Consider the following 57,671-nt stretch of genomic DNA (forward strand, 5'->3'; position numbering starts at 1 on the left):
GTATGGCTGGGATATTTACAGTAATGGCAATAATTTTTATAACAATAAAAGCATTGAATTCTTTTTTTAAAGAGAAGAACTAAAAGTTTCTCTCAAAAAACATATAATAATTAAGTAAAAAAGATGAGGAACTAATCTATTAAGAGGAGTTTCTCATCTTTTATGTAGTGCAACATTAAGATTAATTTCAACATCTATAGCGAGTATATACATTCATTTATCTTGTGAATTAGGAATGCGTTTCGAACTTCAACGAAATAGTGGCTAGTAATGAAAATGGGAAGGAAAATGTATTTTCCTTCCCATTTATTATTAAATTGCTATATCTAAAGGATAGTTTGAGTTCTCTTTCATTTGAACAGCTATATAGTTTGTTAAATCAACCACTCTGCAAGCATATCCCCATTCATTATCGTACCAAGATACTACTTTAACCATATTGCCATCCATAACCATGGTTGAAAGAGCATCAATTATTGAAGATCTCTCATCACCTCTATAGTCTATAGATACTAAAGGTTTTGTTGAATAACCAAGGATTCCTTTCATAGTGCCTTTAGAGGCATCTTCCAATGCTTTATTAACTTCTTCTACAGTTACAGGCTTAGATAGCTCACAAACCAAATCTGTCATGGAAACTGTTGGTGTAGGTATTCTTACCGAAAAACCGTTTAGTCTTCCTTCAAGCTTAGGAAGAACTTTTCCTACAGCTTTTGCAGCACCTGTAGTAGTAGGAATTATTGATTCTGTTGCTGCTCTCGCTCTTCTTAAATCCTTGTGAGTTTTGTCTAGTAATTCTTGATCATTTGTATAGGAATGAATTGTAGTCATCATACCTTTTACAATTCCAAAGTTATCATCCAAAACCTTTGCAAAAGGAGCTAAACAGTTTGTTGTGCAGGATGCATTTGAAATTATATCATGTTTTTCTATATCTATCTTTTCTTCGTTAACACCCATAACTACGGTAATATCTACGTCTTTTCCAGGAGCTGTTAATATGACTTTTTTTGCACCTGCCTTAACATGCTTCATAAGATCCTTTTTAGTTGTGAAAACTCCTGTAGAGTCAATAACTATATCAATTCCCATAGATTTCCAAGGTAAGTTCTCAGGATCTCTTTCTCTACATATTTTTATAGTTTTTCCATTAATGGTTAGAGAATCCTCTGTGAAATCTACATCCCCTTTAAAGGTTCCGTAACAAGAATCATATTGAAAAAGATGAGCTAGGGTTTCGCTTTCAGCTCTAGCATTTATTGCAACTATTTCAATATCATTTCCTAAATTTTCTTGAGCGATCCTTAAAACTGATCTTCCTATTCTTCCAAATCCATTAATAGCAACTTTCGTACACATAAAGTTTCCTCCCACAATCTTGATAATTAATTATATAAAATAAGAAATTAGCACATAGCTTAATTGATTTGATTTATTAAATCAATTAAATAGGTTAATTCGCTTAAGTATTCTGAATAAGTGTAGCACATATATTTAAAAGCGTCGTATGTGATATATTATTTATATCATTAATACATATATATGTCAATGATAGTTATAATGTGATTATAGCTGTAATTTGGGATTAGGAGTAAATAGGAGAGGATTTTAACGTATTTCTTATTATTTTAATCTATGAGTATTCAAAATATAAAACACATTTAATAGTAATTTAAATAAATAAAGATGGTATACTACTTTAATTAGTTAGTATACCATCTTTTTATATAAGTGTTTAATTTTCTACTGCATTCGTATCTTTAAAGGTATTTTAAACACCAGGTAATTTAAAAAATATAATCCACTAATCAACAAGGTATTTATGATTAGTGCTGAAAGGTATAATAAAGTTTTAGCTTTTCCTTTTTTCTATCTGAAATTGATTGGTTTTTCCCATATTATAGGCAATCTTTATTATAGATTGTTCTTCTTTAGTAAGTTCCCTACTTAACATTTTTTCAAATTGTTTGAACAATCTATAAGCATCTAGTTTTGTGCTTCTTTTATCATCTCGATTATTTCTATGTTTAGAAAGATTATATACTTTAGTTTGAATATCATTTTTATAAATTTTCTTAAAGACCTCTGAGGTATAATAAGCATCATTAAAGGCGTTATGAAACTCTTCGTTTGAAGGAATATTTAACATTGTTACTGCTTTGCTTAAGCCTATATTAGTACCTTTTGGGTAATTAAAATGCTTAGATGCATAATGCTGAATATCAATATAATCTTTGGCAATCAAACTATGGTTCAATTCATGATATTCAATATTTCTAAATAATTCCTTTATATCTGCAGCGCCCCATACGCATAGTATATTATCATCTTTCATGAATTCATAAAGTTCTTTATATAATTCCTTAAAGGTTTTTTCATTAGTTAATTTCTCTGATGTAATTCCAGTGATCTCTTGAATATATGGTTTAATATCAGTGTATGCTTCAGGTTTTACCAATTTATCAAAAGTTGAAACTGTATTAAAATTTTCATCCAATTTTAATGCACCAATTTGAATTATTTCGAAGGGAAAGCTTTTGTTTATTTTATTTTGATTTTCATCTTCTAGCTTAGAAGGATGATTAAATTCTAAATCAAATACTATATAATTCACGGTTATACCTCTTAATAATAAAATTTAATAAGCTTATTTATAATATATCGTAGTTATCAGTGTCACCTATTTAATCATAAGTGATAAAAATTTCTACATGGCTAAATATATTAAACAAACGTACTACAACATTATAACTCATATTATACTAAATGAAAAATCTTTCAAGATAGTTTATTAAGGATATGAAAAAATGAAGTTTTTAATTCACTAGAGAACCTCATTATCCTTAGCTTTCATAAAGTCTTTGACAATAAATACATTGAATTAAAACCTAGTAATTTGTTAAAAATAAGTGCGTATTATAAATTTAAAGTGATTTTTGTGCTAATAATTTATAATATGTGCTAAATTTCTAAAAATATTTAGGTGGTGCATAATCAAATGGATAATAATGTGGAAAAAAACATTAATGAAACTCAAGATTACAGTGGTAAAAAGGTTAATATAGTGATGTTTAGTGGAGAATACGACAAGGCTCTGGCTGGTCTAATTATAGCAAATTCAGCAAGAGAGCTAGGTGCTGAGGTTACTCTGTTTTTTGCCTTTTGGGGCTTACTTTTGCTAAGAGACCCTGATAAACTTTCACTTGAGGATAAAACAGCATATGAAAAGATGTTTTCAATAATGACACCTAAGGGACCAGAAGAATTACCTTTATCAAAAATGAATTTTAGTGGCATAGGAAAAGAAATGCTAAAAAAAATGATGAAGGATGAAGAAGCTCCGCGATTAATAGATTTTTTACAAGGTGCACGAAAAAAAGGAGTAAAGTTTTATGGTTGTAAGTTATCAGTTGAGGTAATGGGATTTAAAAAAGAAGAACTAATTCCTGAATTAGAAATTGTAGATGCATCAAAATATTTAAAGGATGCATTAAATTCAGATATGCAATTGTTTATATAAGGATAATGTACATTTTTAACATAAGCTTGTTGAAATTTAAATTAACGCTTCAACCTTATATATCTTTAAAAGTACCTTCTATAGAGTGAACTTTAGTGAAAGTTTATACCTTAGTTTTAGAAGATGAGAACTAATGAGTTTAATAATAATTTAAACTTTAAAGGTACAAGAAAACCTAGTATGGATTATTTCCAAACTAGGTTTTCTTATTAACCATTATGTGCTTCGAATCCTGCACCAACTTTAGTAACCTGAACTGCCACCATTTCTGACACTGTTCCGTTAATTATTTCATGCCAATCACCTGCAGGGACAAAAATTGAGGAACCTGGATGTATGTCAAAGCCATTTTCTCCTACTAACATTTTTCCGTCCCCTTTAAGTATGAAAAATATTTGTTCGCCACTAGGGTGTCTATGCATTTTTAAAATTTGATTTGGTTTAAAATAATAAACTTCTGATGTCATATCGTTTCCAACAAACACAGGTATCTTCGGAACTGCAGTATCACCGTATTGAGACATGCTTCCATCAAGTAGATTTTTAACTTTTTCCATGTGGAATACCTCCTTATGATTAAGTGTATTTATAGTATTATCTTAAAGAGATAAAAAATTCAAAGTTTAGATATATATAACTAGAGAGACTTTCTTTAGAATTAATGTCTATAATAGTTTAATTATAATATTAGAGTTATGAGAGAAGTAAGGATTAATCTCTTCTGAGTAATTATGGTGTAAAGAGAGTTTTCTTCTATCCAAAATTGACTTAGGAGAATATTTTTTTAGAGAGTAGAACTAATCTTTCTAATTGAATATTATTATAATAAAAAAGATGTGGGTTTAATTAGAAATTAATCCTACATCTTTTTTTTGGTTATATTTTTAATAAATCAGAAATCTTATCTCTATCAAAGCCTAAAACTTCTACATTGTTAATTACTATTAGGGGAACGGATCTATATCCTTTTAGCATAAGTGATTTTCTAACTTCAGCATCTCTTGAAATATTATGTTCTATATATGATATATTATTTTCCTCGAAGAACTCCTTAGCTCTATGACAGTAGACGCAAGTATCGCTAGTGTAGATTTCAACTTTATTCATAAATAAACAACTCCTTTTTATAAATATCATGATAAATATCATAGTAAAAATCGTTGAAATAACGTTCATACTACTCACTATATTTATATAAAAATTATTGATTTTTGTGATTAAATTTTAATTATATTAAGTTTAATAGAAATAACTTTAAGGCGCTGCAAGTGAAAATATTAAAAAAAGAGTTTCGTGAATAAGTTGTGCTAGGGCAGCGCAAAGCTATATAAAAAAATCACTATGAACTGTATATATGTTCATAGTGATTTTAAAATTCGCAATAAAATCAAGGAATATTTATCAGTAAGTTTTTGAATTTATAAAACTCATAGAAACTTTTACACTAATTACAAATATTATATTAGAAATAAACTAAGTATAAATACAGTAATCATTGTTATAACACCTTGAAGGAATGTAGCTACTGTTTGAGTTTTGTACGCAGTTTTAACATCTATTTTACCAAATTGGGATACTACCCAGAAATAGCTATCATTTGCATGAGATACAGTCATGGCACCTGCACCTACAGCCATAACCACCAATACTTTCGCGATTTCAGAAGTTAATCCTAAGGCTGGTAGAAGTGGGAACATTAAAGCAGAAGTTGTAACTATAGCAACTGTTGAAGAACCTTGGGCTGTTTTTAATGCAGCAGCTATAATAAATGGAACAAAGATGCCAAGGTTTAGTCCTTGTAATACTTCTCCAATATATGTTCCAATTTGAACTTCTTTTATTACAGCACCAAGAGCTCCACCAGCTGCAGTTACTACTAAGATCGAAGCAGAATCTTTTAAAGATTCACCAACCCAACCAGTTAGAGTTTTTTCATCAAGCTTAGGCGCTAGTAGAAATGCAAATACTAAGCCTATTAAAAGTGCATTTACTGGTGTACCTAGGAAAGAAAAGAATATTTTCGTTGAACCGTTACCAAATGGGTCTCCAGGGAATTTTGCTACAGAGCCTAGAGCCATAAGAACTATAGGGACAATTATTGGAGAGAAAGCTTTCCAGGCAGAAGGTAATTTACCATATCGAGCAATTTCTTGCTCATAAGTTAAACCATTATCTATATCCTCTATAGGTGCATACTTCGAAGCAACTTTGTTTGCAAAAATATTTCCTATAACTACAGCAGGAATAGCTACTACCATCCCTATAAGTATTACTAGTAATAAGTTTTCAACTTTAAGGTTTGCAGCACCAGCAATAGGGCCAGGAGTAGGTGGGACTAAAGTATGAGTTGCATATAGTCCAGTAGAAAGTGCAATAGACATAGCAACTAGTGAAGTTTTCGTCTTCTTTGCAAGGGTTTTACTTAAGGATGAAAGAATAACAAAACCTGAATCACAAAATACAGGAATTGATACTATATATCCTATAATGCTCATAGCTAAGGTAGGTCTTTTTTCGCCCACTAATTTAATAATCACCTCTGCCATTTTTATAGCAGCACCTGATTTTTCAAGAATGGTTCCTATAATGCACCCAGAGATGATAACAATACCGATACTCGTGAGAGTTCCACCAAAGCCAGAAGTTATCACTGTTGGGATTTTGTCAGCAGGTAAACCTGCTGCAAATGCTAGGCCATAAGAAGCAATAATAAGTGAAAGAAATGGATGAAGTTTAAATTTTGATGTAGCAACAACTATAAATGCGATGGCTACTAATAGTGCCAAAATTAGTAAAGGTCCTTGTAACATAATATTTTACCCCCCATTATAATATCTTATTTAAAAGCTTATAGCTTTTATTACGAGTGTTTATTTAAGCATAACATTGCACGGAGTATTCTCTCTGAGGCATCCTCTAATAATTGTTCTCCGTTTTCTATTGCTTCTTCTAAGGTCATTGGTTTATCAACAATAGAAAAAATACTGTCAAAACCTTTTTTATAAAGAGTGTTAGCTTCTTTTCCAATGCCACCAGCTAAAGCAATCACAGGAACGTCATATTTTTGTGCCACGCTAGCAACGCCAAAGGGTGTTTTACCATATTGGGTCTGATAATCTATACTTCCCTCACCAGTAATCACTAAATCTGCATCATGCACATATTCTTCTAATTTAGTAGTTTCAATTACTATATCAATACCTCTTTTTAATTTTGCATTTAGGAAAGCTAGTAATCCACCACCTAGTCCACCAGCGGCTCCAGCTCCAGGAATAGTAGCCATGGAAACTCCTAGTTGTTTTTCAATTATCTCTGAGTACAACTTCAAATTATTATCAAGAATTTTAATCATTTCCTCAGTGGCACCTTTCTGAGGTCCAAATATAGCAGATGCACCTTGAGGACCGCAAAGTGGATTATCAACATCACAGGCAACTGTAATAGAACATTCTTTAATTCTTCCATCTATGCCACTAATATCTATTGAATATAACTTTTCTAAAGCACCACCACCAAAGCCAATGTCTTCTCCTTTTATGTCTAAAAATTTAATTCCTAGCGCCTTCATCATTCCAAAACCACCATCATTGGTAGCGCTTCCACCTATACCAATAATAAAGTTTCTACAACCTTCTTCTAGAGCGTGTAAAAATAACTCTCCAGTACCAAAAGTAGTTGTAATGAGAGGATTTTTTTCCTCTTTAGAAAGGAGGGGGAGGCCAGAAGCTGCAGACATTTCTATCACAGCAGTTTTGTTATCTCCAAGAATTCCATAGAATGAACTTATTTCTTCCATTAACGGGTTAAAAACAACTGTGGAAACTATTTTTCCGCCAGTTGCATCTACTAAGGATTGAACAGTACCTTCTCCACCGTCAGCCATGGGAACTTTTTCTATATAAATATTATCATTTACTTTACTTATTCCTCTTTCAATAGCATCAGCTACTTCGCTAGCTGTTAAAGATCCTTTAAAAGAATCCGGTGCTATTACAATTTTCATTAAATTCACCACCTATTAAGAATTTTTAATTACGTCATCTTGAGTAATACCATTTAGTATAACCATGTAATTTGATACATACTGGATCAAGCAAACCAATTTCCCTATCTTATGAAAAATATTATTATTTGGAAAGCTTGTTAAATATATTATATAATGTTCATAAAATATTTATAATGTACAAAAACACTGAAGATTAAACGTTATCATAATAAGAAACTGTGCATTATGCACAGTTTCAGTCTTGTAGATTTCTAATTGTATTCATTATAGATAATTTAAAGCAGCAATTCATATCCATCAGGTCTATTCCATGGTCTTTATATTTATTGATTCTATATAGTAGGGTATTTCTATGAATGAATAAGGTGCTAGAAGCTAATTTTAAGTTCATATTACAATTAATAAGAGCCTTTAAGGTTTCAATAAGAATCTTATAATCTTCCTTCGATAGATAATCTACATTACTAACTAGATTCGATAGAAATAGTTTTTTTTCCTTGGGTAAAGAACTCAATAATAACTCTAAATAGTAATCATCTTTAGTAAGTACTGGTTTCTTTATTTGAAGTTTTTTGCTAATTTCTAAAAGGTTAGAGGCAATATCATAGGATTTACTATAATCCTTTAAGCAGTAACAATCTGTACCTAAAGCAAAATGCATGATAATACCTATTCTATCTCTTAACTTTCCATGGAGCGTTTCACAGTACTTATAAATATCTCTATCAGAGCTTTTAAAAATAACAAATCTGTGTTCAAAGATATTTATAACTATATCATTCTTATTAGCTGTGTATTCACTGATAAAATCAACGATTTCTTGTTTTAATATTTGGGCCTTAACTTCCCCTTCTTCACCAAGGTTTTTAACAATAGATGAGAAGTCTAGGACCTCTCCAACTATTACAATTCTTTTAACGCTACCGTTAAAACCAACTAAATTTGCCCTATCATAAAAATCATTGATATTATCTAATTCTGTTATTTTAGTAAGTTCCTTTGCGAAGTTTTTTATTGCTCGTTTTTGAAATAACTCTTCCTTTTTTCTTTCATTTTCAGAGATCATAAGCTCCACTAATTCCTTCACAATAAGTCCATAGCCTTTAACATCCTGAGAGGAACCAGTTATTCCCACAACACCCAGCACTGTACCATTATAGTAAAAAGGAATATTTACTCCAGGTTTACATCCACTGAATTGGTTCAAATTAGATTCGTCAACAATTATTTCCTTATTTAAATCTGCAGCATGTTTTGCACCTTCATGAAAGGTGTTTATTCTGCTATTATCACCAGAGGCTATAATTACACCCATTGCGTCCATAATATTAATATTTTTTCCTAAAATATTAATTAATTTATTAACTATATTTTGATATTCATATTTTTCTATTAACAATGTTTCACCCCCATATAGTGAAAAGAGTTTTATTTATATTGTATAAGATATAATTGAACTTTTAAATAGAATTAATTTTATAGTAGCATTTTGAAATATTTCATATTTTAAAAATTTATATTTTTAAGAGAGTTAAATGTTGAAAAGAGTTTTTTATCTCCATTACATGGCTAAGGCAAATGAACTTGTTCATTAATTTGAAAAAGTTTATAATTGAATTAGGAAAAGTATTCATTATTTAATAAAGGTAATAACAGAGGTTTGTTGGAGCTTACTTTTATAAAAAAATAAGAATATCTTTTCTAGGCAATATTAGATATTGGGGTGGAGTTTTATGACAGACAAAGAAATAATAAAAATGATAGAGCGTAATCCAATAATTATTAAAAATATTGAAAGTCCCAGCAATGATGTGAAACTAGCAGCCATAAAAAAGGATGGTTCGGTTATACAATATATAAAAAATCCTACAGAGGAAATGAAGGAAGAGGCAGTAAAAAATAGTATAAGGGCAATTCAGTTTATAGAAAATCCTAGTTATGAAATGAAAAAATATGCGGTAGAGAGGGCATGGAATACATTAGATTATATTGAAAGACCTAATGAAGAATTAATAAAAATAGGAATAAAACAAAAGGGCTGGGCAATAAAATATGCAAAAATTCCTAGCTTGGAGCTGCAAAAATTAGCCATAGAACAAGATTATGATTCAATAAAATACATAAACAATCCTCTTGAGGAAATTCAAGTTTTAGCCGTGAAAAAAAATTATGAGGCTTTAAGGTATATAGAAAATCCTACAATAAACGTAGTGAAAATTGCAGTGAAGGAAAATGAAGCTGCCATAAACTTTATTTCTAATATGGATGAAGATAAAATGGTAACACTGTTAAAAATCAACATACTAGTATTGAAATATTTTATTAATAGTATTTCTAAGGAAACTCTTGAAGTAGCCTTAAAGGAAGAGATATCTAAGGAAGATGTTGAAGAAAAATATGTTAGAGACTTTATTAACTGTAATAGTATAAGCATAAAGAATAGAAACATATCAATGGATAAAATTATATTTATTTACAAGTTTGGAAGTAATAAAGCGAAAAAAATAGCTGTTGATGAAAAGTTAAAGATAAGATAAAAGTAAAGTGTTTTATGTGGTTTAATTAAATTTAAAATATATTATTATGTAAAACGTACTTCATATAAAGTTATTTTTGATATAAATAGATTTATATGATCTTTTTCAAACAAAAGGAAGGATGTTACTTATGAATTTTAGAGATACGCTACTTAGTGTAGAGATGATTATAGAAACTAATGAAGTTCCTTTAGTAGTAGGTGAAAGCGGTATTGGGAAAACCGCACTAGCTAAAGAACTAGCTAAGAAAAAAGGTTGGAATTTGGTTGTTATAGATGGAAATCTTTTAAAAGAAGGGGAAATAGGCGGACTCCCTACTGTTGAAGAATATAAATATGAGAATGATAATGGAAATATAGTTAGTAAAAGAAGAACTGTTTATGCAGTTCATACTAAACTTCAGGAAATCGATAACTTAATATTTGAAGATAAAGAAATACTTTTATTTATTGATGAAATAAATCGTTGTGAACACTCAGTGCAACAAGAACTTATGAATTTAATACTTAATAGAGAAATAAATGGATACTCGCTACATGAAAGAGTAAAGATTTTGGCTGCAATGAATCCTTCTAGCAAATATGGAGAAGACTTTGATTATCAAGTAGTAGACATGGATGCGGCTCAAGAAAATAGATTTGTATGGCTTAATATGGATAGTGATGTTAAAACTTGGCTTCATTGGGCAAGGGAGAATAACATTGAAGAAAAGGTTATGGAATTTATTTCTACGTTTCCTGAGTACTTACATAAGGCTGATGAAACTGAGAGTATAAAATCAACTCCTAGAAGCTTTGAGAGAATTTCAAAAAGTTATAGGTTATATAAAGAAAGTTATAATAATGTTCCAAAGAGGATATTCTTAAATGTATTAAGGGGTAATGTGGGAAGTAAAATTGCTCAGGAGTTTATGGTCTTTGTGGAAGAAGATAATAAGCCATTAATATCATTTGAAGAGGTATTTAATGAAGAGGGATTATCTAAGAGTATTATTGAAAAAATTAAAAGAGAAAGTCATACCAGATTATATTTAAGTGCAAAGAATATACTACATAGATTAAATACAGAAGAGTTTCTTCATGATTATATAAGCAAATTTATCACTTTTATTAGTTTTTATCCTGTTGACTTGAGACTTGGTGTTATGCAGGACATTAAAGAAAATTGCCATAGAATTTATAATATGTGCTTAGAAAATGAGGAATTTATAGAACTGTATTTTCAGGGTTATAATGAGATAAAAGGTTAGGTACTATTAAATGGGAAGTAACTTCGAAGGATTTAAACAAGAACTTTATGAAAAGATAGCCAATATAAATACTCTTGATGAAATACCAAAAGATTTTCAAAATAGTTTTTTCAACTTAGTTGATAAGGTAAATTTTATGCTTTTAGAAGATAAAGATAACTTTTATGGGTATTTCCTTCTTCAAATGGGGCGAGAAATAAAGTATGATATGTCATCACCAACATCAGTAATTTTTAACTTATCTAAATATATGATTTATTTTAATCCTATAATATTCTTAAGTCTTACTTTGGAACAAATGGAAAGTACCATTAAACATGAAATACATCATATATTATCTTTGCATTTGTTGAGAGCAAAGGAACTTAAGGGAAAGTATAGCACTTTAGCCATTAACATGGCAATGGATATAGTAGTAAATCAGTATTTAGAATATCTTCCTCCCTATGCTACAACTTTGGAATGGGTAAATGTAAAATATAATTTAAAATTAAAACCATTTAATCCAATGGAATATTACGTTGAAGAAATTCAAAAAGAGTTAGACTTACTTGAGGAAAATGAAGAAAGCGAAGAGGATGACACAAAGGATAGCGAAATAGAAAAAGAGTATGATATCTCAAGAACCCATGATTTATGGGAGAAATCCTTAACTATAGATGATAAAACAGTAGGAGAACTTACTGAAAAGTTTGCGTCAGAAGCGCAAAAGGGCGTAGTTCCTATGTATATTGGCTCCATGTTAAAAAAATTAAAGGAAAATAAAAATGAAATTCCATGGAACTTATATCTAAGAAAACTTATGGGAACATTAGAAAGTGATAAAAAAAAGACTAGTACTAGGAGAAATAGACGTCAGCCAGATAGATTGGATTTAAGGGGAGAATTGCGAGGACATGTTGCTAAAATCACCATTGCCTTAGATATTAGTGGAAGTATAAGCGATGAAGAGTTTCATCAGGCTATAAGAGAAGTTTTAAGCATAGTAAAAAATTACAAACATGAGATAACTTTATTAGAATGTGATACGGATATTAAGAAAGCATATAAAATCAAATCAATAAATAATATAAAAGATAGAAGTATCACTGGTGGTGGCACTAAATTTGCACCAGTATTTAAGTATGTTAATAGCACAGATACTAACGTACTTATTTACTTTACTGACGGCAAGGGAGAAGAAAGGCTAAGTGTATTACCAAAAGGATATAAAACTCTGTGGGTAATTTCAGGAACAGGAGATAAATTATCCTTAAAAGAAACTTTTGGTACTATAAAAAAGTTAAGACCAGTGGAAACAACTATTGATACTATTGATTTACTAGATATAAAAAATGAAGGTTGGTCTATGAATAGTCAACAACCTATAATTTAAAAAAGGAAGGGAGACCTTCCTTTTTTATGAAACGAAGAACTTGTGAAAGGTTTATTAAATTATTAAGGTATATTAGAGTACAAATTTATTTGAGGGAAACTAAAAGTAATCTAGGTTATAAATGAGTAAATGAAACTTTGGAATAGCTCAAAGAATTTTATTATTCTAGATGACCTTTAAGGTATTCATTATTACTTCTAATTTAGCATTATCAAAATTTTCAAAGATTTTTAAGGCTAAGTCTCGATTATGGTACACTTTCCAATAGCCACAAAGCAAATATTGTTTATTAGGAGTATTAATAAAGGTTTTTACATCTTCTATAGGAAATCCTAGAAACACTCCTAATTCATGTGGACATTTGTATAGTTCATATCTAGTTTTCAATATCTCCAAGTTCGCTTTTATATTTAGATTAGGATCATACCCATATTCACACAGGAAATCACTAGTTTCCATTTCTTTTAGCCTATTATTTAATAGGTTCTCATCATAAAACAATACCGTAACATATTTTTCTGTTTCCTTAAGTTCAAAGGCTTTGATATTTAATTTATTCAATATTTCATTTTTGTAAGTGCTCCAGTTATTATTCATATTTCTATCATAATTACAAAAGGTAACAGTGCTAGCAGCCTTTAAACCTTTTAGTGTAGGGGCAATATTGTAGGCAATTACACTATACATATAGTCTTTTTCATTCAAAGTATTTATGGCTTTCCTGAAAGATTTAAGTACTGATTTCATAACACACACTCTCCTTCAACTAATTATTATAAGATAAATAACTGTATATGTATTATGTGCTTTCATAGATATTTAATTCTGTGTTTTTTCTATGTTTTAAAGGAATAATTCTATAATTTCTTCAATAAATAGTGTCTTTCTGTTAAATTAACTTTATGACGCATTAATTATCTTCGTAGTTTTGTCCAAATAAAATCAACAATTGATGAGATAAAGATGTAAGAGTGGAGGCTTCAAATAATATAAAGATGATTAGCTTGATATATTAATGAGGATAATAGTAAAATAAGTATAAACAAAATTATACTTTTATGAGTAAGAATTTCAGAAATCAACAATAAAAGTAGTGCTTTACTTAGTTCTAATTGGAGAAATAAATAAGGTTAAGGCTTGATACAGTGGTAAAATTAAGGAGTGTAACAATTGGAAAAAGTTATTCTACATGTAGATATGGATGCCTTTTTTGCTGCAGTAGAGGTTATGGACAATCCATCTCTTAGAGGGAAGGCAGTAATAGTAGGGGGAATATCAGAGCGAGGTGTGGTGGCTACTTGCTCTTATGAAGCAAGAAAGTACGGGATAAGATCTGCAATGCCAACTTATATTGCTAAGGCAAAGTGTCCTCATGGGATATTTATATATCCAAGACATTATAGATATGAAGAAGTATCAATGAAGGTATTTAATATCTTATATTCTATAACAAATAAAGTTGAGCCAGTGAGTATAGATGAGGCCTATTTAGATATTACTGATTTAAAGATGGACCCTAAAGATATCGCTACAAAAATTAAAACTAACGTTAGAAAAAGTTTAGGGCTTACCATATCTGTGGGAGTATCATACAATAAATTTTTAGCAAAATTAGCCTCAGATTGGAAAAAGCCAGATGGTCTAATGGTCATTACTAAAGAAATGATTCCTAAAATCTTATTTCCTTTATCATTGAGTAAAGTCCATGGCTTGGGAGAAAAATCTGTAAAAAAACTTAATAATATAGGAATATTTACAGTAGAACAGTTATATAACCTTCCTCAAGAATTCTTTTATGAATACTTTGGCAAATTCGGAGGAGAAATTTATGAAAGAATTAGGGGAGAAGATAATCGAGAAGTTATAACCTATAGAGAAAGAAAGTCAATTGGACGTGAAACTACATTAATAAAGAATACTGAAAACAAAGAAGAGCTAAAGGAATACCTTAAGGAATTTGCAAATGATATTGAAACCAACTTAGAAGAGAAAAATATAAGTGGAAAAACTATAACCTTAAAAATTAAGACAGCTTCCTTTGAGAGTCATACAAAGAGCAAGACCCTTGGGGTTTACATATCTTCAAGTGAAGAAATTTATAGGGAAGCGTGCAAAATTTTAGATAGTATAGATCTAAAAGAAGAAATTAGGCTTATTGGTCTATCAATAACTTCTTTAAGTAATAATGAAATCCAGCAGTTGACAATATTTTAAATATGTTAATCACTTTATGAATACAAATTAAATACCCCTTGTACCTATGGAAATCCCATTAAAGATGCTTAGGCTTATTATATTGTGAAAAGGAGTTTATTTTTTTATAAGCTCTTTTTTCGTAATATCACCATAAATTTCTTCATATATTGTTATGAAAGTTTACAAGTATTATTACTAAACTTATTTAATTAGCTTTTGTGGTATAAGTGTCATTTTATATTCATGAAAGAGTATAAAATGAGAGAATGAACTTTTGTCAAAGTTAAAATAGTTAGCAAAGTTCAGCATGAAAATGAAATTTTCTTATGTAATACTACTAGTTTACTTATTAAATACGATGAAAATTGAAAAGAAGAGTAGGTGTTAAGTTGAAACCATATATTATCAAAAATGGCACAATAATTACTGCTAGTGATACTGTTAAAGGTGATTTATTTATAGATGAAGGAATTATCAAAGAAGTAGGAATAAATATAGAAAAAAATAACTGTGAGATTATAGATGCAATGGGTAAATATGTGATTCCAGGAGGTGTAGATGTCCATACTCATTTTGATTTGGATGTAGGAATTAGTAGAGCGGTAGATGATTTTTATACGGGTTCTGTAGCCGCAGCTTGTGGGGGAACAACTACTATAGTGGATCATATGGCCTTTGGACCGAAGGGATGTAATCTTAAGCATCAAATAGAAGTTTATCATAAACTTGCGGAAGATAAAGCTGTGATAGATTATAGCTTTCATGGAGTTATTCAGCATGTAAATGATGAGATTTTAGCGGAGATAGAGGAAATAGTGGATAGTGGAATTCCAAGTTTTAAGTTATATCTTACATATGACTTTAAGGTCAATGATGATGATGCATTTAAAGTCATATCAACATTAGGCAATCTTGGTGGAATTACTACAGTTCATTGTGAAAATAATGATATAATAAATTATTTAAGGAGTTATTATTCATCAAAAGGCTTATATCAACCTATTTATCATGCTAAAAGTAGACCAGTTGAAGCAGAAGGAGAAGCAGTAAATAGAATTATTAATATAGCTGCTATGGCAAAAGATGCTCCACTTTATATAGTTCATCTTTCTACTAAACTCGGTCTTCAGTATATAAAAACTGCTAAGGAAAGAGGGCAAAAAAATATCTTTGCTGAAACCTGTCCTCAATACTTAATATTGGATGAGGAAGAATATAATTTACCAAATAATGAAGGATTAAAGTTTATAATGAGTCCACCATTAAGGCAAAGTTATAATAAAGAGGCATTATGGAATGGAATTAAAGATGGACATATACAAGTAGTTGCAACTGATCATTGTCCATTTAATTTTAAAAAGGAAAAGCAAATGGGAATAGAAGACTTCACAAAATGTCCAAATGGTGCACCAGGTGTGGAAACAAGAATGGCTTTATTATTTTCGGAAGGTGTGTCAAAAAACAGAATATCAATAAATAAATTTGTAGAAATAACATGTACAAATCCTGCAAAAATATTTGGGTTGTATCCTAAAAAAGGAACAATTGCTGTAGGATCAGATGCAGATATAGTAATTTTGGACCCTCATAAAGAATTTATAATAACAAAGTCAATGCTCCATGAAAATGTAGATTATACACCCTATGAAGGTATTAAGGTAATAGGATATCCGGAACTAACAATGGTTAGAGGTGCTATTGTGGCGAAAAACAATGAATTCGTAGGAAAGAAAGGATTAGGGAAGTTTATTAAAAGAAGTAGGATTCAAGTATAAGATGAGTAATGTGCATTTAAATGTAGTTTCAGTTGAATTTTATATTTCTTCAAGGCTATCACACAAAAAAAGTATGTGGGTTTAATGATATATCCTACTATAGTTTATATTTCAAATAAAAGAAAGCATATTAGAAAAAATATGAATAGATATTAAGATAAGTTCTTTAACTATAAAAATACTGTTGACAAAATAAATATGCCAACAGTATTTTTCATTTATTGAAATATCAACAAAAATCAAGGGTAAAACTAATGTAAAGGAAAGGCAAGATGATATTAGCTATTAGCAAAAGAGGTACGGTTTTGTTTAGCTTCTGCACGTGAATTCATATCTTTCATAAGAGCCTTATATTCATCAGATACTTCTGAGCATACAGTTAGAAGAGTATCTACTACAAAATCTATATTTGTATCATCTATCTTCTTTAAATTTGTATCTTCATAAGATATCATATTTTCATTACTTAAGTCATTGTATATTTTACTAACAATAGAAGACTTCATTACAGTAGGGCTTTCCATACAGTTCTCTGAATAGTACAATATATCCTCTACCACCACAAATTGACCAAAGCTATATTCTTTCTCACAATCATCAGATCCATCATTTGGATTACAATCATATTGTGTGTGTTCTACGTGCTTAAGATCAAGTCTGTTAGTAGTATCTTTTCTAGTTAAAACTGAGCGCACTTCTAAATCCAATAAACGCTCCTTCATATGGTCAGAAAAACTTCCACCAAATTCTAAAATAAATTGCTTCATTGATATGTTCTTCTTTAATTTATAATTTCTTTGTGCCATAGGTAAGCTCCTTTTCATGTTTATTCTAAATGATCATAAGTTAACTTTCTTAATTAAATTTTATAAGTAAAATTAACTCTCATTTGGTCTCGATTATATTATTATATCTTATCTTTAAATTTATTTAAGAACTCACATAAATAAGAAACTTATGAGTTCAAAAAATAATTAAATTTCTAAGTTCTCTAAAAAAATTCATTATGATAAAAAACCACCTTAAAAAAGGTGGTAAAACATTTGATATATATTAATCTTAAATATTTTATAAAGTTAAGCTTATAATTTTACAACATTAGTAGCTTGAAGACCTTTAGGTCCTTTTTCTACTTCAAATTGAACTTGGTCACCTTCATCAAGGCTTTTTCTAATTGCATTTCCTTGGATTGCTTTGAAGTGAACGAAAACATCATCTTCTCCTTCTACAGTTATAAATCCAAAGCCTTTTTCTGAGTTAAACCATTTTACTGTTCCTAATTTCATTAATTGTCCTCCTAATGAAAACACTTTATTATTGATAAATTTATTTTTATCAACCATGTTTTTGTTATCATATCATTATAACTCTAAATAAAATAAAAAGCAAATAAAATTTCAGAAAATATAAATTTATTTTCCAAAGGCTCTTTAAGGCAAAGTCTCTTTAAGGTTCAAGAAAAAGATTTTTCTATAGCCGTCATTAAAAGACAACTAGATACTATTTTAAATCTTAGAAATAAATTACTTGGTTGATAGATTTTTTATATTGATTAAATTTGGAAATAAAGTTTTAAATTCAAAGCTTATAAGCTATAATGGGGCTATATACAAAGCATTTTGGCATCATGAAAGAAGGAGATTTTATGAGATATAAAGCTAAACTTTATCAATGGATTTATAAACTTTTTATTGGAGTTTCATTTGTGGGTGCCTTTAGCACTTTTATAATATTTGATAAAAAACTAAGCAATGTAAATTATTATTTTACTGGAGCAATAACCTTAATAGGAGGGTTGTTAGCTTACTTCTTTTATAAAAATTATAAAAGAATTAGAGATATTATTTTTTTAAAAGAAAATTGGCCAGAAGGGTTAAATACAAAAAAAAATCTTAAAAGTATTAAAAATTATTTCGTAAAATGCAAAGAACACAAAGGTGATACGTGCTTTTTAGATGACCAAACTTGGACGGACCTAAATATGGATGATATATTTCTTAAAATTGATGTAAGTATAACCACCCCTGGTGAACAAGTACTATATGATATATTAAGAAATCCATTGCTTGAAGAAGAAGAATTAAGAAATAGAGATAATATAATAGAACATTTTCAAAATAATAGCACTGACAGAGAAAACCTTCAGATTAACCTTTTAGACTTAGGCAAGCAAAGTGAAGGAGATATTCTGGAACTTTTTAATATGGGGAAGGTGAATACTAAGTTTAAAATAATTTGTGAAATACTCGGTATAGCTCCATTGGTGATTTTGCCCTTTTATTTTATTTATGGATCAGCTATTTTACTTCCATTTATAGCCATATTCACCATGAATACGTATATTCATTACAGGCTTAGTAAAAACATAATTAATCAGGTTAACTCTATAGCATATTTAGGAAATTTAATTGCTATAAGTAAAAACATAGTTAAAGAAGATCATAACGTATTAAAATGCTATTTAGATGAATTAAGTAAGAATATAAAAGACATAGGAAACATTGATAAACACTCTGTAAGCATTAATAGAATAGAGGGGCTAGATCTTTTAGGAGACTATGTAAATGTATTATTGTTAAGTAGACTTCGCTCTTATTATAAGATTGTTGATAAAATATATGATTATAATGAAAACATCAAAAATATCTATAGAGTAATTGGCGAGTTAGATAGTTTATTATCTGTAGCAGCTTATCGTGAAAGAACTAAAACCTATTCAAAACCACAGTTTTTATATAATGAAAAGGGATTAGAACTTATGGAGGCAGTTCATCCACTTATTGATATTCCTACTGCCAATTCTATAAAGCTTAAAAATAGTGGAATTATATTAACAGGATCAAATATGTCTGGTAAATCTACATTTTTGAGGACTGTGGCTATAAATACAATTTTAGCACAAAGTATATATACAACTTTAACTAAGGAATATAAAGGCTCATTTTTTAAAATTCTTACATCTTTAAGTCCAGAAGATAATGTAAAAAAAGGAAAAAGCTATTACCTAGGTGAAGCCGAAGCATTACTTCGTATTTTAAACTCTTTTGAAGAGAAAGTGCCAACCTTAACTATGATAGATGAAATTTTTAGAGGTACCAATCCTATTGAAAGAATCAGTGCCTCTGCTGAGATCCTACAGTATATTTCAAATGAAAATGTTATAGCACTAGTGGCAACTCACGATTTGGAATTGACAGAAATGGCAAATGATAAGTTTCACTGCTACTATTTTAGTGAAGATGTTGATGAAACAGAGGGGTTGAAGTTTGACTACACAATAAAACCAGGGGTATCTCCAACGAGAAATGCCATTAAACTTTTAAAATATATTGGATATCCTAATGAAATTATTGAAGGTGCTAATAATAGAATAAATAGGTTGTATAGACACCAGTAAATATAAGATAATAAGAATTCCTTTAAGGTAAGTATAGAGTTAATTTTCTATTACTTACTTTAAAGGAATTTATAATTTTTACAAAAGTAAAGTAAATAATTTAAGAATGCAATAAATAAGTTATGTAGCTAATACCCTAAAATAAATTAGGCATATGATGAAAGTTAAATTTTGTTGAATAATACAGAACTTTAAAATAAAATGTTACTAAAGGGGAGATAAGTGATGCTAGAGGGAAATGTTTATAAACATATTATTAAAAATTCTTCATGGGCATATTTCTATGGAGAGTTGATTTGTGATAATAATCAAAATAGGGACTTTATTATATTAGATACAAACCATAAGTTTGAAAACTTGATAAATATAGAAGAAAATCATATTTTGGGGCAAAGCATTGTAAATATTTTCACTGCTTCTAATAGTGAGGGATTTGAATGGTTAGATTTCTTAGAAAATATAAAAGTTTGTAGTTCAGGCAATGTGGTAGAAATCTACATAGAAACTTTAAATAAATGGTTTAATGTACATGGATATCATCATAAGGACAACTATTTCATAATACAATTAATAGAATTGGATAAGAAGATTTATAAAGAACATACCTTAATGAAAGGATTGATAGATAACCTCCCTTTTTCAGCATGGGTTAAGGACAAGCTTGGAAGATATATTATTATCAATAGATGTTATGAAAAAGAAAGTGGATTTTCTTATGATAAAGTAATAGGAAAGAATGATAATGAAGTATATTCAAAGAATTTAGCGCAAGAATTTAGAAATCAAGATTATGAAGCAATGGAAGCTAAAAATAAATTATTTGTATTCGAAGAGTATTTTAATGATGAATGTCATCTCCTGCACAAAATTGCTATAGAGGATAAGGAAAATATACTTGGAATTGTAGGATTTTCTTTAAATACAAATGAAGAGAAAAAAGCTAAAGGGGAAGTTGAACAGAAAAATAAATTTTTAAAAAGTCTAATTGATTCTATTCCAGATTTTATATTTTATAAAGACTTACATGGGAATTATTTAGGGTTAAATGAAAGTTTAGCAACTCAATATTTCGGCAAGCTTGAAAGGGAACTCATAGGGAAAACCTATAAGGAGCTAAGAGGACATAATATAGAGAATGAAGCCTTTATGAAGCAAGATGAAGAAATCATTATAGAAAAAGATATTAGGGTATATGAAGAATCTCTTTTATTAGTTGATGGTGATATAAAAGAGTATGAGACTATAAAGGCACCTTTTTATGATGAAAATAATAACATAATGGGAGTTTTGGGTATTTCAAGAGACATCACTCATAGAAATATAGCAGAGAAAAACTTGAAGGAAAGTGAAGAGAAGTTTCGTCAGTTGGCAGAGAACATTGAAAATATGTTTTTGATTTATGATGAAGGTACAGTAACCTATGTAAGTCCAGGATATGAAAAAATATTCGGTAGAAGCTGTAAAGAACTATATAAAAATCTTAGAAATATCTTTAACTATATCTGCCCAGAAGATCAGGATATGATTAAAGAAATTGAGTTTACCGAGAATATTGACGTAGCTTTTAGGATAATAAGAGGTGACGGTGCTACTAGATGGGTTTGGTTAAAAGGATTCCCGTTAAAAGATGATATAGGGAACGTAGTTAGAACTCTTTTTATAGCTCAAGATATTACGGCTATAAAGGAAGCTGAAAAGGAACTTGAAAGATTAAGAACAGAGTTCTTTGCAAACCTTTCACATGAATTTAGAACGCCACTAAATTTAATATTTAGTTCACTTCAAATGGTGGAATTTAAGCTTAAACAATCTATTACTGAAGATGAATTAGGATTAGGTAAATATACAAATATTATAAGGCAAAATAGCTTTAGGTTATTGAGATTGGTAAACAATCTTATAGATTCAACAAAAATAGATGCAGGTTATGTTGAATATAACCCTGAGAATAGCGATATTGTATTCTTTGTAAAGGGTATAGCTCATTCTGTATCCATATTTGCAAAAGAAAAACATATGGATATTATATTTAATTCACAACTTCAAGAAAAAGTAATAGCTTTTGACCTAGATAAAATGGAGAGAATAATATTAAATTTGATATCTAATGCTATAAAGTTTAATAAACCAAATGGTAAAATAGAAATTCAGATATGCTTAAAAAATGGGTTTGTTGAAATACATGTTAAGGATAATGGCATTGGCATACCTGTGGACAAACTTTCTTATATATTTGAAAGATTTAAACAAGTGCATAATAGACTTACTAAAGTTAGTGAAGGAAGCGGTATAGGATTATCTTTAGTTAAATCTCTTCTAGAAATGCATAAAGGCACTATAGAAGTAATAAGTACCTTAGGAGAAGGAACAGAATTTATTGTTAAATTGCCAGATGTTTTAATTGATGAAGGTAATGAAATAACTGCTTCTAAAAACCAAGTTTTAGTAAATTCAAGAGTTGAAAGAATTCAAATTGAGTTTTCAGACATATATGGACTTAATATATAAAGTTAAAGAATCATATTATAGAGTATTATAGTAATAATTATCAATAAGTGGAGGGAAGAATCTTGGAATACATAATTTCTGGTATAAAGGAAGCATTTACATTATTACTATCTTTTCATGAGGAAACTTATAATATAATCTTTTTATCAGTTTTTGTATCTTTGTCCTCCACTTGCATTGCTTTTTTTATTGGATGCCCCATTGGACTCATTTTTGCGATCAAAGAATTTAGAATGAAAAGATTAGCAACAAGAATATTATATACTTTAATGGGAATGCCACCTGTAATTATTGGACTTGTAGTAGCACTGGTATTATCTAGAAAAGGGCCTTTGGGGGAAATGGAGCTTTTATTTACCCCTATAGCTATGATTATTGCACAAACACTTTTAGTAATTCCAATTATTGCAGGAATAATATTTAATAATTTTAAGGATAGAGCCAAAGATGTAATTTCTGTTTCCACAACCTTAGGAGCAGATAAGCTAAATACATTTTTACTTTTAATTAAGGAAATGAGAATATATGTATTAATTGCAATAGTCACAGGTTTTGGAAGGGCAATATCTGAGGTTGGTGCAGTAATGATTGTGGGGGGAAACATAAAAGGCCATACCAGAGTTATGACTTCTTTTATTGCAATGAATAACAGCATGGGAAATTATTCACAAGCAATAGCTATGGGATTAGTATTGATCTGCTTGTCTTTTGTGACAAACTCCATACTGTATTTTGTTGGCATGGGGGATTAATATGGATATTACTATAAAGAATTTAAAAAAAGTTTATGGAGATAAAACTGTATTAAATATTAGGGAATTAAACTTAAAGGCTGGTAAAATATACGGAGTAGTTGGAGCAAATGGAGCTGGAAAAAGCACTTTGTTAAGAATGATAGGTGGGTTAGAGACACCAACCTCAGGGGAGATTTTTATTCAAGGGGAAAGACTAAACAAAAATCATTTACAAGAAATAACATATTCAAATCAGAAACCTTATCTTTACAGAACAACAGTATTTAAGAATATCGCTTATCCATTAAAATTTAGAAAAAGAAGTAAAGATTTTATTGATAATGCTGTAGATAATATAATTAAAGAATTTAAAATAGAGAGTATAAGAAATAATTTAGCAGTAAACTTATCTGGTGGTGAAACTCAAAAGGTTGCTCTTGCTAGAGCTTTGATTTTTCACCCCAAATTAATACTTTTAGATGAGCCCACTGCTAACATTGATCCAGATTATAGGGAACTTATCGAAAAAGTAGTGATTGAAAGAAATAAAATCAATGGAAGTACTATTCTAATAATTACCCATAATTTAAGAGAAGCAAGAAGAATTTGTGATGAATTTGTATTTTTGCACAATGGAGAGGTTATAGAGTATGGGAATATAGAAGAGATTTTCTCTAATCCTAAAAATTCTATAACTAAAAGATTCTTGGCAACAGAAGATTTTTAAAGAAGAGAAATAAAAAATGAGTTATCTATCATTTAGTGAAAGCTAATAAATACATATATGGGTAGAAAAGAGCACTATCAACCACTATTATACTTCAATAGTGGTTGATAGTGCTTTTATTATATTTAAATAGAGGGTTCGTGAAATAAAAGTACTAAATTTAATGTTAGATAAATTTTTCTATGCTTACACTATTTATTGATAAAAATTACGGAATTTTATATATGGGAATAATCTTTTAAAAAATAAACTAAGGTAGCTTTCAAGAAACTATTTAAGATATCTTTGAGTAAAAAAATTATTCGGCAACTAACACTTATGCTAAATGAAGTGTTCTATTTTGGGACATTTTAAAATAAACTTGTTAAAAAAGTATCTAATTACAAATTGTGGAATTAATGTGATATAATATTAAATAAAGTGTATTATTATTGAACAGTTTTTTAATGAGGTGATGTAAAAATGATAAAGGTAGCAATTTTAACAATTAGTGATAAGGGGTTTAGAGGAGAAAGAGAAGATGGAACTGGACCAGCTATTAAAAGTCTGATAGAAAATCATCAATACAAAGTAGAATATTACAAAGTAATCCCTGATGAAATGGAACAGATTCAAAAGGAACTTATTTATATATGTGATGAATTAAAAATAGAATTAGCCCTTACTAATGGTGGAACTGGGTTTTCACAGAGGGATGTTACTCCAGAAGCCACTAGAAATGTTATTGAAAAGTACGTACCGGGTATTGGGGAAGTGATGAGATTAAGATCCTTAGAAATAACTCCAAAAGCAATGTTATCTAGAGCTATAGCAGGTATTAGAAAACAAACCCTTATTATAAATCTCCCAGGCAGTCCTAAGGGAGCAGTTGAAAATTTAGGATTTATTATGCCAGCTCTTGCCCATGGTATAGAAATACTTACTGGACAAGCATCTGAATGTGCTCGAAAGTAAATGGTTTTTATAAAAAGATAAGTTGAGCATTAGTTAAATATGATCTAATTGTTCTTTAAAAGATTAAATGATAAAAGCTTGCATGCGAGAATAAAATAGAATATTTTAAGCTTTAATAATTAAGTCTTTTACAGAAATTGATGAACAAATTAACTTATAGATTGTTTAATGAATTTTAAGTTTAAGAGGTGAGATACTATGGAACTTTTTAAGGTTATGTCAGTAGAAGATACAAAGAAATTGCTAGTGGATACATTTAAGAAAAAAGTTCACGGTGAAGAGATTGAATTAAGTGATGCACTAGGTAGAATTATTTATGAGGACATTAAAGCTAAAGAGAATGTTCCAGCCTTTAGAAGGTCTACTGTAGATGGTTATGCAGTAGCTTCAAAAGATGTAGTAGGCGCTAGTGAAACAATTCCTTCAATGATGAATCTAATAGGAGAAGTTATCATGGGGGAAGCTCCTTGTTTTAGTTTAAAATTGTCAGGGGAATGTGTATATGTACCTACAGGTGGAATGCTTCCAGAAGGAGCTGATTCCATGGTAATGATTGAGTATACTGACAAGTTAGATGATGAGACAATACTTATAAATACATCTATAGCTTATGGTGAAAATGTAGTAGATATAGGTGAAGATATAGCCATAGATGAATTAATAATAAAAAAGGGTACAAAATTACGACCCTATGAAATAGGAGTATTATCCTCCTTAGGAATAGGTAAAGTTTCAGTTTTTAAAAGACCAAAGGTTGCTATTATTTCCACTGGAGATGAGATTGTAGGTTGCGATGACACCCCTAAACATGGTGAGGTAAGGGATATAAATACGTATATGTTATATGCAGCAGTACTTGAAGATGGTGGTTATCCAGTTAATTTTGGGGTGGTAAAGGATGATTTTAGTAGATTAAAGACTTTAATGGAAAAGGCTTTAGAACAATGTGATGTGGTGCTAATATCTGGTGGAAGCTCTGTTGGAAAAAAAGATCAGAGTTTAAGAGTTTTAAATTCACTTGATTCTTCAACAGTTTTAGTTCATGGAATAGCTGTGAAGCCTGGTAAGCCTACCATTATAGGAAAAGTAGGAGAGAAAGCTGTGTTTGGTCTTCCGGGACATCCTCTCTCCTGTGCTGTGGTTTACAAGGTAATTGTTAAGAACTATTTAAATGATCTTTGTTGCTTTGACGAAAAAGTCTATGGAATACAATGTGAGTTTGAAATGAACTATCATAAGGCAAAAGGGCGAGAAGAATATTTGCCAGTTATCATTAAAGAAGAAAATCACAATCTTATAGCCAGTCCTATACTAAGTAAATCAGGAGTTATTACTGGATTTTCAAAAGCATGGGGATACATTAAAATTGAGAAAAATCAAGAGGGAATTTTACAAGGTCAAAGAGTTTATGTTTATAAATTTTAAAGGGTGTAGAGCCAAAGAAATTTTAAAGTGTGTAAATGTTAAGGAAAAGAGGTGTCTAAATGGGACAAAAGGTTTATCTATCTAATTATGAGTTAGAAGATGCCATGAAGATTTATTTCAATAAACTTAATAACTTAAGTAAGCAAAAAGAAGTAATTCCTACATGGGATAGTAATGGGAGAGTTACAGCAACACCGATCTATTCTTTGATATCTTCTCCATTTTATAATTCTTCTGCTATGGATGGAATTGCAGTTAAAAGTGATGCCACTATAGGTGCATCAGAAAGAAATCACATAGTGTTAAAACAGGGTGTAGATTATATTGTGGTGGATACAGGGGATCCTATACCAAAGGAATTTGATAGCGTTATTATGATAGAAGATTTGATAACTGTTGATGAAGAAAAAGTGAAGATTTATAAAAGTGTAGTACCATGGCAGAATATAAGGCCATTAGGTGAAGATATAGTAGAAGGGCAACTTATAATTCCTTCTAGTCAGAAGATTAGACCTGTAGACATTGGTGCTATGATAGCTGGTGGAGTAAATGTTGTAGAGGTTTACAGAAAGCCAAAGGTTGGTATTATTCCTACAGGAACTGAAATTGTGGAACCGGGAAGTAATCTTAAAATTGGAGATATAGTGGAATTTAATTCAAGAACTTTTTCAGCTCAAATTGAAAACTGGGGAGGGATTCCTAATAGGTATCCTATTGTAGATGATGTTTATGAAAACATAAAAGCTGCAGTTATAAAAGCGGTGGCTGACAATGATATTGTACTGATAAATGCTGGGTCTTCAGCGGGAAGAGAGGATTTTACAGCTAAAGTCATTGAAGATTTAGGTGAAGTTATTATTCATGGCATTGCTATAAAACCAGGAAAACCTGTAATTCTGGGTATTATAGATAATAAACCTGTAATCGGTATTCCAGGGTATCCAGTTTCAGCTTATTTTATCATGGAGTTGATTGTAAAATCATTGGTGGAAGGCCATCAGCACATAGATAGCGAGCCTTTAAAACAAGTTAAAGGAATTTTGTCAAGAAGAGTGATGTCATCTCTTAAGCACTTAGAATTCGTAAGGATGAAGCTCGGGTACGTTGGAGACAAGCTTATAGCAACTCCATTAACTAGAGGTGCAGGATCTACAATGTCTCTAGTCCGTGCTGATGGTATTCTAGAAGTACCTCAAAATGTAGAGGGAATAGAAGCTGGAGAGGTTATTAAAATAAAGCTTCTAAGACCTGAAGAAGAAATAAAAAATACTATTGTTTGCATAGGTAGCCATGACCCTATACTAGATGTTCTATCAGATTTGATTCATTGTAAAAATAAACAGTATTACTTATCCTCAGCACATACGGGAAGTATGGGTGGAATCATGGCGCTAAAGAAAGGTGAAACTCACATATCAACCATACATCTTTTGGATATGGAATCTGGAGAATACAATGTTTCTTATATTAAAAAATATATTTCAAATAAAAATATTTCTTTAATAAAGGGTGTAAAAAGAATACAGGGATTAATGGTTCAAAAGGGAAATCCTCAAAACGTAAAAGGTTTTAAAGATTTTGCAAATAAAAACGTAAGATTTGTAAATAGACAAAGGGGTTCAGGGACAAGATTGCTACTTGATTATTATTTAAATAAACTTGGAATCAATCCTGCAAATATTGAAGGATATGAAAGAGAAGAGTTCACACACCTTTCTGTAGCAGCGGCAGTGGCAGCAGGAGATGCAGATGTAGGTCTTGGAGTTTATTCAGCAGCAAAAATCATGAATTTAGATTTCGTACCACTTTGCAATGAAGAATATGATATAGCAATTCCAAAAGAATATCTTCAATTAGACATGATAAAAGAACTACAAAGAACAATGAAAAGTGAAGAGTTTACTGCAGAACTTGAAAAGCTAGGTGGATATGATTATTCAGACATAGGACAGGTTATAGAAATTTAAGAAAGCCTATGAAGATTATATTCCCCAATCTTTGAAAGTTAGAGTAAGCCATCTTTTTATAGAAAGTAAAAAAACAATTAATTATACATTATAAAATGCAAAGCTAGAAACTCAATATATACTAATAAAGGGTTAAGGGAACTAAGGTAGTGTTGTGAAAAAATAAAACTTCAAAATTTAGTTCCCTATATTAAAAAGCAATAGGAGATTAAAATATGATAGATAAAAGGGGAAGAAAAATAAATTATCTTAGAATTTCCTTAACAGATAGATGTAATTTGAGATGCATTTATTGCATGCCAGATGATAAATACAATGTAAAAACTTGTGAAGAAACTATTAACTTTCAGGATATATTAAAAGTAATTAAAGCATCAGCAGCACTAGGTGTAACAAAGGTAAGATTTACTGGAGGAGAGCCTCTTATAGTGAAGGGTATAGAAAAGCTTATATATGAAACTTCCAAAGTTTGCGGTATAGAGGATATTTCCTTAACCACTAATGGGATACTTCTTGGTGATATGGCAGAAGAACTTAAGAGAGTAGGACTTACCCGGGTGAATATTAGTCTTGATACTTTAAATGAAAAAAAATATGACGTAATAACTAGAGGTGGAAAAGTAGGTAAGGTGAAGGAAGCTATCGAAAAGTGTATTTCCTTAGGGATAAAGCCCGTTAAGATCAATTCTGTACTTATGAAGGGAATCAATGATAATGAGATAGAAGATTTTATTGCTTTAACTAAAGAGTTTCCTATTCAAGTTCGATTTATTGAGCTTATGCCTATAGGTGAAGGAGCAAAACTATTTAAGGATAATTTTATTTCGTCCAAAGAAATCATTGAAAGACATCCTGAATTAATATCTTTAGAGAAAGAAAAAAATGCCACAGCAGAACTTTATAAAGTTTTAGGTGCGCAAGGGAAAATTGGATTTATAAATCCTTTAAGCTGCAAGTTCTGTGGAGATTGTAATAGAATAAGACTTACCTCAGAGGGCGGAATAAAACCATGTCTGCATTCAGAGGAGGAATTTAGTATTAAACCTTATGTAAACGATGAAACATTATTAGTAAATAAATTAGAGAGTATTATATATAATAAACCATTAGAGCATAATCTTGAATCAGAAAAGGAAAGTAAAAGTAAAAAGATGATGTTCCAAATAGGGGGATAAAGTTGGAGGGGTTATTATGCCAAAAGTTGTAGCGATTAATATAAGCGAAAAAAAGGGAGTTATAAAAAATCCTATGGAAGAGGGTTTTTTTGTAAGGGAGCATGGACTTCAAGGGGATGCTCATGCAGGAAATTGGCACAGACAAGTAAGTTTACTTGCAGAAGAAAGTATTGATAAAATTAGAAGTAAAGGAATCACAGATTTAACACCAGGAAAGTTTGCTGAGAATATTACTACAAAGGGGATTATCTTACATGAACTTCCTGTAGGAACTAGGCTTAAAATTGGAGATACAGAAATGGAGGTTACTCAAATAGGAAAAGAGTGCCATCATGGATGTGAAATTCGTAAGTTAACTGGAGACTGTGTTATGCCAAGAGAAGGAATATTTACAAGAGTTTTAAAGGAAGGAATAATAAAGCCTGGAGACGATATTGAAATAATAAGTAAGGATTAGACAGGAGGAGGAGAAATGGAATATTTGGAAGCTAAGGATAAAGCACAGTATACCATTGAATCTCATAAAAGATGCATTAATTTAGGTATAGATAGAAACTTAACCTATAGCAAAAGGATATTAAACCATAAGGAACTTAGTAAAAAGCTAGAGGAAAAAAAAGAACTTATTGTTACTGCTACTCCTTTTATGAATTCACTTTACAATTTCGTTAAAGGGTCAGACTTTTTCGCTATTATCACTGATGAAGAGGGTTGTATATTAAACGTTATAGGTGATAAGGGAATTGTGGATGAAGCTTTTAATCTTAAAATGGTGCCTGGTTCCTATATGAATGAAGAAAACATTGGCACTAATGCAATGAGCATAGCTTTAAAAGAAGGTATTCCTGTTCAAATTTCAGAAAAAGACCACTATATTAAAGCTTATTATAAATGGACATGCTCATCCTCACCTATTAGAGACATCAACGGAAATATAATTGGAACTATAGACTTAACAGGTTATAGTAAAAATGTTCATCCTCATACCTTAGGAATGGTAGTAGCTGCAGCAAAATCTGTTGAAAAGTTACTGGAGATAAATCAGGTTAATGAGGTCTTAATTCGTAATAATAATTATATAAAAACCATTTTAAATTCTACTACAAAGGGTATAATTACCACTGATTTATCAGGAACAATAATAACTACAAATGAAATTGCCGATGATATGTTTGGATATAGCTGTTCTAAAATGAAGGAATTTAAAATTTGGGAATTGATAGAAGGTTGGCAACATATCTTATCTTCAATTTATTCTCATAAATCTTTTATCGACGAAGATGTTTATATCAATTCTAAGAAAAATGTTCTTCAGTATAGCGTTAGTGCATATCCTATTTTCCAGGGAGAAAATAGGATTAGTGAAATAACCTTTGTGTTTCAAGAATTAAAAAAAGTGAGAAGATTAGCTGGAAGAATATCATCTGCGCAAGCAATCTATACCTTTAATAAAATAGTTGGCCAAAATACAGAATTTCTAAAAATAATAGGTTATTGTAAAAAGATCGCTAGTAGTAAGTCTACTATTTTATTAACAGGAGAAAGTGGTACTGGAAAAGAAGTTTTTGCTCAATCTATTCACAATGTAAGTGATAGAAAAGAAGAGGCTTTTATAGCAGTAAACTGTGGCGCAATACCAAGAAGTTTAATTGAATCTGAATTGTTTGGATATGAAGAAGGAGCATTTACTGGAGCCAAAAGAGGTGGATGTCCTGGAAAATTTGAAATAGCAGATGAGGGAACTATATTTCTTGATGAAATTGGTGAGATGTCTGTAGATATGCAAATTAAACTTTTAAGAGTAATTGAAGAGAAGGTTATAAATAGAATAGGGGGAAGAAACCCTATACCTGTAAATGTAAGAATTATTGCTGCTACAAATAAGGATTTGAAAAAAGAAGTAGAGTTAGGAAATTTCAGGAAGGATTTATATTATAGACTTAATGTACTTCCAGTTCACTTGCCACCTTTGCGAGAAAGAATAGACGACATTCCCTTATTAATAGAGTTTTTTATGAACAACCTTTCTAAAAGCTTGAATAAGAGAAAAGTTGAAATATCTGAAGAATATTTAGAATATTTAGTCAAGTATTCTTGGCCAGGCAATATAAGAGAATTAGAAAATGTTATAGAATTAATTATTAATACAGAATCAATTCCTATGGCTTTAGAAAGAAAAATGATAGAATCACAAAAAACAACTTTTAAAAAAGAAATCATGAATTTTAATAGCGAGATTATTGAAAATTCACCATTAAAGGATTTTATGAGAGATGAAGTTTCTAGCAAAGAATGTTTTAAATTAGAATACGTTGAAAAGCAACATATACTATGTGTATTAGAAAAATTTAGAGGAAATATTACTTCAGCTGCAAGAGCGCTGGGACTTGGTAGAAATACATTATATAGGAAGTTGGATAAATATGGTATACAACTTTTAAAAGTTAAATAATGATCCAAAGTGGAACTTTGCTCCAAAATAGAACAATAATATTCATGAAATATGTGCTAGTATAGAACAAAAATCACCTAAAGAGGTCTTTGATAAATCCAGTGAAGCATGAGCAGGATCTATAAAAAAGTTCTTATGAAAATTTTAAAGAATTATGGATATGAAAATCTAAGAATTTTGTGTTGATAAATCACCTATAAACATTAGAGTTTAAGGAATCTTAGTTACTGAGTAAAGAATACTTATTATAATAATTAGAATTGCATTTAGAATAAAACTTATATGATTTTTAAATTATAAAGTATTGGCATGAGATTTGCTTTATATATAGTTAAAATTATATATTTGGGGGGATTATTTTGTACGGATATAGTGGAAAAGTTTTAAGAATAAATTTATCTGAAAAAACTGTGAAAGTTGAGCCCTTAAACTTAGAGGTTGCTCAAAAGTTCATAGGAGCCAGGGGACTTGGTGTAAAAACTTTTATTGATGAGGTAGATGCAAAAATTGATGCATTAAGCCCAGATAATAAATTTATAATTGCTACAGGACCATTAACGGCATCACCAATGCCTACAAGTGGAAGATACATGGTAGTAACCAAAGCTCCTCTTACTGGAACTATTGCTATTTCAAATTCAGGAGGGCATTGGGGAGCGAAGTTAAAAACTGCAGGTTACGATATGATAATCCTTGAAGGAAGATCAGAAAATCCTGTGTATTTAAACATAGAAGACGATATAGTAGAAATTAAGGATGCACAGCAATTGTGGGGAATGGTTACTTCAAAGGTAACAAGGAAGCTTAATGAAATACATCCAGGATCAAAAGTTCTTTGTATTGGACCTGCAGGTGAAAAATTATCATTAATGGCAGCAGTAATGAATGATGAGGACAGGGCAGCTGGTCGTGGTGGAGTTGGAGCAGTACTAGGATCCAAAAATCTTAAGGCTATAGTTGTAAAAGGTTCTGGTAAAGTGCAAGTCCCTGATGAGGAAAAAGCTAAGGCTGTTAATTTGGAAAAGGTAAAGATTTTAAGAAATGATCCAGTAGCAGGAAATGGACTTCCAACATATGGAACCGCAGTACTTGTAAATATTATTAATGAAAATGGAGTCCATCCAGTAAAGAACTTCCAAGAATCCTACACTGATAAAGCGGATTTAATAAGTGGAGAATCAATGACTGAAAATACTCTTCTAAGAAAAAATCCTTGTTTTAGATGTCCAATTGCCTGTGGTAGGTGGGTAAAATTAAATGATGGTACAGAGTGTGCAGGGCCTGAGTATGAAACTTTATGGTCTTTTGGATCAGACTGTGACAATTATGATTTAGATGCTGTGAGCAGAGCGAATCTTCTTTGTAATGAATATGGATTGGATACTATTTCTGCAGGGGCTACTATTTCTGCAGCTATGGAGTTATATCAAAGAGGATATATTAAAGATGAGGAAATAGCAAAGGATGGATTATCTTTAAACTGGGGAGACGCAGAAGCTGTAGTAGGCTGGACTAAGAAAATGGGATTAAGAGAAGGTTTTGGGGATAAATTGGCAGATGGTTCATTTAGACTATGTGAGAGTTACGGAGCTCCAGAATATTCTATGACTGTAAAAAAACAAGAACTTCCAGCTTATGATCCTAGAGCAATTCAAGGGCATGGTATTACTTATGCTGTGAATAACAGAGGAGGTTGCCATATTAAGGGATATATGATCAACCCTGAAATACTTGGTTATCCAGAAAAGTTAGATAGATTCTCATTGGAAGGAAAAGCAGCTTATGCTAGAGTATTCCATGACTTGACAGCAGTTATAGATTCATTAGGGCTATGTGTATTCACTACATTTGGACTAGGTACACCTGATTATGTTCATATGTATAATGCAGTTTGTGGAGAGGTATTCAATGATGAAACTCTTCTTCAGGCAGGAGATAGAATATGGACTCTTGAAAAGATATTTAACTTAAGAGCTGGCATAGATAGTTCACAGGATACCCTTCCTAAGAGACTATTAAAAACTCCAATTCCAAGCGGTCCATCCGAAGGTAATGTTCATAGATTGGATGTATTATTACCAGAGTATTATGCAGTAAGAGGCTGGAATGAAAATGGTATTCCAAAAGAAGATACCTTAAGAAAGCTTGGATTAGAAGAATATATTGGGACTTTTTAAATTGTAAACTAATGTTCAACTAGACAATTATTTGATATATACTTCAATTGAGGTCCCCATTTTTGTAAAAGTGGGGACTTTATAAATAAAATCATTCAGGAGTTAAGCCCCTGTGAAAATAGTTAAATGAGACGGAGTTTTCAATATTGCATATATAGGAGGGAGGTGAAATGATGAAGATAGAAGTTAGACTTTTTGCATACTTTCGAAGTGGGCGTGAAAAAAAGCAATTTATGCACCTAGAAGAAGGTGCAATAGCAAGTGAAGTTCTCGATAAGTTGAATATAGAAGAAAAAGAGGTATCAATATTTCTAATAAATGGACGAGATGGAAATGCTGATAGAATTCTCAGTGAAGGTGACGTATTAGCATTATTCCCTCCTGTAGGAGGAGGCTAGAAAAGGGGTGAAAAATTATAGTTTCTAAAAGATATTCAAGAAATATGAAAACCTTAAGTGAGGAAGAAAATAATAAACTAAAAGAGTTCAAGGTTTGTGTTGTTGGTTGTGGTGGACTAGGTGGTTATGCTATTGAAATGCTGGGAAGACTGGGAATAGGTCATATTACAGCTGTAGATGGAGATGTATTTGAGGAATCAAATTTTAATAGACAAATACTTTCTGATGAACTTTCTATAAAAATAAGCAAGGCTAATAAGGCAGTTCAAAGAATGAATATTGTTAACTCTAATATAATGGTAAAACCAGTATTTAAGATGCTAACTTTAGATAATGGTATAGATATTTTAAGTGGACACGATGTGGTAATTGATGCTCTTGACAGCATTGAAAGTAGATTAATTCTCCAACAGTTATGTGAAGAATTGCAAATACCTTTAATTCATGGCGCTATAGCAGGTTGGTATGGACAAGTTACCACCATATTACCCGGAGATAAAACTTTAGATTTTATTTATAAGAATACAAGTAGCAGTAAGGGCATAGAAAAGGAATTAGGAAATCCATCCTTTACTCCAGCTCATATAGCTTCACTGCAAGTAAGTGAGTCTTTAAAGGTACTTTTAGGAAAAGAGCTGATACTAAGAAAAAAAATTCTTTTTATCAATATGCTAGATTTGGAATATGATTTAGTAGAGATTTAAATGATTTCCATATTAATTATTATTAATGAAGGATTATAAACATAAACTAATATCCAATACTGAAACCAATTTAAAGCACTATGAAATTATTTATAAATCATAGTGCTTATTTCAATTGTAATTAGGTGATAATATGTGCTAATTAGCACAATTTAAATTTATTATGAAGATCAATGGTGAGTAGCATATAGAAAATAATAAAATTTCACTATCTTTAAATAACATCATAGAAAATGAACTAAATTTACTTTAATTAAATTGTCATTAAATCAACAAGATAGTGTAGATTTGAAACACTAATAAAATTAGACGAAAATTACTGAAAAATCACTATGTTAATTGAAAAAACATCAGTTAACATTGTGATTTTTTTAATGGTATTAAAATTAGTAAAATATAGATGCCATCTTATGAAGAAAAAAATAAATATTATTAATATAGGCTTAAATTAGTAATTTTTTAATCACCATTAAAATATTATTAGTTAAGGAAATAAAATCTTTGGTTTTTAAAAAACTAGAGTCTACTAATATTTAAATATTTAGTCAAATGTAACTCTTATTAAATTAGAGTTATATAGATATTTCAAAACATGAGGGGGTAAAAAAATGAAATCAAAAAAATGGCTTAGCGCATTGCTAGTAGGAGCTATGGTATTTACATCTGCTTTTAGTTTTGCAGGGTGTAAGAAGGAAACACCAACAGATCCAAATCCAGCACCGACACCACCAACAACAGAGCAACCAACAAGTAAAAAAGATGAAAATCAATTCTTAAAATTAGTTTTTATTGAACCAGAAACTCTTGACCCTAATGAAGCAGCCGATACATCATCATTTACAATTATTAGTGCAACTCAAGAGGGGCTTGCAAGAGTTAAAGTTGTAAATGATGAAGATAAGATAGAGCCAGCGGGAGCCAAGAGTTGGGAGGTTTCTCCAGATGGATTGGTTTGGACTTTCCATTTAAGAGAAGAAAGTAAATGGAGTGACGGTGTTCCTGTTAAAGCACAACACTACGTAGATTCCTTTATGAGGTTACTTAACAAAGATAGCGCTTTCGCTTATTCCTATTTTGTTTATGAAATTAAGGGGGCACAAGCTTATAACCTTGGCGAAGGTAAACCAGAAGATGTGGGTGTTAAAGCTATAGATGATAAGACGCTACAAATAACACTTGAAAGACCAACACCTTATTTTGAAAAGAAGTTAGCCTTTACAGCTTTTTTCCCTATAAGACTTGATGTTATAGAAAAGGGCGGAGAAAACTGGAAAGTAGATCACACAGCACAAGTTTATTGTGGACCATATAAAATAAAGGATTGGGTAAGAAATAATAGTATTTCTTTTGAAAAGAATACAGACTACTGGGATGCTGAAAATGTTTATATAAAAACTATAGAAATGAATGACATACCAGAATTCGCAACACAGGCTCAATTATTTGAATCCAAGGAGTTAGATGTAACTGGAGCTAGACAAGAATATATTGAAAAGTGGACAGCAGAAGCAAAAACAGGCAAATTTGTTGCTGGTGTAGGTGACGTTGCAACTTCTAACTATGTTGGATTTAATAATGAAGGTGGACCAAGTGGAATAATGGGTAATAAAAAAGTAAGACTTGCTATGTCCATGGCCTTTGATAGACAAGAATATTTAAATACATTACTTGGTAGATATACACCTGCTTATGGATGGGTACCAAAGGCTTTACATTCTGGTAATGACGTATACAGAGATGTCATTAAAGAGCCATTAAAGGATATGGCGGCTGAATATGTAAATAAGCCAGAAAAAATACAAGCTCTATTCAAGGAAGGACTTAAGGAACTTGGTAAAGACACCAATGACTTAAAGAGTATAAAAATTAAGTTTGTAACCTATGGAGATACTGCAGCTTCTAAACAATCTCAAGAGTGGTGGGAGCAACAATTTGAAAAGAATCTAGGTATAGACTTTCAAGTTGAAGTTCTAGGTAACTACACTTTATGGAAACAAGCAGTAGATGACATGAAGTTTGATGTTATGACTTATGGTTGGGTTGGGGACTTTGACGATCCAATTAACTTCCTGGACATGTTCTTATCTGATAGTGGAAATAACGGTGTTAAGTTTAATAATGAAGAATTTGACAAGATAGTAAAAGAACTTGATAAGGAATTAGATCAAGCTAAGAGATTAAAAGCATATCAAAGACTTGAAGAAATTTTAGTTAAAGAAGAAGCTGGTATAGCACCACTTTATTATGGTGATACAAGAAGATTCCTACAAAACTATGTTAAAGATTTTATGTATCCTAAATTTGGACCAACTTATGAGTGGAGATGGGCTTACACTGAGGGCAGATAGCAATAATAATATGCACATGGGTTCCTAGAGAACCATGTGCATTATTTAAAAACAATGAAGTTTTAAACAAATCTTTTTAAAAACAAAGAATTTGTTATAAAGAAAAGTTATTGATTATTAAAAAGGAGGGAATTTCATGATCGGATACACCATCAGAAGGTTTTTAGAAATGCTACTGACCCTTATGATAATAGCCACTGCTACATTTTTCTTGTTAGAAGCAGTACCAGGAGATCCACTTACCCAAAAAGTTCAAAAATTGCCACCAAACATAAAAGCTGCTATGTATGAAAAATATGGTTATGATAAACCAGTTGGTGAAAGGTATCTTAAGTCTATGGCAGGGATAATGAAGGGAGATTTTGGACAATCCATAGTTTATCCAGGCCAAACAATGAATTCTATAATTAAACAAAAGCTTCCAGTGTCTGCAAGACTTGGTATACAACAAATGGTAGTTGGGTTAAGTCTCGGTATTTTACTGGGAATTATTGCAGCAATGAAAAGAGGCACTTGGGTTGATTATAGCATTATATCTGCTGCGATTTTATTTATATCTATTCCATCTTTTATTTTTGCATTAGGTCTTCAAAAGATTTTTGCAGGAAATCTTGGTTGGTTTCCTGTAATAGGGTGGCCTAAAGGAGATGACTTATGGTTTGGAGGATGGAAATATACAGTTTTACCAACTCTATCTGGGTGTTTTGGGTATATTGCTGGATACTCAAGATTATTAAAAACCTCTATGTTAGATGTTGTAAATCAAGATTACGTATTGACTGCAAAATCCAAAGGTTTATCGGGCAAAACCATAATATTTAAACATATATTAAGAAATTCAATGATTCCCATAGTCACAAATCTTCCCTTAACTTTAGCAATGTGTATAACTGGTTCTTTCTTTATAGAAAGAGTATTTTCTATTCCAGGGCTTGGACTTTACTATATAGGAGCAGTAAGCGGGCAAGATCTTCCAATTGTAATGGGTGAAACTATAATACTCACTGCAATTTATGTAATATGCCTATTTGTCACAGATATCTTATATCCGATAGTGGATCCAAGAATAAGACTTACTGGTGGAAAGAAATAAAGGAGGGAGATTTAACAATGGAGGAATTAAATAGAGAAGAATTTGAAGTCATTGGTTGCGAAGAAGCAGATGCTGATGTCATTAATAGACCTAATATAACGTATTTCCAAGATGCATGGAGAAGGCTTAAAAAGAATCCTGTAGCAATGGCATCTCTGGGGCTATTAATTTTCTTAACAATCATGGTATCAGTAGGCCCATATATTAGTGGAAAAGAATATCTGATTGTTAATCCTAGTCTTAAAAATTTATCTCCTTCCGCTGAGTATTGGTTTGGAACTGACTTGTTAGGTAGAGATTTATTTTCTAGAATCTGGCTGGGGGGAAGAATTTCTATAGCAATTGGACTTGTAGCAACAGGAATACAGGTGATTGTTGGATGTTTTTATGGTGGAGTGATGGCATACTTTGGAGGCTGGGTAGATGAAGTAATGATGAGAATTATAGAAGTCATCACTAGTATTCCGGGTTTACTTTTAACTATTTTAATGATAGTAGTGTTGGGAAATAGTATTGGAACTTTAATCATTGCATTAACAATTACTTCTTGGTGTGGCACTGCAAGAATGATAAGGGGACAATTAATGCAACTTAGAGAAAGTGAGTATGTTCTGGCAGCACAAGTGCTTGGAGCTTCACCAACTAGAGTCATTGTTAAACACTTAATTCCAAATACTATTGGGGTGCTTATACTTAATGTAGCGTCAAGTATACCTGGTTATATCTTTGGAGAAGCCTCATTAAGTTTCTTAGGTATAGGACTTCAACCACCAGATACAAGTTGGGGAGTGTTAATCTCCTATGGACAACAAGCAATGGCATTTTATCCTTATCAGCTAATATTTCCATCAATAGCTCTTTGCTTAACAGTTTTAGCATTTAACATACTTGGAGATGGTTTAAGAGATGCACTAGATCCAAGGCTTCGTCAATAATAGGAGGGATGAACTATGGAAAAACAATTAATAGTTAAAAATTTAAAAGTATCATATCACACCTATGCTGGTGAAGTTAACGCAGTTAGAGGCATGTCCTTTGATGTAAATAAGGGAGAATGCATCGCTATAGTGGGAGAGTCTGGTTGTGGAAAAACTGTTACTTCTAAGGCTATAATGGGATTAATCCAATCTCCTCCTGGAGAAATAAAAAAAGGAAGTGAAATTTTATTCAATGGAAAGAATTTATTAGATTTCACTGAGAAGCAATGGGAGAACTTTAGAGGTGGAGAATGTAGTATGATCTTCCAAGATGCACTTACTGCTTTGAATCCTACTATGAAGGTTGGTAAACAAATTGCAGAAAATTTAATTATTCATAGAGGAATGAAGAAGGATGAAGCATTAAAGGAAGCTACGAAAATGCTTGACTTAGTGGGTATTCCTAATGCTGATAAAAGAATTAACCAGTATCCTCATCAATTCTCTGGTGGCATGAGGCAAAGAGTTATGATTGCCATAGCTCTAGCTTGTAATCCAAGTATACTTATTGCAGATGAACCAACCACAGCTCTGGATGTTACTATTCAAGCTCAAATTATAGACATTATTAAAAATCTTCAACAAAAGCTTGGAACCTCCGTTATATTAATAACTCATGATCTTGGAGTAGTTGCTGACCTTGCTAACAGAATATTTGTAATGTATGCAGGAAATTTAGTAGAAAAGGGAACTTATGAAGAGATATTTTATAGCCCTAAGCACCCATATACTTGGGCTCTACTAAAGGCAGTGCCAAGACTTGATAATGAAGAAAAAGAACAATTAGTATCAATTCATGGAACGCCACCAGATTTAATTGCACCACCAAAAGGCTGTGGGTTTGCACAAAGATGTGAGTACTGTATGAAGGTTTGTTTAACTAAAGAGCCACCTACCTTCAAATTTGGTGATGAACATGCTGCCGCTTGTTGGCTTCATCATCCCATGGCTCCAAAACTGGATTTACCTTTTGAAGTGGGAGGTGCGCTATAGTGGATAAAAATAATAATCCGGTTGTAATGGAAGTAAAAAATCTCAAGAAATATTTTAAAATTGGTAAGAAAGGAATTTTAAAGGCAGTAGATGATGTGAGCTTTATAATAAGGGAAGGAGAGACTTTAGGACTTGTGGGAGAGTCAGGTTGTGGAAAAACAACTTGTGGAAGAACTGCCATTGGTATGTATAGTAAAACTGAAGGATCTGTTTTGTATAAAGGTAAAGATGTTCACACCTTGACAGGGAGAGAAAAAAAAGTCTTTTCTAAAGAAGTTCAAACAATCTTCCAAGATCCTTATGCATCCTTAAATCCAAGAATGACCGTAGGGGATATTATTGCTGAAGGGATAGATATTCATGGATTAGCTAAAAATTCAAAAGAAAGAATAGAAAAAATCAATGAGCTATTAAAACTTGTAGGGCTTAATAAGGAGCATGCTAACAGATTTGTTCATGAGTTTTCAGGTGGACAAAGACAAAGAATAGGCATAGCGAGAGCACTAGCAGTTGAACCTAAATTTATAATGTGTGACGAACCTATTTCTGCTCTTGACGTATCTATACAGGCACAAATTGTAAATCTTCTTATGAATTTACAGAAAGAAATGGGATTAACCTATCTATTCATTGCTCATGACTTGTCAATGGTTAAGCATATTTCTGATAGGGTTGCTGTTATGTATCTTGGGGTTATGGCAGAGCTTACAGAAAGCAAGGAACTTTATAAGAACCCTCTTCATCCATATACCCAAGCCCTTTTATCAGCGATACCAATACCAGATCCATATGTTGAAAGAGCAAGGCAAAGAATTATGCTTGAAGGAGATGTACCAAGTCCTATAAATCCTCCACCAGGATGTAGATTTAGAAAGAGATGTAAATATGCTACACCAAGATGTGCAGAAGAAACGCCAGTACTAAAAGAAGTAGCACCAAACCATTTTGTGGCTTGTCATTTATATTAATATAGATTAAATTTTAGAAAACTTTAAAATTTGAAATAGAGGATGGTAGCTCATGGATAAAATTATAGATTTTATTAAGGATATAATGAAGTCACTTACAGCAGGAATAATAATTACTTTGGTATTAATAGCTCTATCAGGAATAAGTGGTTTTCTATTTAATAATGGAGATGTACTTATTACTTTGGATATAATTAAAAACACACTATTTATAATAGGTGGACTAGGACTATTAATAGTTGCAGGATTTATTGCGAAAAGAGAAGCACGAAGGCCATTGGAAAACAAAAGTCAATGGAAGGAACAATTTAAAATCATTCATTTTGTTAATGTAATAGGCATTGTTGATTTAACAATTTTATGTGTGGGAATACTAATTGATAGTTTAATATTTTACTTATAAGATATTTAAAAGTGCTCTAAGGATTATTAAGCTAATTTCTTAGGGCATATTTTTCGATAAACAGTGATGGAATAACATTTAGTGACATGGAAATAAATTATGATATTTGAAAAACTTAACTTTAAATCAAAGATTAAAGTTATTCTTATGAAAGAATCACACATATTATGGAAGAATATTTAAAAATAGATAAGTTAATAAGAGCATAATTTAGGTTTAGAAATAAAGAAAGATTTATAGTATTTGTAAGAAACAATATAAATGCTAAAATACAAAAGTTAGTATTTATGAGTTTATATTTATATTAATTAGAGAGTCGAATATTTTCACTATCTAAATAGTTTGTCATTGAGTCCAAGAAATGGTAATATAAAATCAAGTCCAAATATTAAGATTATTTTTAAAATATAGAGGGGGAAATGTTATGTTATTGAAAGACTTGACACAAGCCTTTGGGGTTAGTGGTTATGAAAAAGAAGTAAGGGAAGTTATAAGAGAAGCGGTAAAGGATTATGCAGATGAAATAACTGTAGATCCACTTGGAAATCTTATAGTTTATAAAAAAGGTATTGGAGAAAATAAGAAGAAAGTAATGGCTGCTGGGCATATGGATGAAATAGGTTTTCAAGTTATTAAAATAGACGATAAGGGATTAATAAAAGTAAGAGGTTTAGGGGGAATCCCTGTTCCAGCAACGGTAATGAACAGAGTGCAGTTTAGAAATGGAATTGTTGGTATAGTTTCAAGTACAGTTAAAATTGAGGATATTAAAAATGATATTAAAAAATTATATATAGACATCGGAGCTCAGTCAAAGGATGAAGCACTAAAATATGTAAAGGTAGGAGATGTTGCTTCATATGTGGGAGAATATATAGAATTAAAAGATAATAATTTTACTGGAAAGGCCTTAGACGATAGAATTGGTTGCTATATAATGATCGAAGCTTTGAAGAAAATTGATAAACCGTATAATGATTTATATTTTGTATTTACAGTACAAGAAGAAGTGGGGCTTAGAGGAGCAACTGTAGCTGCAGAAAGAATTAATCCAGATTTGGGGATAGCTCTGGATGTTACTGTGGCTAATGACTATCCAAATGCACCAGAGGTAAGTAATGTCTTAGGTGGTGGAACTGCTGTAAAAGTATCCGATGGTTCAGTAATATGTAATGAATATTTAGTAGAAGAAATGGTAAAATGTTGTGAGGAAAATAACATAAAATACCAGCTTGATGTAATTGATGGCGGAGGTACTGATGCTGGTGCAATTAATAGATCTAACTTTGGCGTAAGAGCAGCAGGTATATCAGTAGCAACAAGATATGTACATGGTCCAAATTGCTTTGTTAACATGAATGATACACTGGCATCAATAGAATTGCTAAGTAAATATGTGAATAGAGAATTCGAATTTTAATAATATTTAATCTCTCAAGTTTAGAAATCAGTATCCCTATGTAGTTGTTATCAATTAAATATTGTGAAGAAAAGCATAGACATAGGTAATACTATATTTATGCTTTATTTTTAAAGTTTTAAGACTAATTGATGAGCTTTTCGTATAAATATTATAAAGAAGCTAAACACTTTAAATGTTAATTCTTTTAAATTGTTGAATTAGCTGAAATTTTTGTAATAAAATTAGGTATGTACTTACTTTTCTCACCATAAGTGCATTGAAGAAATTTCTTTCTAATCATTGTTGAAGGAGTTTAAATTTTAAGAGTAAATTTGAAGGAGGTAATAATATGAAAATAATTCATTTATTCAAGGATATGGCAGAAAATATTAAAAATAGTCTCCAAAGATTCCCAATTACAATATTACTTTCAACAGCGTGTGTTATACTTCTTATTTATATGAGGGAGCTTGGGTTTGATGTTGATGATAATTTTAGAGAAAAAATAAATAAAATAACAATGATACTGGCGCTTGGTATACCATTCTCACTTGTAATTAAACTTTGTTTTGAAAGATTAAGTCAATATAGTATATCAAAGCTTTATGCATCCTACCTTGGAGGAGCTATAGTACTTGTTTTATACTACTACTTTTTACTTAAAGACTTTAATATGGTTTCAATTACAAGGTATACAGGATTTACCTTAGCTTTTTATTTGATTTTTCTTTTTATAGCTTATCTACCGAATAGAGATAACTTCGAACTATATATTGTACGGATTTTCACAAGGTTTTTCACTACTATTATTTATTCTGTTGTTTTATTTCTTGGAGTAGCAGCAATTCTTTTTACATTACATGAACTTTTAGGCTTTAATATTGAGAGTAATATGTACTATTATAGTTGGCTAATAGTTGTGGGGGTATTCGCACCGACTTTCTTTCTTGCTGGGGTTCCTTATAATACAGAAAAACTCATATTACAAGATTTTCCTAAACTTTTAAAAGTTCTTATATTATATATTGTGATGCCATTACTTACAATATACACTGTAATACTTTATATATACTTTGGGAAAATAATCATAACAACACAGTGGCCACAAGGGTTAGTATCTCATTTAGTGCTGTGGTATTCTGTTATAATGACCATGGTACTGTTTTTTATATCACCGTTAAGAAAAGAAAACTCTTGGGCAAATAAGTTTATGAATACACTTCCTAAGTTAATACTTCCATTGATATTTATGATGTTTATTTCTATTGGCATAAGAATAAATGCCTATGGAGTAACTGAAAACAGATATTATGTAGTAGCCTTAGGAATATGGGTGCTTCTAGTAATGCTTTATTTCTCCTTTGCAAAAAAAATAAGAAATATAGTTCTTTTAATTTCCCTGGTAATAGTAATACTTATATCAGTGTTTAGTCCCATCAGTAGTTATTCAATTTCAAGATATAGTCAAAATAAAAGATTTGTTAGTATACTGCAAAAAAATAATATGATAGATGATAATAAGATTATTAAAGCTAGTGGTGGAGTATCTGATGAAGATAAAAACGAAGTAAGCAGCATTATTAGATACTTCAATTCAAATCATAGTCTAGAAAATCTAAAGTTACTACCACAAGACTTCAAAATTGAACAGATGGAACAGGTTTTGGGATTTAAATATAGTGATGGATATGATTATAATAATGATGGATTTTTTTACTTTAATGTACTACGAAATTTTAATGCCATTGATATAAGTGGCTATGATTATTTATTAGATTCTAGAAATGGAAGTAATAATTCTTCTAATAATAATCCTATATCAATGCACTTTGATTATGAATCAGGAATGGTTAAAATTGAAGAAGGAGAAAAGGAAGTCTATTCTAAGGACTTTACGGATTTTGCAAATTTGGTAATAGAAAAATATGGTGTAAATCAAAATCATGAAGATGTATTATTAGAAGATATGTGTTTTATCGATGAAAATAATGAAATAAAAGTAAAAATTCAATTTCTTAATATGGCTGGAAGGAAGAATAGTTCCACTGGAAAGATTGAATCAAAAGGATTTGAATTTTATATTCTTGTAAAGTTAAAGTAGGAATTAGATAAAAGAGTTCACATCATATTATAAGCTTAATAAAGTTAGCGGGAAATGCCTAGCTAACTTTATTTTCTTTCTAGAGCATTGAGAAAATTTGAAATAATTTTGTTTAAAATTGAATATATATGTAATATAGCTATTAAATTGGAGGAATATATATTGGGTGGAATTGATAATAGAAGACATAAGAGAGAAAAATATGCTGATTCTTCACCATATCCTGAAATAAAGGTGGAATGCACAAATTTAGGGTATGCCAATTTATTAATGGATGATTATGCGGGGATAATTAGTGAATTTACTGCTATTAGTCAATATCTTTATCATCACTTTTACTTTGAAGACATAGATGAAGAGTTAGGAGAACTTTTAGAAAATGTAGCTATTACAGAAATGCATCATATGGAAATGTTAGCAGAAACCATAATTAAATTAGGGGGAGACCCTGTAATCAGAGGTTCTTATAGTACATGTGGCTGCTATTGGAATGGAAGCTTTATACACTATGGAGAAGAACTTTGTGAAAGGTTGAAGGTAGATATTGATTCAGAATATAAGGCAATTGGAGAATATAGAAAACACATAGAGTTAATAGATGATCACTATATTAAAAGAATGTTGAAAAGGATAATATTAGATGAAAAGGTTCATATAAAGCTTTTCAACGAAGCAATGCATAAATTCTGTGGATGCTATTATAGACCTTTAGAATAGATAACTTTAAAAAAGAGACTTATAAAGTATTGGTAGAGAATAAAAGATTAGTGGAACAAGAGAAAACTTTGGAATTTATGATTAATTTTTATTGTAAGAAAAATCATCATTTAAAAGAGTCCCTATGCCCAGAGTGCAAAGAATTATCAGATTATGCAATAATGAGGATTAGAAATTGTAAATATGTGAATAAAAAACCTAATTGTAATTCTTGCGAGGTACATTGCTATAAAGAAGAAATGAGAGAAAAAATAATTAGAGTTATGAGATACTGTGGTCCAAGACTTTTATTTTACAATCCTAGATTAATAATATCTCATATAATTAATATGGTTATATGTAAAAAATAATTTTAAATAAAAAGAATAGAAGTTAGAGAATAAACTACGACTTCTATTTTTGTTTTATAGAATTGAGGTTTATATCACGCTAGTATATAACATAAAGGCCATTTTCAATGGATTAAAGAAATTAAAATAGTGATATTTTGAGCACCTTTAAAAGTAAAAATCGCACTCTTACCTTATAGTGTGACAATATCATTTGTAATAACCCTAATTGGGAAGCAAGGCTTTTAACTATATTTATTAGAGAATTTGTTATTATTAAATCAAATTAAGGTAATTTGCATAGAAAAATGCGTGAGTAAATATATAAAGACTTTTATGTTTTCACTAGTTATAATTAAAAGAAGTGAAAAATAAATATAAAGGATAAAAATTAATACTTACGGGAGAGAAAGTATGAAAAACTTTAAAAATGTCTTACTTATTGGTTTTGGAAGTGTTTCCTTAGTAGCAGGAGTTGTTGGAATATTTTTGCCACTTTTACCTACGACCCCTTTATTATTGCTGGCATCGACGTGTTATCTTAGGAGTTCACCTAAACTATCACAAAAGCTTTTAAACAATAAATATTTGGGAAGTTATATAAAGAGCTATAAGGAAAACAAGGGTATTCCTTTAAAAACAAAAGTTTTAGTATTAACATTACTATGGATAAGTTTATCTTACTCAATAATATTTGTAATTTCCAGCCTTATGATTAAATTTCTACTTATTATTATAGGAACACTAGTTACAAAACATATAATTACAATTAAGACCTTAAGAAATATAAGTAGCTGATGTAACAAAAGTTAAAACATGACTAAGGATGAAGCTACAATAGACAAAGGCAAAGGTATGGTTTTTAAATTTGTGAAAAATATGGTAAAAAACATAAGTTTTTCAACATTTTTCATATTAATTAGAATGAGTTAATAGAGGTATAATCTAGAGGAAAATCATAACATATAGTTTCTATTAGGCATAAAAATAACATAAACTTAAGAATGCTTTTTTTATGATTAAATGGCACATAGAATGTAATTGGTTTAAAAATAACAACCGTTTAATGTAGAATAAGGGAGAAGGAATAAATGTTCTTTTAATTAGAATATTTATTCCTTTTCTGTTTTTTAATAATACTTAAAGATTATTGATAAGGTATAACCCTATACGGTAATTGCTTTGAAATAATAAATAATGAAATTATTTTTCAAAAATAATTTCACATATACGCTAAATATAGTGAAACTACAGGGAGAACTTTTGTAACTCAAAAAGATGTTATTGATAAGTTTTAAGTAAACTTGTTTGAATTAATTATTCAATATATTATATAATTAAAGAAAAATTACTTAAAATATTTAGAAAGAGAGAAAATGCAAATTTTTTTGTACTCGACTTAATTAAATAACTTAAAGAACTGTGGTGAGTTAAATATGCTCTATATTGAACTTTTGCAAAGAATGTCTTTAGTGGCACTGTCAGCTTATTTTTTTACAAGAATTAAAACTTTTAAAAATTTGATTCAAGGGAAAATAAGCAAAAAAGATAAATTAATAATGATTATATTTTTTTCGCTTTTATCTATAATGGGTAACTATTTAGGAATAGACATTGTAGATAAAGCTCTTGCAAATATAAGGCCTATTGGTGTTATTGTTGCAGGGTACATTGGAGGACCATTAGTGGGGGGGATTGTTGGTATAATAGGTGGGTATCATAGATATACTTTCGGTGGATTTACAGCTTTAGCATGTGCAGTAGCTTCTTTTTTTGAAGGAATGGTTGGATATGTGATATCTAAAAAGCCGTGGAAGGATGACTTTAGCATAAAGGGAGCTTTTTATGCAGGGATATGGGCAGAAGTTACCCAATTTATAATAATACTTATAATGGCTAAACCTTTAGAAAAGGCAATAATACTTGAAAAAATAATTTTTTTACCTATGACTTTAGTAAATACTTTAGGAGTAGTTATATTTATTGCTATTGTGAAAGAAGTAAAAAATGATTTGTTGAATTCTGAGGCAGTGCAGGCACACAAAGCATTGAGAATTGCTAAAAAAGCTACATTTTATATGAAGTCCGGATTTGTAAAGGAAAATATAGAAAAATTTATAGATGCAATTTATGATGTAGCTAATGTAAAAGGCGTATTTATCACCAATGAGAAATTCATATTAGGTATTAAGAATATTAATTTGAATAATGAAGATATACAAAAATCTGTAGAGTCAATTAGGAGAAATAAATCTAGAAATGCAAATTTAATTTATGAGGAAAATGATATATGGCATGAAAAGCCTATTGTTATTCACTCAATATTAATCAATGACAAGTACAGAGGAGCAATAGGAATAAAAGTCAAATCTAGATATGAAATAAGAAACTATTTTAATTTGTGTGAAGAATTAAGTTCTATAATTGCTGATGAAATAGAGATGTATGAATTAAATAAAATTGCTGAAGAAGGAATTCAAGCCAGTTACAAGGCTTTAAGGGAACAGATACATCCACACTTTTTATTTAATTCCCTAGCTACCATTGCATCCTTATGTAGAACGGATTCGGAAAAGGCAAGGAAACTTATATTGGAGCTATCTAACTATTTTAGAACAACTTTAAAAAGAAAGGAAGATTTTATTTCTTTGGAAGAAGAATTAGAGTTTTTAATATCTTATCTAAAGATTGAGGAATCAAGGTTTGGTGATAGGCTTCAAATTAGCATAGAAATAGGAAACGAGTTAGATGAAATTAAGGTTCCAGTATTTATTTTGCAACCTTTAGTTGAAAATGCAATAAAACATGGTATATTACCTAAAATACAGGGAGGAAGCATTGATATAGTTATCAATGAAAAAGATAACTATATTGAATTTGAAGTTAAAGATGATGGAGTGGGCATGGAGAAAGATAAGATAAATAATATCTTATTATATGAAACCTCAGGTATTGGTATTAAAAATGTAAATGAGAGATTAAGACTTCTGTATGGTGAAGAGAGTTTGTTAAGGATAGAAAGTATTTTAGGTAAAGGAACTAAGGTTTGCTTTAAAATACCTAAAGAGAAGGTGTAGATATGGAGTATATAAGTTGTATTATTGTTGAGGATGAAACTCATGTTAAGGATGAACTGCAATTTATACTTAAGAATTATAATAGAATTAAAATTATAGGAACATTTACAAATGGTATTGAGGCATTAGAATTTACTAAAAGAAACGCAGTTGATTTAATTTTTCTAGATATAAATATTCCAGGTATTAATGGTATTACTGTAGCAGAGGAATTAAAAAAATCCATATATAAGGGAGTAATAATATTTGTTACATCTTATGAGGACTATGCTGTAAAAGCTTTTGAACTGGAAGCTATGGACTATGTTTTAAAGCCCTTTGACGAGAGAAGAATAGCGAAATCAATACATCGGGTTGAAAAACAATTTCAACAGCAAATAGAAAATCAGGATAATGAGTTTAAGGAAGACACCAGTGATGAGAAATCTATGAATATAAGAATTTATGAAATGTTAGATGAATTTGAAAAACAAAAAAAAAGACTGAAAAAATTCCCATGTGAATTGTATGGTAGAACTAGTTTTTTAGACATCGACGAAGTTTATTTTTGCTTTACTTTAAGTGATCATACCTATGTTAAAACTAAGGATAATGAATATAATACTATGTTCACTTTAAGTGAGATTGAAGAAAAAACAGATTTCTTTAGAGTACATAGGAGCTTTGTTGTAAATGTTAAATATGTGAAAGAACTATTTCCACTATTTAATTATCATTTTAAAATTGTTATGAGTAATAATGAAAAAACAGAAATTCCTGTTAGTAGAAATAAGGTTAAGGATTTAAAAAAGTTATTAGGTTTGTAAGTGAAAAAATCCTCTTAAATGTAACTATAATTACATTTAAGAGGATTTTTATATTTAAAATAGATTCTTTAAATGTTTGAAGCTTGTTTTTGATCATTGCTTAATGGTTTTCTTTTTGAAGCTGTTGATAAGAACCAACCTAAGGAAAGTATTGCAATTACTATACCTATAGGATAAGCAATTGATGCAGCCATTTTGAATCCTTCTGGTGCTACAAGAATGTAAGTGAAGGAAACTGCGGTCATAAACGTTGCAGGAATTGTAACAAACCAATGAGATTTATTAATATGAACCATGTACATGGCTCCTGTCCATAAAACTATCATAGCTAAAGTTTGGTTAGACCAAGCAAAATATCTCCATATAATATTAAAGTCAATCAATGTTAAGCAATAAGCAACAATAAATAATGGTGCACTTAGAATTAATCTGTTTTTTATTGGCCCTTGCTTGAAGTTCAAAAAGTCAGCAATTGTAAGTCGCGCACTTCTGAAGGCAGTGTCTCCCGAGGTTACAGGACACGCGATTACTCCAAGAATTGCAAGAACTCCTCCAACTTTTCCAAGTAAAGATGTAGAGATTAAGTGAACTATACCAGCCTGTCCTCCTTGTTCGGTTAAAGCTTTTGCAAGACCATCTGTTCCATTGAAGAAAGTCATAGCAGCTGCAGCCCAAATTAATGCTACAATACCCTCAGCTATCATTGCACCAAAGAAAGAAGCTCTACCTTGTTTCTCATTCTCAAGACATCTAGCCATCATTGGTGATTGTGTAGCGTGGAATCCTGAAATTGCACCACAAGCAATAGTTACAAACATTAATGGCCAAATTGGTAAATTACTTGGATGTAAATTTTGAAGTGTTAATTCTGGAATATTATAATCTCCAATTAATATTCCACCACCCACTCCTACAGCCATTATCAGTAAACATAGGCCAAAGATTGGATATATTTTTCCAATAAGTTTATCTATTGGAAGTATAGTGGCTAATACGTAATAAATGAAAATTACATACAACCAAAAAGTCTTATCTAACGATTCAGGAGTTAAGCTAGCAAGTAAACCAGCAGGTCCAGTCATAAATACTGTTCCAACAAGAATCAATAGAATAACAGAGAAGCCTCTCATAAACTGCTTAAAACCATTTCCAAGATATTTTCCAACTACTTCAGGAATACTAGCACCATCATGTCTTACAGATAACATACCTGAAAAATAGTCGTGAACAGCACCAGCAAAGATAGATCCAAATACTATCCATAAAAAAGCAACTGGTCCCCAAAGTGCTCCAGAAATAGCTCCAAATATTGGACCAAGACCAGCGATATTTAAAAATTGGATTAAGAAAATTTTTGCTGGTGGAAGTTTAATAAAATCAATTCCATCCTCAAGGCGTACTGCCGGAGTTACACGATGTTCATCCATACCAAACATTTTCTCAGTAAACTTACCATAAACTATATAGCCTACAACAAGTATTACAATTGATGCTAAAAAAGTAAACATATAAATACTCCCCCTTATAATTTTGATATAATTTCCCGCTTATATAACCAGAATCAACCAGCTATACATAAAAATTGATTCATAGTATTGAGAGTCAATTTTTAATGTAAACGTGTTCTCTTTAAATTATAAAATTAATTTTTAACTTTTAATATGATATAAAGGTGAATAAACAAAAACTTGGGGTGAAGTGTAAAAAAACTAAGCTGAATTAATAATGCTTGAGATTAAAGACAAGTATTATTAATTCCATATTTGAAATATACTTACAATAAAGTAGGAGAAAATACTTTTTTCTACATTTTATAAGTAAATATTGAAAAAGTACTATTATTTTTATTGCAATGATTAAAATTTCCCTTTATATTTAACTTATAGTTATGAAATCAATAGTAGGTTTGTTAAACTATTTCGTAATTATTTTATAGTTTTATTGAATTATCTATAAAGAAAATAAAATGTACATTGCATAGAAGAGGTTAATCATTTTGTAACAGGAATAAACATCGCTAAACAAAGGTGTGGAGGGGGGGCTAGGAAATATTATGAAGAATATGAATTTAAAATTTAAGATCGTATTCATAACAATAGGCATATATTTTTGCTCTATTGTACTAATTACAATATTGTCTGTAAAAACCATTGGCGAACAGATGGAAAGGCAAATTACAGAGGATGGAATTGCCCTAACGAAACAGATGGCTAAACATATTGAATCTGCGAATTCATATGAAGCTAAGATTGATGGTTTATTGGAAGAGAAGATAAAGTCTGTGGCATATTTGATAGGACAAAAAGAAAGTATAGATAACGCATTCTTGCAGGAGGTTTCAAATAAAATAAATGTAGCGGAAATTAACCTAGTTGATTCAAGTAGAAAGGTTATCTATTCAAACTTACCAGGTAATATTGGATACATGTATCTTACCAAACATGAAATGAATCCATTATTCACAAATGAAAAAACAGAAATTATCGAAGAAGTTCGAAAAAGTAATTCTGATAATTTTTACTATAAATATGGTGCAATATTGCTTGAAAATGATAGAATAATTCAAGTTGGTATTCAAATTAAGGATATTGAAATGTTAAAAGCTTCATTAACAAAACAAGATATAGTTGAAGCTTTAGGACAAGAGGAAAACGTTGTTTATGCGGTAATTATTGATAAAAATTTAATAGCTATTGCTCATAGTGATCCATCTAGAATTGGAATAAAGCTACAAGACAAAGGTAGTGTTACTGCGGCTTTGGAAGGTAGAAATTACTCAGATAAGTTTTTCTATGAAGCAGAAAAAGTACATACACAAGATGTATTGATTCCACTTTATGAAAATGGGAAGCACATAGGGGCTATTAATGTGGGGTTATCCTTAAAAAATCTTAATTTGGCATTAAGGAGTATTATAATAAAAGCTATTATAATCGCACTTTCATTTTTTATAATAAGTGGAATAATTTTAATTCTAGTGCTAAGAAAAGTTTTTAGACCATTAGGAGATTTAGTGCAAGTTTCAAAATTGATATGTGATGGAGATTTAAATCAAAGAATAAATGTGAATAATAATGATGAAGTAGGAGAGTTATCAACTAGTTTTAATAGTATGATGGATGCACTACAGAGTAAAATGGATGAAAATAATAAACTTATGGTGGATGTTCTACAGTATGATAAATTAAAAACCGAGTTTTTTGCTAATATTTCTCACGAACTAAGGACTCCTATAAATGTTATTTTCAGTGCGTTACAGTTAATGGAACTTTCTTACAAGGATAAAGCTGATATAAAGAAGGATGTGTTCTTAAAATATAAGGATACATTAAAGCAGAACATATATAGATTAATAAGATTGGTAAATAATTTAATAGATATAACAAAAATTGATTCGGGATTTTTCGAAGTTATAATTGAAAACCATAATATAATAAGTGTAGTTGAAGATATAACCTTATCTGTAGCACAGTATATCGAAAATAAAGATATAGAGCTTACTTTTGATACAGAGGTAGAGGAAAAAATTATTGCGTGCGATCCTCATGCATTAGAAAGAATTATGCTTAATTTACTTTCAAATTCTGTAAAATTCACAAAACCAGGTGGAAATATAAAAGTCAATATTTTTGACAAAGATAAAAGTATAATAATTTCTGTAACAGATACAGGAAGCGGCATTCCCAAAAATAAATTAGATGTGATTTTTCAACGATTTAGACAAGCTGATGAATTACATACCAGAAATCATGAAGGCAGTGGAATTGGATTAGCTCTTACAAAAGAACTGGTACAAATGCATGGAGGAAATATCTCAGTAGAAAGTGAGTATGGCATTGGAACTAGTTTTATAATTGAGATTCCAATAAAAGTTATAGCTGAGAATGGAAAAGAAAAGGATATGCCTAATTATATGCCTCAAAGTCACATTGAAAAAATCAATTTAGAGTTTTCAGATATATATAACAGCAATTGAGTTCAGCATTTATAATCTATTGCGGAAAAGGTTAATGTTAAAATCAGGAAGTACCACCTTAAAGTTATAAAGATTTTATAAGGCTAAAAAATAAACTTTTAGGTTTAAATGAAGAAAATCCACATATTTTGAGTATACAAAATATGTGGATTTTTGTTAAATAATTAGGTTAAATTGTATTTATATAAAATTTTAATGCTATTAAAATGCCCAATTACCATTAGCAAACACATCGATTTCAGTGCCATCAGAATTTTGCCCTGTAATTGAAAGGTCTTCAGTTCCAATCATGAAATCTACATGGGTTAAAGAATAGTTTCCACCTGCAGCTTCAAGCTCCTCTTGACTCATATTATCTCCATCTTTTATGCAAAGAGAATAGGCTCTTCCGATTGCCAAATGGCAAGAAGCATTTTCATCATACAAAGTATTATAGAAAATGATACCACTATTGGAGATTGGAGAATCGAATGGAACTAATGCTACTTCCCCAAGATAATGGGAACCTTCATCAGTAGATATAAGATTCTTTAAGGTATCATAGCCTTGTTCAGCACTAAAATCCACGATTTTTCCATCTTTAAAACTTATTGAAAAATTATTTATTAGGTTTCCGCCATAGTTTAATGGTTTTGAACTATAAACTATACCATTTACACCAGTTTTCTTTGGCATAGAAAATACCTCTTCTGTTGGCATGTTTGCAATAAACTCTATTCCTGCCTGAGTATGTTCAGCTCCAGCTACCCAAAGATGATTTTCAGGAAGTTCTACAATAAGGTCTGTTCCTTTATCATTTTTAAAGTGAAGAGATTTAAAGTTTTTGTGATTTAAATAGTCCATCTTTTCTTTTAGATTTGCTTTATGTTGCTCCCAAGCCTCCACTGGATCCACTTGGTCCACTCTCACAATTTTGAAAATAGCATCCCAAAGTTTTTCCTTTGCTTCCTCAGCAGAAACCTCAGAGAACACCTTTGTTGCCCAACCATCTGTAGGAATGGAAACAATAGACCATGCATTCTTATTGCTCATAAGTCTAGCGTTAAAATCCTTAAGACCCATGGAACGAGTTTTTTGAGATTTTGCAATTCTTTCTGGATTTACATCCTTTAGAAGTTCTGGATTCGCTGCAGAAATACTTAGGAAGGCAGCACCTTGTTCAGCGTAATATAAATAAGAATCTATTTGCCACTGTGGCATATTTTCGAATACTTCTTCATCAGCTTTCATAAATCTGATTCTTGCTGACAATTCATCGCCCCAGTGAACTATAACTTCTTTAGCACCTGCATCATAAGCTTCCTCCATTATCATTCTTGTAAAGGATGCACATTCAATAGGAGACATAACAACTAATGTTTGGCCCCTTTGTATGTTAACACCTGTTTTTACAGCTAATATTGCATACTTTTTTAAAAAACTTTCATTCATATTTTACACCAACTTTCTATTAATTTCCTACATTTATTATTCTTACATAAATTTGAAAATATGGCTAGAGAATTATTTATGTTTAAGTATGTAGTGAAAAAATATTTTCTTTAACTATTAATTATATAGAACTTGTATACACGTGATAGAAATACTTATACATTTTTTTAGTCGTTAGAACTTTTTACAGTTGTTTTTTACTGAAATAGGTGTCTATTATTTTTTCTGCCATTCTCTTTTGAATATTAGCAGAATTAGTTAAAGCTAATACAGTTAATAGTAATTTTTCATATTCACTGTTTTCTTTCTCTTCTATAGTTTCTTGTACCATACTGAGTATATCATTTAGATGGGTTTCTTCTTTTTCAATTTCATTATTCTTTATTTGTAAAAATAAACTGTAAAAAGAATCTATGTCTATTAATGAACTTTTAGTATCTTGAAGATTAAGCACTAAATCATTAAAAAGAATTTTAATATCTCCAATGGACAAGCTTTGCTTCAAGTTATAGATTAGTATCATTAAAATAATATGCTCTCTACTGTACTTTTTGTTTTTTACTGGCATCAGCAACTTATCTTTAGTATAGTTATTGATCATTGTTTTAGTTAGTAATTTGTCATCACTATTTCTCTTGCAATGAGAAAGATTATTATCAAAAAGCTGAATTACCTGGTCCATATATAAATGGAGATGGGGAATGTCTATGGGCTCTATGTCTTGATGTAAATTTAAATTTTTAAACATATTAATTAACTCTTCTGTATTGAATTCCATTTTATACCTCTTCCATTAAATTTTAATTAACTTTTTCATCTAGTAATATACTAAGTAAAAATGATAATTTATCAAATAAAAATATAAGTAAAAATATAAATAACAATTTTATATTTTAAATTTTAGATTTATAAAAGGTCATTTAGCATAAGTGTGTGCTCAGCTTTTTAGAGGTTACATTTTAAAACAATAAAGTGCACTGAATAGTATAGTCTACAAACTAAAGATAAAACCATTTATTGTATGAATAACAATACAAACATATGAATCAAGGGATTTGTATAACTTATTAACTATTATTATAACTGTTTTAAGTGCTTATTAAAACTCAATAAAAATACATTTTAGGAAAATATAAAAATATTTAATATAAAAATGAAAAACTAGTATTGAATTTTATATTATTTGTGTATAATATTAATATAAGGTCATCTAGTAATGAAAACTATGTGATGTAGAGTTTGAATTTCAAGGGAGGTATTTTATATGAAAAAATTTAGAGAACCTGTTAGTGGGTTTACTCATCTCTTTGGGGCTGTAGTTTCTTTAGTAGGATTAGTTGTACTTTTGTACAAACAATTTACCATAGGGAAATATACAAGCTTTAGTATTGTGGCTTCGTTAATATTTGGACTCAGTCTAATATTTCTATATACGGCTAGTACAGTTTATCACCTAGTAGTATCTAGAGAGGGAGTAATAAAACTTTTAAGAAAACTAGATCATTCTATGATTTTTGTGCTTATTGCTGGAACATATACACCTATTTGCTTGATAGCACTTGAATCTTATTGGAGATGGGGAGTTTTTTTCACAATTTGGAGTTTAGCTATTATGGGTATAGTCTTTAAATTTCTATGGATAGATTGCCCATCTTGGTTATCAACTACGCTATATGTTGGCATGGGATGGTTAGCTATAATTGTTTATGCTCCATTATCAAAAGTTCTTTCGGGTGCAGGGCTTTTATATTTAGTTCTAGGAGGAATACTTTAC

The 57,671-nt window shown here is 30.3% G+C and carries 48 protein-coding genes (1 of these 48 running past the window's edge); 35 read left to right on the plus strand and 13 right to left on the minus strand.

All coding sequences use genetic code 11. The features are described 5' to 3' along the window. The first annotated feature begins 2 nt into the window (after positions 1 to 2). Positions 3 to 83, plus strand: a complete 81-nt coding sequence (locus RR409_RS11330) for an OadG-related small transporter subunit (RefSeq protein WP_332557925.1) — start codon at positions 3 to 5, stop codon at positions 81 to 83. A 229-nt stretch (positions 84 to 312) separates the two neighbouring features. On the opposite strand, the gene gap is transcribed toward RR409_RS11330, so the two are convergent. After that, positions 313 to 1,359 (minus strand): type I glyceraldehyde-3-phosphate dehydrogenase, encoded by a 1,047-nt coding sequence (gap, locus tag RR409_RS11335; RefSeq protein ID WP_332557866.1) that lies wholly within the window; start codon positions 1,357 to 1,359, stop codon positions 313 to 315. Positions 1,360 to 1,852: 493 nt separating this feature from the next. Beyond that, complete coding sequence (locus tag RR409_RS11340) at positions 1,853 to 2,614, minus strand: 3'-5' exonuclease (RefSeq protein WP_332557867.1); 762 nt, start codon at positions 2,612 to 2,614, stop codon at positions 1,853 to 1,855. A gap of 384 nt (positions 2,615 to 2,998) precedes the next feature. Here RR409_RS11340 and RR409_RS11345 point away from each other — a divergent pair, with 384 nt between their 5' ends. Continuing rightward, positions 2,999 to 3,520: a DsrE/DsrF/DrsH-like family protein gene (locus tag RR409_RS11345; protein ID WP_332557868.1), complete on the plus strand. Its 522-nt coding sequence runs from the start codon at positions 2,999 to 3,001 to the stop codon at positions 3,518 to 3,520. 209 nt (positions 3,521 to 3,729) lie between these two features. Here RR409_RS11345 and RR409_RS11350 read toward each other — a convergent pair whose 3' ends face one another. From RR409_RS11350 to RR409_RS11370, 5 genes are all read right to left on the minus strand, one after another. Beyond that, on the minus strand, positions 3,730 to 4,077 hold the full coding sequence (locus RR409_RS11350) for a cupin domain-containing protein (RefSeq protein ID WP_332557869.1): 348 nt from the start codon (positions 4,075 to 4,077) through the stop codon (positions 3,730 to 3,732). A gap of 319 nt (positions 4,078 to 4,396) precedes the next feature. Beyond that, entirely contained in the window at positions 4,397 to 4,627 is a 231-nt protein-coding gene (locus RR409_RS11355; RefSeq protein ID WP_332557870.1) for a glutaredoxin family protein, read from the minus strand. Positions 4,628 to 4,977: 350 nt separating this feature from the next. After that, complete coding sequence (locus RR409_RS11360) at positions 4,978 to 6,330, minus strand: GntP family permease (RefSeq protein WP_332557871.1); 1,353 nt, start codon at positions 6,328 to 6,330, stop codon at positions 4,978 to 4,980. Positions 6,331 to 6,380: 50 nt separating this feature from the next. Continuing rightward, positions 6,381 to 7,523 (minus strand): glycerate kinase, encoded by a 1,143-nt coding sequence (locus tag RR409_RS11365; RefSeq protein ID WP_332557872.1) that lies wholly within the window; start codon positions 7,521 to 7,523, stop codon positions 6,381 to 6,383. Between the two features lie 238 nt (positions 7,524 to 7,761). Beyond that, positions 7,762 to 8,925, minus strand: coding sequence for a sugar diacid recognition domain-containing protein (locus RR409_RS11370; RefSeq protein WP_332557873.1), 1,164 nt, complete (start codon positions 8,923 to 8,925; stop codon positions 7,762 to 7,764). 334 nt (positions 8,926 to 9,259) lie between these two features. Between RR409_RS11370 and RR409_RS11375 the strand changes: the two genes are divergently transcribed. From RR409_RS11375 to RR409_RS11385, 3 genes are all read left to right on the plus strand, one after another. Further along, positions 9,260 to 10,063 carry a hypothetical protein gene (locus tag RR409_RS11375; protein WP_332557874.1) on the plus strand — a complete coding sequence of 268 codons (804 nt, stop codon included), beginning with the start codon at positions 9,260 to 9,262 and terminating at the stop codon, positions 10,061 to 10,063. Between the two features lie 130 nt (positions 10,064 to 10,193). Continuing rightward, on the plus strand, positions 10,194 to 11,312 hold the full coding sequence (locus RR409_RS11380) for an ATP-binding protein (protein ID WP_332557875.1): 1,119 nt from the start codon (positions 10,194 to 10,196) through the stop codon (positions 11,310 to 11,312). 10 nt (positions 11,313 to 11,322) lie between these two features. Beyond that, a complete protein-coding gene (locus RR409_RS11385; RefSeq protein WP_332557876.1) occupies positions 11,323 to 12,687 on the plus strand; it encodes a VWA-like domain-containing protein in 1,365 nt (454 codons plus the stop codon). Positions 12,688 to 12,852: 165 nt separating this feature from the next. Here the strand turns inward: RR409_RS11385 and RR409_RS11390 are convergent, their stop codons facing one another. Further along, positions 12,853 to 13,434, minus strand: a complete 582-nt coding sequence (locus tag RR409_RS11390) for a DUF3793 family protein (RefSeq protein WP_332557877.1) — start codon at positions 13,432 to 13,434, stop codon at positions 12,853 to 12,855. A 423-nt stretch (positions 13,435 to 13,857) separates the two neighbouring features. On the opposite strand from RR409_RS11390, the gene RR409_RS11395 reads away from it, so the two are divergent. Continuing rightward, complete coding sequence (locus tag RR409_RS11395) at positions 13,858 to 14,901, plus strand: DNA polymerase IV (RefSeq protein ID WP_332557878.1); 1,044 nt, start codon at positions 13,858 to 13,860, stop codon at positions 14,899 to 14,901. Between the two features lie 371 nt (positions 14,902 to 15,272). Continuing rightward, positions 15,273 to 16,658, plus strand: coding sequence for a dihydropyrimidinase (hydA, locus tag RR409_RS11400; RefSeq protein WP_332557879.1), 1,386 nt, complete (start codon positions 15,273 to 15,275; stop codon positions 16,656 to 16,658). A 278-nt stretch (positions 16,659 to 16,936) separates the two neighbouring features. Here the strand turns inward: hydA and RR409_RS11405 are convergent, their stop codons facing one another. After that, complete coding sequence (locus RR409_RS11405) at positions 16,937 to 17,464, minus strand: hypothetical protein (protein ID WP_332557880.1); 528 nt, start codon at positions 17,462 to 17,464, stop codon at positions 16,937 to 16,939. 276 nt (positions 17,465 to 17,740) lie between these two features. Further along, positions 17,741 to 17,944 carry a cold-shock protein gene (locus RR409_RS11410; RefSeq protein WP_332557881.1) on the minus strand — a complete coding sequence of 68 codons (204 nt, stop codon included), beginning with the start codon at positions 17,942 to 17,944 and terminating at the stop codon, positions 17,741 to 17,743. Positions 17,945 to 18,303: 359 nt separating this feature from the next. Here RR409_RS11410 and RR409_RS11415 point away from each other — a divergent pair, with 359 nt between their 5' ends. The 26 genes from RR409_RS11415 to RR409_RS11540 all read left to right on the plus strand — a co-directional run bounded on the left by RR409_RS11415 (position 18,304) and on the right by RR409_RS11540 (position 50,490). Then, positions 18,304 to 20,055, plus strand: coding sequence for a MutS family DNA mismatch repair protein (locus RR409_RS11415; protein WP_332557882.1), 1,752 nt, complete (start codon positions 18,304 to 18,306; stop codon positions 20,053 to 20,055). Positions 20,056 to 20,280: 225 nt separating this feature from the next. Continuing rightward, on the plus strand, positions 20,281 to 22,563 hold the full coding sequence (locus RR409_RS11420; RefSeq protein ID WP_332557883.1) for a PAS domain S-box protein: 2,283 nt from the start codon (positions 20,281 to 20,283) through the stop codon (positions 22,561 to 22,563). Between the two features lie 62 nt (positions 22,564 to 22,625). Continuing rightward, a complete protein-coding gene (locus RR409_RS11425) occupies positions 22,626 to 23,315 on the plus strand; it encodes an ABC transporter permease (RefSeq protein ID WP_332557884.1) in 690 nt (229 codons plus the stop codon). Position 23,316: 1 nt separating this feature from the next. Next, on the plus strand, positions 23,317 to 24,024 hold the full coding sequence (locus RR409_RS11430) for an ABC transporter ATP-binding protein (RefSeq protein ID WP_332557885.1): 708 nt from the start codon (positions 23,317 to 23,319) through the stop codon (positions 24,022 to 24,024). Between the two features lie 462 nt (positions 24,025 to 24,486). Continuing rightward, complete coding sequence (locus tag RR409_RS11435) at positions 24,487 to 24,978, plus strand: MogA/MoaB family molybdenum cofactor biosynthesis protein (protein ID WP_332557886.1); 492 nt, start codon at positions 24,487 to 24,489, stop codon at positions 24,976 to 24,978. Positions 24,979 to 25,176: 198 nt separating this feature from the next. Further along, positions 25,177 to 26,403, plus strand: coding sequence for a gephyrin-like molybdotransferase Glp (gene glp / locus RR409_RS11440; RefSeq protein WP_332557887.1), 1,227 nt, complete (start codon positions 25,177 to 25,179; stop codon positions 26,401 to 26,403). Between the two features lie 59 nt (positions 26,404 to 26,462). Further along, complete coding sequence (locus RR409_RS11445) at positions 26,463 to 28,370, plus strand: molybdopterin biosynthesis protein (protein WP_332557888.1); 1,908 nt, start codon at positions 26,463 to 26,465, stop codon at positions 28,368 to 28,370. A 215-nt stretch (positions 28,371 to 28,585) separates the two neighbouring features. Then, positions 28,586 to 29,545 carry a GTP 3',8-cyclase MoaA gene (gene moaA / locus RR409_RS11450; RefSeq protein ID WP_332557889.1) on the plus strand — a complete coding sequence of 320 codons (960 nt, stop codon included), beginning with the start codon at positions 28,586 to 28,588 and terminating at the stop codon, positions 29,543 to 29,545. A gap of 16 nt (positions 29,546 to 29,561) precedes the next feature. Continuing rightward, complete coding sequence (locus tag RR409_RS11455; RefSeq protein ID WP_332557890.1) at positions 29,562 to 30,002, plus strand: MOSC domain-containing protein; 441 nt, start codon at positions 29,562 to 29,564, stop codon at positions 30,000 to 30,002. 15 nt (positions 30,003 to 30,017) lie between these two features. Then, the gene (locus RR409_RS11460; protein WP_332557891.1) at positions 30,018 to 31,997 is read left to right on the plus strand and encodes a sigma 54-interacting transcriptional regulator; all 1,980 of its coding nucleotides are present in this window, start codon (positions 30,018 to 30,020) and stop codon (positions 31,995 to 31,997) included. Between the two features lie 359 nt (positions 31,998 to 32,356). Then, complete coding sequence (locus RR409_RS11465) at positions 32,357 to 34,174, plus strand: aldehyde ferredoxin oxidoreductase family protein (RefSeq protein ID WP_332557892.1); 1,818 nt, start codon at positions 32,357 to 32,359, stop codon at positions 34,172 to 34,174. Between the two features lie 173 nt (positions 34,175 to 34,347). Further along, complete coding sequence (locus RR409_RS11470) at positions 34,348 to 34,572, plus strand: MoaD/ThiS family protein (protein WP_332557926.1); 225 nt, start codon at positions 34,348 to 34,350, stop codon at positions 34,570 to 34,572. A 44-nt stretch (positions 34,573 to 34,616) separates the two neighbouring features. After that, positions 34,617 to 35,276, plus strand: coding sequence for a HesA/MoeB/ThiF family protein (locus RR409_RS11475; RefSeq protein ID WP_332557893.1), 660 nt, complete (start codon positions 34,617 to 34,619; stop codon positions 35,274 to 35,276). Positions 35,277 to 35,884: 608 nt separating this feature from the next. Then, complete coding sequence (locus tag RR409_RS11480) at positions 35,885 to 37,624, plus strand: peptide ABC transporter substrate-binding protein (protein WP_332557894.1); 1,740 nt, start codon at positions 35,885 to 35,887, stop codon at positions 37,622 to 37,624. 136 nt (positions 37,625 to 37,760) lie between these two features. Then, positions 37,761 to 38,717: an ABC transporter permease gene (locus RR409_RS11485; RefSeq protein ID WP_332557895.1), complete on the plus strand. Its 957-nt coding sequence runs from the start codon at positions 37,761 to 37,763 to the stop codon at positions 38,715 to 38,717. 17 nt (positions 38,718 to 38,734) lie between these two features. Next, the gene (locus RR409_RS11490) at positions 38,735 to 39,652 is read left to right on the plus strand and encodes an ABC transporter permease (RefSeq protein ID WP_332557896.1); all 918 of its coding nucleotides are present in this window, start codon (positions 38,735 to 38,737) and stop codon (positions 39,650 to 39,652) included. Between the two features lie 15 nt (positions 39,653 to 39,667). Beyond that, positions 39,668 to 40,687, plus strand: a complete 1,020-nt coding sequence (locus tag RR409_RS11495) for an ABC transporter ATP-binding protein (protein WP_332557897.1) — start codon at positions 39,668 to 39,670, stop codon at positions 40,685 to 40,687. Positions 40,688 to 40,713: 26 nt separating this feature from the next. Then, entirely contained in the window at positions 40,714 to 41,655 is a 942-nt protein-coding gene (locus RR409_RS11500) for an oligopeptide/dipeptide ABC transporter ATP-binding protein (protein WP_332557927.1), read from the plus strand. Positions 41,656 to 41,707: 52 nt separating this feature from the next. Next, positions 41,708 to 42,058: a hypothetical protein gene (locus RR409_RS11505; RefSeq protein ID WP_332557898.1), complete on the plus strand. Its 351-nt coding sequence runs from the start codon at positions 41,708 to 41,710 to the stop codon at positions 42,056 to 42,058. A gap of 424 nt (positions 42,059 to 42,482) precedes the next feature. Next, positions 42,483 to 43,478 (plus strand): M42 family metallopeptidase, encoded by a 996-nt coding sequence (locus tag RR409_RS11510; protein WP_332557899.1) that lies wholly within the window; start codon positions 42,483 to 42,485, stop codon positions 43,476 to 43,478. A gap of 331 nt (positions 43,479 to 43,809) precedes the next feature. Next, on the plus strand, positions 43,810 to 45,561 hold the full coding sequence (locus tag RR409_RS11515) for a DUF4153 domain-containing protein (RefSeq protein ID WP_332557900.1): 1,752 nt from the start codon (positions 43,810 to 43,812) through the stop codon (positions 45,559 to 45,561). 162 nt (positions 45,562 to 45,723) lie between these two features. Beyond that, the gene (locus RR409_RS11520) at positions 45,724 to 46,278 is read left to right on the plus strand and encodes a manganese catalase family protein (RefSeq protein WP_332557901.1); all 555 of its coding nucleotides are present in this window, start codon (positions 45,724 to 45,726) and stop codon (positions 46,276 to 46,278) included. Between the two features lie 29 nt (positions 46,279 to 46,307). After that, positions 46,308 to 46,628, plus strand: a complete 321-nt coding sequence (locus tag RR409_RS11525; protein ID WP_332557902.1) for a nitrous oxide-stimulated promoter family protein — start codon at positions 46,308 to 46,310, stop codon at positions 46,626 to 46,628. A gap of 393 nt (positions 46,629 to 47,021) precedes the next feature. Then, positions 47,022 to 47,405 carry a YbaN family protein gene (locus RR409_RS11530; RefSeq protein WP_332557903.1) on the plus strand — a complete coding sequence of 128 codons (384 nt, stop codon included), beginning with the start codon at positions 47,022 to 47,024 and terminating at the stop codon, positions 47,403 to 47,405. Positions 47,406 to 48,043: 638 nt separating this feature from the next. Then, a complete protein-coding gene (locus RR409_RS11535) occupies positions 48,044 to 49,684 on the plus strand; it encodes a LytS/YhcK type 5TM receptor domain-containing protein (protein ID WP_332557904.1) in 1,641 nt (546 codons plus the stop codon). A gap of 2 nt (positions 49,685 to 49,686) precedes the next feature. Beyond that, entirely contained in the window at positions 49,687 to 50,490 is an 804-nt protein-coding gene (locus RR409_RS11540; protein ID WP_332557905.1) for a LytTR family DNA-binding domain-containing protein, read from the plus strand. 68 nt (positions 50,491 to 50,558) lie between these two features. On the opposite strand, the gene RR409_RS11545 is transcribed toward RR409_RS11540, so the two are convergent. After that, entirely contained in the window at positions 50,559 to 51,998 is a 1,440-nt protein-coding gene (locus tag RR409_RS11545; RefSeq protein ID WP_332557906.1) for a carbon starvation protein A, read from the minus strand. 545 nt (positions 51,999 to 52,543) lie between these two features. On the opposite strand from RR409_RS11545, the gene RR409_RS11550 reads away from it, so the two are divergent. Then, the gene (locus RR409_RS11550; RefSeq protein WP_332557907.1) at positions 52,544 to 54,466 is read left to right on the plus strand and encodes an ATP-binding protein; all 1,923 of its coding nucleotides are present in this window, start codon (positions 52,544 to 52,546) and stop codon (positions 54,464 to 54,466) included. Between the two features lie 201 nt (positions 54,467 to 54,667). On the opposite strand, the gene RR409_RS11555 is transcribed toward RR409_RS11550, so the two are convergent. Together RR409_RS11555 and RR409_RS11560 are read right to left on the minus strand one after the other, a co-directional pair. Further along, positions 54,668 to 55,897, minus strand: a complete 1,230-nt coding sequence (locus tag RR409_RS11555; protein ID WP_332557908.1) for an aminopeptidase — start codon at positions 55,895 to 55,897, stop codon at positions 54,668 to 54,670. A 184-nt stretch (positions 55,898 to 56,081) separates the two neighbouring features. After that, positions 56,082 to 56,675: a DUF1836 domain-containing protein gene (locus RR409_RS11560; RefSeq protein WP_332557909.1), complete on the minus strand. Its 594-nt coding sequence runs from the start codon at positions 56,673 to 56,675 to the stop codon at positions 56,082 to 56,084. 486 nt (positions 56,676 to 57,161) lie between these two features. On the opposite strand from RR409_RS11560, the gene RR409_RS11565 reads away from it, so the two are divergent. Next, positions 57,162 to 57,671, plus strand: partial view of a hemolysin III family protein gene (locus RR409_RS11565; RefSeq protein WP_332557910.1) — the 5' portion only. 144 nt of this gene lie beyond the right edge of the window; the window shows 510 of its 654 coding nt (coding positions 1–510); the start codon lies at positions 57,162 to 57,164; the stop codon falls past the right edge of the window.

This window comes from Clostridium sp. (genome assembly GCF_036642255.1).
Lineage (GTDB): Bacteria > Bacillota > Clostridia > Clostridiales > Clostridiaceae > Clostridium_J.

Excerpts from the sequence above, each read along its gene's own strand:
- RR409_RS11415 (WP_332557882.1), top strand. The coding sequence starts at position 18,304 with ATGAGATATAAAGCTAAACTTTATCAATGGATTTATAAACTTTTTATT.
- RR409_RS11550 (WP_332557907.1), top strand. The coding sequence starts at position 52,544 with ATGAAGAATATGAATTTAAAATTTAAGATCGTATTCATAACAATAGGC.
- moaA (WP_332557889.1), top strand. The coding sequence starts at position 28,586 with ATGATAGATAAAAGGGGAAGAAAAATAAATTATCTTAGAATTTCCTTA.
- RR409_RS11490 (WP_332557896.1), top strand. The coding sequence starts at position 38,735 with ATGGAGGAATTAAATAGAGAAGAATTTGAAGTCATTGGTTGCGAAGAA.
- RR409_RS11540 (WP_332557905.1), top strand. The coding sequence starts at position 49,687 with ATGGAGTATATAAGTTGTATTATTGTTGAGGATGAAACTCATGTTAAG.
- RR409_RS11350 (WP_332557869.1), bottom strand. The coding sequence starts at position 4,077 with ATGGAAAAAGTTAAAAATCTACTTGATGGAAGCATGTCTCAATACGGT.
- RR409_RS11560 (WP_332557909.1), bottom strand. The coding sequence starts at position 56,675 with ATGGAATTCAATACAGAAGAGTTAATTAATATGTTTAAAAATTTAAAT.
- RR409_RS11545 (WP_332557906.1), bottom strand. The coding sequence starts at position 51,998 with ATGTTTACTTTTTTAGCATCAATTGTAATACTTGTTGTAGGCTATATA.
- RR409_RS11435 (WP_332557886.1), top strand. The coding sequence starts at position 24,487 with ATGATAAAGGTAGCAATTTTAACAATTAGTGATAAGGGGTTTAGAGGA.
- RR409_RS11485 (WP_332557895.1), top strand. The coding sequence starts at position 37,761 with ATGATCGGATACACCATCAGAAGGTTTTTAGAAATGCTACTGACCCTT.
- RR409_RS11405 (WP_332557880.1), bottom strand. The coding sequence starts at position 17,464 with ATGGCACAAAGAAATTATAAATTAAAGAAGAACATATCAATGAAGCAA.
- RR409_RS11410 (WP_332557881.1), bottom strand. The coding sequence starts at position 17,944 with ATGAAATTAGGAACAGTAAAATGGTTTAACTCAGAAAAAGGCTTTGGA.
- RR409_RS11505 (WP_332557898.1), top strand. The coding sequence starts at position 41,708 with ATGGATAAAATTATAGATTTTATTAAGGATATAATGAAGTCACTTACA.
- glp (WP_332557887.1), top strand. The coding sequence starts at position 25,177 with ATGGAACTTTTTAAGGTTATGTCAGTAGAAGATACAAAGAAATTGCTA.
- RR409_RS11530 (WP_332557903.1), top strand. The coding sequence starts at position 47,022 with ATGAAAAACTTTAAAAATGTCTTACTTATTGGTTTTGGAAGTGTTTCC.
- RR409_RS11365 (WP_332557872.1), bottom strand. The coding sequence starts at position 7,523 with ATGAAAATTGTAATAGCACCGGATTCTTTTAAAGGATCTTTAACAGCT.
- RR409_RS11445 (WP_332557888.1), top strand. The coding sequence starts at position 26,463 with ATGGGACAAAAGGTTTATCTATCTAATTATGAGTTAGAAGATGCCATG.
- RR409_RS11355 (WP_332557870.1), bottom strand. The coding sequence starts at position 4,627 with ATGAATAAAGTTGAAATCTACACTAGCGATACTTGCGTCTACTGTCAT.
- RR409_RS11495 (WP_332557897.1), top strand. The coding sequence starts at position 39,668 with ATGGAAAAACAATTAATAGTTAAAAATTTAAAAGTATCATATCACACC.
- RR409_RS11380 (WP_332557875.1), top strand. The coding sequence starts at position 10,194 with ATGAATTTTAGAGATACGCTACTTAGTGTAGAGATGATTATAGAAACT.
- RR409_RS11460 (WP_332557891.1), top strand. The coding sequence starts at position 30,018 with ATGGAATATTTGGAAGCTAAGGATAAAGCACAGTATACCATTGAATCT.
- RR409_RS11390 (WP_332557877.1), bottom strand. The coding sequence starts at position 13,434 with ATGAAATCAGTACTTAAATCTTTCAGGAAAGCCATAAATACTTTGAAT.
- RR409_RS11360 (WP_332557871.1), bottom strand. The coding sequence starts at position 6,330 with ATGTTACAAGGACCTTTACTAATTTTGGCACTATTAGTAGCCATCGCA.
- RR409_RS11500 (WP_332557927.1), top strand. The coding sequence starts at position 40,714 with ATGGAAGTAAAAAATCTCAAGAAATATTTTAAAATTGGTAAGAAAGGA.
- RR409_RS11455 (WP_332557890.1), top strand. The coding sequence starts at position 29,562 with ATGCCAAAAGTTGTAGCGATTAATATAAGCGAAAAAAAGGGAGTTATA.
- RR409_RS11375 (WP_332557874.1), top strand. The coding sequence starts at position 9,260 with ATGACAGACAAAGAAATAATAAAAATGATAGAGCGTAATCCAATAATT.
- RR409_RS11345 (WP_332557868.1), top strand. The coding sequence starts at position 2,999 with ATGGATAATAATGTGGAAAAAAACATTAATGAAACTCAAGATTACAGT.
- RR409_RS11420 (WP_332557883.1), top strand. The coding sequence starts at position 20,281 with ATGCTAGAGGGAAATGTTTATAAACATATTATTAAAAATTCTTCATGG.
- RR409_RS11385 (WP_332557876.1), top strand. The coding sequence starts at position 11,323 with ATGGGAAGTAACTTCGAAGGATTTAAACAAGAACTTTATGAAAAGATA.
- gap (WP_332557866.1), bottom strand. The coding sequence starts at position 1,359 with ATGTGTACGAAAGTTGCTATTAATGGATTTGGAAGAATAGGAAGATCA.
- RR409_RS11535 (WP_332557904.1), top strand. The coding sequence starts at position 48,044 with ATGCTCTATATTGAACTTTTGCAAAGAATGTCTTTAGTGGCACTGTCA.
- RR409_RS11510 (WP_332557899.1), top strand. The coding sequence starts at position 42,483 with ATGTTATTGAAAGACTTGACACAAGCCTTTGGGGTTAGTGGTTATGAA.
- RR409_RS11470 (WP_332557926.1), top strand. The coding sequence starts at position 34,348 with ATGAAGATAGAAGTTAGACTTTTTGCATACTTTCGAAGTGGGCGTGAA.
- RR409_RS11480 (WP_332557894.1), top strand. The coding sequence starts at position 35,885 with ATGAAATCAAAAAAATGGCTTAGCGCATTGCTAGTAGGAGCTATGGTA.
- RR409_RS11330 (WP_332557925.1), top strand. The coding sequence starts at position 3 with ATGGCTGGGATATTTACAGTAATGGCAATAATTTTTATAACAATAAAA.
- RR409_RS11475 (WP_332557893.1), top strand. The coding sequence starts at position 34,617 with ATGAAAACCTTAAGTGAGGAAGAAAATAATAAACTAAAAGAGTTCAAG.
- RR409_RS11430 (WP_332557885.1), top strand. The coding sequence starts at position 23,317 with ATGGATATTACTATAAAGAATTTAAAAAAAGTTTATGGAGATAAAACT.
- RR409_RS11555 (WP_332557908.1), bottom strand. The coding sequence starts at position 55,897 with ATGAATGAAAGTTTTTTAAAAAAGTATGCAATATTAGCTGTAAAAACA.
- RR409_RS11515 (WP_332557900.1), top strand. The coding sequence starts at position 43,810 with ATGAAAATAATTCATTTATTCAAGGATATGGCAGAAAATATTAAAAAT.